Consider the following 57,671-nt stretch of genomic DNA (forward strand, 5'->3'; position numbering starts at 1 on the left):
TTGTTTGATATTAATAAATTTTGGCATCATTTTATTAGCGAAATGCACGAACATTTTAATGAGGTAGCTTATAACGCCTGGTTTAAAAACACCAGGCCTCTTTCCTATAATAAGGAAACTCACGAATTGAAAATTGCAGTCCAAAATCCTGTAACCAAGGGATATTGGGAAAAAAATTTGGCGTCGCAATTAATTCAATCTGCTTACGGGTATGCCAATATTGAAGTTATGCCGGTTTTTCAAATTGAAGGTGATAAAAGTACAGAAAGACTAGTAACTCCAAAAGTGCAAACTCAAGTAGTTTCTGAGAATACCCGCCCACAAACAGATAATGCATTTGTGCGCAGCCTGAAACTCAATGAAAAATATACTTTTGACAACTTTGTTCAAGGTGAAGGAAACAAATTAGCAGCAGGTGCTGCCTTGGCAGTAGCTGACAGTCCCGGTAGCTTTTATAATCCCCTTTTTATTTTTGGTGGTGTCGGTTTAGGAAAAACGCACCTGATGCAGGCTATTGGCCATCAAATGCTGGCTGAGCGCCCCAATGCAAAAGTCGTTTACATCCAAAGTGAAACTTTCGTTAATGACTTCATTAACTCAATTAAGAACAAAACTCAGGATCAGTTCCGCGCTAAATACCGCACATGCGATTTATTATTAGTTGACGATATTCAATTTTTTGCAAAAAAAGAAGGTATTCAGGAAGAATTTTTCCATACATTCGAAACGCTTTACAATGACCAAAAGCAGATAGTCATGACAAGCGACCGGCTTCCAACCGAGATACCAGATCTGTCCGAACGTTTGGTATCAAGGTTTACCTGGGGCCTACAGGTTGAAATCACCCCACCCGACTTAGAAACCCGAATTGCAATTTTACGCAAAAAAGCTGAAGCCGAAAACTTAACTATTGATGACAATACTTTAGACTATATCGCTTCCCAAGTTGATACCAACATCCGTGAACTTGAAGGTGCTTTAGTAAAAGTCCAAGCACACGCCACAATTGAACATGAAGACATTAATGTCAATCTAGCGCGTGAGGCGCTGGCGGATCTCAAATTAGTCCAGAAAAATCAAGGTTTGCAAATCTCTAAAATCCAAGAAGTAGTTGCAAATTATTTTCAAACTTCAACGCACGAATTAAAAGGAAAAAAGCGTGTACGCCAAATTGTGGTACCACGGCAAATAGCAATGTATTTGTCCCGTGAATTAACTGATTCCAGCCTTCCTAAAATTGGCCAGGAATTTGGTGGTAAGGATCACACAACTGTTATGCATGCTTATGAAAAAATCAGCCGGGAAATAAAAACTAATTCCGATATTAAGACCGCTGTCTTTGATTTAAAGCAGATGCTTGACCGTTAAAAGTTATTCACTGTGGAAAAATAGCGGAGTTGTACACATTTTCTTAACCGCAATAATTACGTTATTTTAAGGCTGTGATAACTTTTCAACAGAAGTCACAAGACCTACTAATACTACTAATTAAATATATAATTAATATAAAGGAAACAGACAAAATAACAGGAGGCTCCAAATGAAATTTACCGTAAACAGAAATCTTTTTCTAGACAATTTAAACAATGTAATGCATGCCATATCTTCCAGAGCAACTATCCCTATTCTCAGTGGAATTAAGCTTAACTTATCTGAAGATGAATTACTCTTAACTGGTAGTGATACCGATATTTCAATAGAAATTAAAATTCCGGTTAGTGAAGATCTAACTGTGGGCTCTACCGGCTCAATTGTGTTACCAGCACGCTTTTTTAGTGAAATTATTAGACGATTGCCTGGAAAAGAATTTTCTTTAGAAGTTAAAGAAAGTTTTCAAACCCAAATTATCTCTGAAAATAGTGAGTTTACAATTAATGGTTTAGATGCAAATAACTACCCAAGATTACCGGAAATTCCTGACGAGTCCTCTTTTGTTATTTCGGGAAAAACTTTCCGCGAAATTATCAATGAAACTCAATTTGCTGTTGCAACTCAAGAAAGCCGCTTAGTATTAACGGGAGTGCATTTTACTTTTAGCCCAGATAAGATTCATGCTGTAGCCACCGATTCCCATAGGTTGTCCAGCCGGGCCTTAGCTTTAGAAAATGGTCCGCAATCCAAGACTGATCTGATCATTCCTGGAAAAAGCTTGCTTGAGCTTGCTCGGATTATTGGTGAAACTAACCCTGAAATTAGAGTATGTCCGGGAGAAAATCAGGTTCTTTTTGAAATCGGCAATATTCTGTTTTATTCACGTTTACTTGAAGGCAGCTACCCTGATACTGAGCGCCTAATCCCAACAGATAGCACAACAACTGTGGAATTTGATTTAATGGAACTTTCCAGTGCACTAGATCGGGCAAGTTTACTGACACATGCTGGACGCAATAACGTAGTTGATTTAACTCTTGATGTCGACAAGCAAATTGCCAAATTGTCTGGTGAGTCCGCTGAAATTGGTAATGTTGAAGAAGATGTCGGCTTTAAAAAGCTGACAGGTAAAAATCTGAAAATTTCATTTAATCCAGATTATTTACGTGACGCCTTGAAAGCTTCAGTGACTGACTCAGTTGTGATGTCATTCACGCAACCGCTGCGACCATTTACGGTCAACCCAGATAAAAGCGATATTGATTTTGTCCAACTGATTACCCCAGTTAGAACATTTTAATCATTAAATTGAGCATAGATAAAAAGTCATCATTTGATGGCTTTTTTTAGAGTCAACTTTTTATAATCGACCGAAAATGCTTGTCAGTTTATTTTTAATGTCATTTACTATGAATTGTTTATTTTAAAAAAAGCCGTTTATATGGCTTTATACGGGCTTTTAGTTGTTTTTTACTTGTGAAACGAATATACTTATTATAGGTATTTAAAGTGGTGAAGGTGGTTATGATCAAAGAGTTTAAGTTAACGAGTGAGTACATCACTCTAGGGCAATTTTTAAAAGAAGAAAGTATCATTTCTTCTGGTGGTCAGGCTAAGTGGTACCTGCAAGATAATCCAGTTTTACTGAATGGGGTCAAAGAACAAAGACGCGGCAAGAAATTGCGCTCTGGTGACAAGCTTGAAGTAAACCAAGAAACTTATGAATTGCGGTAGCATTAAATGTATCTCAAGCATTTTATTGCACAAAATTACCGTAATCTGCAGCAGTTTGAGGTTGATTTTGATCCCAACGTCAATATTTTCATAGGTCAAAACGCGCAGGGCAAAACTAACTTACTCGAAGCAATTTACTTTTTAGCTTTAACACGTTCTCACAGAACTAGTAATGACAAAGAATTAATTGCTTTTGGTCAAGATTATGCCAATGTATCTGGTCATGTATATAAAAGTCAAGTTGACTTATCTCTGCGGGTTCTAATTACTAAAAAGGGTAAAAAAGTTTGGGTTAATCGGATTGAACAAGCGAAGTTGTCCAAATATGTGGGACAATTGAACGCTATTTTATTTTCTCCAGAAGATTTAGATTTGATTAAAGGCGCACCTAGTCTGAGAAGACGTTTTATGGATCAGGAATTTGGGCAAATTAGTGCAGAATACCTCTATTTTGCGGGCAAGTACAAACAAGTCTTGCAGCAAAAAAATAATTACTTAAAGCAATTAGCAAAGGGTGATGCGCACGATACCATGTTCTTGGAAGTTTTATCTGATCAATTGGCTGGAGTTGCAGCAGAAGTAGTTGTTCGCCGTTTTCAATTCCTAAAAAGCTTAGATAAGTACGCCCAAGATGCCTACAATCACATTAGTACCGGTGCAGAAAATTTGCAGGTAACTTACCAACCGTCAGTTAAGGAAATAACAGAAAAAGATAGTGTTGAAGAAGTTTATCATAAGTTACTGACTAACTTCCAAAAAAATCAGAAGGTTGAAATTCTCAAAGGTACTACTTTGAGTGGTCCTCACAGAGATGATATTGAATTTACACTTAATGGTAAAGATGCGCATTTGTATGGTTCTCAAGGGCAGCAAAGAACCATAGCGCTTAGTCTTAAACTGGCCGAAATACAGCTCGTGCACCAGATAACTGCTGAATATCCATTATTGCTACTTGACGATGTTATGAGCGAACTTGATCATAAACGACAAAGTGCCTTACTTAATTACATTCATGGTAAAACACAAACATTTATTACGACAACAGATCTTGCGGGTATTTCCTGGGAAATAATTAAAAAACCGAAAATATACCAAATTAAATCTGGACAAATTTATTTAGAAGAGGGGAAATTGCATGGCAGATAATGAAAAAGAAAATCTCAATCAAATTAAGCAATATGAAAAAGAAGCCGATAAATATAATGCCAGTCAGATTCAAGTCTTAGGCGGACTTGAAGCAGTTCGTAAGCGTCCAGGAATGTATATTGGTTCTACCAGTTCTCAGGGCTTGCATCATTTGGTTTGGGAAATAATTGATAATGGTATTGATGAAAGTCTAGCCGGTTTTGCCACTAAAATTGAAGTCACTATCAATGAAGACGGCAGTGTTACTGTTCAAGATGATGGTCGTGGTATTCCGGTAGATATTCAAAAGAAAACTGGCCGACCAGCTCTGGAAACTGTTTTTACTGTTTTACATGCCGGTGGTAAATTTGGCGGTGGCGGCTATAAGGTTTCTGGTGGTTTGCACGGAGTAGGTGCGTCAGTCGTTAACGCTCTTTCGACCAAACTGGACGTTACGACTATGCGTGACGGTAAAAAATATTTTATTGATTTTAGCCGTGGCCGTGTAGTTGACGAAATGAAAATGATTGGGACAGTTCCATTATCTGAGCATGGTACTATCGTCCATTTTTTCCCAGATCCAGACATTTTTACTGAAACCACTTCATTTGATGATAAGATCCTCAAAAACCGTATCCGTGAGTTAGCCTTTTTAAATAAGGGCCTGAAATTAACGTTTACAGATAAGCGTAAAGAAAGTGCGGAAACCGATGTTTATCACTATGAAGGCGGAATTCAAGAATACGTTTCATTCTTAAATCGTGATACAGAAGTATTATTCAATGAGCCGATTTATGTAGAAGGTAACGATAACGATATCAACGTTGAAGTTTCTTTGCAGTATACAAAAGGCTATAAAACAACGTTAATGACCTTTGCCAATAATATCCATACTTATGAAGGCGGAATGCACGAGGCAGGGTTCAAGACAGCCTTAACGCGGGTAGTTAATGATTATGCCCATAAGACCAAGTTATTAAAAGATAGTGATGATAATCTTTCAGGAGAAGATATTCGTGAAGGAATGACTGCTGTTGTTTCAGTTAAGCACCCTAATCCGCAATTTGAAGGTCAGACTAAGACCAAATTAGGGAACTCTGATGCACGGACTGCAGTAGATCACGCTTTTTCTGAAACCTTCAACCGTTTCTTAATGGAAAATCCGCAAGTTGGCCGGAAAATTGTTGAAAAAGCCCAACTGGCTGAACGTGCTAGAACAGCTGCTAAACGTGCGCGTGAAGTGACACGTAAGAAATCCGGATTGGAGATCGCTAATTTACCTGGTAAGTTAGCTGACAACACTAGTAATGACCCCAGCATTTCTGAATTATTCATAGTTGAGGGTAATTCGGCTGGAGGCTCTGCTAAACAAGGTCGGTCAAGATTAACACAGGCGATTTTGCCAATCCGTGGTAAGATTTTGAACGTTGAAAAAGCGTCAATGGATAGAATTTTAGCTAACCAAGAAATTAGGTCACTGTTTACAGCTTTAGGGACTGGTTTTGGCGCAGATTTTGATGTGTCTAAGGCTCGTTATCACAAATTAATCATTATGACAGATGCCGATGTCGATGGGGCCCACATTCGGACACTGCTCTTGACCCTCTTTTACAACTATATGCGGCCGATGATTGAAAAGGGCTACGTTTATATTGCACGTCCGCCTCTATACCAAGTGCGTCAAGGCAAAGTGGTCAGATATTTAGATACCGATGAAGAATTGCATGATTATCTGGGCAGTTTACAACCGAGTCCCAAACCGTTGGTACAACGTTATAAGGGATTAGGTGAAATGGATCCTGAACAATTATGGGATACGACTATGAACCCTGAGAATAGACGGCTTGACCGTGTCAGCCCGGAATATGCTAAAAATGCCGATGAGGTTTTCGAATTGCTGATGGGTAATGAAGTAGGACCACGGCGCAATTTTATTGAAACTAACGCTAAATACGTTGAAAACTTGGATGCATAGGAGGTTTAAATGGATAACGACAATCAAGGTCAAGATCACAGAATAAGAAACGTTGATTTGACCAGCGTAATGAATAGTTCATTCTTGGATTATGCCATGTCCGTTATCGTCGCACGGGCTTTACCCGATGTGCGTGATGGCTTAAAGCCGGTTCAACGCCGGATTTTATATGGTATGAGTGAACTAGGTGTTACACCAGATAAACCATACAAAAAGTCTGCCAGAATTGTAGGGGAAGTTATGGGTAAATTCCACCCTCACGGTGATTCCTCAATTTATTTGGCAATGGCTCATATGGCCCAAGATTTCAGCTACCGCTATATGCTCGTTGACGGACACGGCAATTTTGGTTCAGTTGATGGTGATGAGCCCGCCGCAATGCGTTACACTGAGGCGCGCATGAGCAAAATAGCCGTTGAAATGCTGCGGGATATCAATAAAAACACTGTTAATTGGCAACGCAATTATGATGATTCTGAAAATGAACCGGTAGTATTGCCGGCTAGAATACCAAATCTTTTAGTTAACGGCACTAGCGGTATTGCGGTTGGTATGACTACCAATATCCCGCCACACAACCTTTCAGAAGTGATTAAGGGACTGCACATGTTAATGAATAATCCCGCTATCACTACTAAAGAACTGATGAAGGCAATCCCAGGTCCCGATTTTCCTACAGGCGGAACGATCATGGGTCGCGGCGGCATTTATCGCGCCTATGAAACTGGTCGCGGCAACATTGTCGTCCGTGCTAATACCAATATTGAAACTGAAAAAAGTGGCCGTGAAAGAATAGTCGTCACTGAAATACCATACTTGGTTAATAAAGCAGAACTGGTTAAGAAAATTGCTGATTTAGCGCGTGCGAAAACAATTGATGGTATTACCGGTGTGCGGGATGAATCAGATCAAACGGGGATGAGAATTACCATTGATATCCGCCGTGATGCCAGCGCTAGTGTGGTTTTAAATAACTTGTTTAAACTGACGCAAATGCAGGCTAACTTTGGCATGAATATGGTAGCAATCGTCGATGGCGCACCGCACTTTTTAAGCCTCAAGCAGATGCTGCAATATTATTTGGAGCACCAAGAAGATGTTGTTACTCGTAGAACTAAATTTGAATTAGCTAAAGCCGAAGCTAGAGCACACATTCTTGAAGGTCTCCAAATTGCCCTTGATCATATTGACGAAATCGTCCACATCATTCGGCAGAGTCAATCAAGTGATATTGCTAAAGCTGCCTTAATCAGTCGTTTTGGTCTTGATGACAAGCAGTCACAAGCCATTTTAGATATGCGCTTGGTACGGTTAACTGGTCTTGAGCGTGACAAGGTTGAAGCTGAATATAAAGAACTACAAGCTAAAATTGCCGACTATAAAGATATTTTGGCAAAGCCGGAACGCATTAATGAAATAATCTACAATGAATTGCTGGATATTCAAAAGCGCTTTGGCGATGATCGGCGGACTAAGATCGGTGCTAGTGAAGTTGTTTCAATTGAAGATGAAGATTTAATTGAAAAACAAGATGTTTTACTGACTTTAACCCATAGTGGCTATATTAAGCGGATGCCAATTACTGAATTTAAGACTCAAAATCGTGGTGGTAAAGGTATTAAGGGCATGGGCGTTAAAGACGGTGATTTTATTGAAAACCTCATTTACTCCAGTACGCATGATATGTTACTGTTCTTTACCAACAAGGGCAAAGTTTATTCGAAGAAAGCCTATGAAATTCCGGAATTTGGCCGTACAGCCAAGGGTCTCCCAATAGTCAACTTATTGCAACTGGAAAAGGGCGAAAAAATTCAAACGATTGTTAATATTCCTGAAGATGCGGATGACCAATACTTATTCTTCATTACAAAGATGGGGACGGTCAAACGGACACATGTCAGTGAATTTGGCAATATCCGTAACAGCGGTTTAATTGCTTTAACCTTGCGTGATGGCGATGAGTTGAATAATGTCCTGGCTACTGATGGCAAACAAGATATTTTAATCGGTACTCACTTAGGTTACGCCGTGCGCTTTAATGAGCAGACAGTTCGTTCAATGGGCCGGACAGCAGCTGGCGTTCGCGGAATTAATTTACGCGAAAATGACTATGTGGTTGGCTCTGGTGTCATTAAGAATAGCGATGAAGTGTTAGTCATTTCTGAAAAGGGTTACGGCAAGAGAACAGCAGCTGCCGAATATCCAACTAAAGGTCGCGGCGGAAAAGGTATCAAGACTGCAAATATTACCGAGAAAAATGGTCCACTCTCTGGTGTGACAGTGATCGATGGCAGCCAGGATATCATGGTGATTACTGATGATGGTATCATGATCCGCTTTAAGACAAAGGATGTTTCTCAAACAGGGCGCAGCACTTTGGGCGTTCGCTTGATCAAAGTTAATGACAACAATAAAGTTGCCAGTCTTGCGGTAGTTCCTGCCGAAGCAGATCAAGAAGTCGCTGCTGAAGAAACTGAGAACGAACAGGATTAACTACTAAAATAAAATTTTAAAAAATTAGCAAATTATTTAACGTATTTATTAGTAAGAGATGAAAATTTCTTAGTGGATCACGTGAAGATAGTTTGGTAATTTTTTATTTATGTGCTAAAATTAGAGATTGCGAGTAATAAACTTCATTACTCCTTGTTCTTGATTTTTAGCAAGAACCATTTAGTCCAGAAGGAGGTGCACTAGTATGACAACTACTAAGTACGAAATAACTTATATTATCAAGCCTGACATTGATGAAGAATCAAAAAAGGCGTTGGTTGAAAACTATGATAAAGTTATTACCGATAATGGTGGTACGATGGTTGAGTCAAAAGACTGGGAAAAGCGTCATTTCGCATATGAAATTAATAAATATCGTGAGGGATTATATCACGTTATGACTTTCACTGCTGATAACGCTGACGCAGTTAACGAATTTGACCGTTTATCCAAGATTGATACTGCCGTTTTACGTTCAATGACTGTTAAAGTTGGATAATTAAGAACAAAAACGTTATCGTTTTCGTGATTTAGGAAAGGAAGGACCTAAAGTATGATTAATCGAGTTGTACTTGTTGGCCGTTTAACACGTGATCCTGAATTACGTACTACTGGGAGTGGAATCTCGGTTGCTACGTTTACTCTTGCCGTCGATCGTCAATATACTAACGCTCAAGGTGAGAGAGGTGCAGATTTTATCAGTTGTGTCATTTGGCGCAAAGCAGCAGAAAATTTCTGTAATTTTACGTCTAAAGGTTCACTTGTTGGTATTGATGGCCGAATTCAAACCAGAAACTACGATAATAAAGACGGGCAAAGAGTATATGTAACGGAAGTTATTGTTGATAATTTCTCATTGCTTGAATCACGCAAAGATCGTGAGGCCCGTGGTCAAAATGGTGGTTACACACCAAATAATAATGGTAATTATGGTAATCAAAATACCAATAACAACCCTAATATGGGTACCCCAAACCAGAACAATGGCCTAGATAATACTCAGGATCCATTTGCCGGTTCAGGCGATACCATTGATATTTCTGATGATGATTTACCATTCTAAATTGATAGAAAGGACCTAGGATATGGCTCAACAAAGAAGAGGCGGCGCCCATCGTCGTCGTAAGGTTGACTACATTGCTGCCAACCATATTGATTACGTTGACTACAAGGACGTTGATTTGTTGAAACGTTTTATCTCCGAAAGAGGTAAAATCTTACCACGTCGTGTCACTGGCACCAGCGCTAAGAACCAACGTAAAGTAGCTAAGGCAATTGAAAGAGCTCGCATTATGGGCTTGTTGCCATTTGTTACTGAAGACTAATAAAGTTAACTAACTAACAGAAATTAAGTAGTGCTACTGATTACTTAATATCAAAATATAGACTGTTAATGAGATAAATCTCGAGATTAAGCTTACTTAATTTCGAGATTTTATTTTACCTAAAACAGGCTCGCAGTATTTTAGCAATAGTGCAGGGCGTGAAATTAGAGTAACTGAAACTGACATAACGATATTTTTAACCTTAATATTGGGGAGTTTCTTATCCAGTCAATCCAATGTATAATAATAATGATGTATTATACATTAATTTAGGAAGGACCTTACATGAAAGATTTTTTACGTAAGCTTGAATTTCCTGCTTTTATTAAAGATTCCAGACTAACAGCTTCTGTTATTATCATCTTAGCCTTGTCGCTTTTAGGCAGCATCGTTGCCATGATTATGAGCCCATTATTTGGCTTGGCTATGGTCTTGATCTTTATTTTGACTGTGGCGTGTGTTGCTTATGGCGTATATATCTTAGCTGGCAATGCGAATAACTTTGCTGTCAGTTTATCTTATCGAATTAAGCGCAGCGAGCAAGAAGCAATGATTAAAATGCCTCTCGGCATTTTGCTATATGATAAGGATCGTCAAATTCAGTGGGCGAATCCTTATTTACAACTCTATTTAAAAAATGAAGAATTAATTGGTCATACAATAGCAGCGGTTGACCCTGAACTAGATAAATTAATTGATGAATCGTTAAAGGCAAAAACTGCCGAAAACCATGTAGTAAATTGGGATGGTCATCAATTTGAAATGGTTATTCAGGACAATCTCGGCGTTGTCTATTTGCTTGACATTACGCGTTATGCCAAAATTGAAGAACGCTATCAGAATGAATTGTTAGCCATCGGACAAATATTTATTGATAATTATGATGAGCTAAGTGAAACAATGCATGATCAAGAGCTGACTGCCACCAGTGTCTATGTGCAGAATACTCTGAGTGATTATGCGAAAAAATTCAACGCCTATCTTAAACGCATAGACGAAGATCATTTTTTGCTTTTGCTTCATATGCAAGATTTGACTCAGATGGAAAAAGATAAATTTTCTGTTTTGGATAAGATACGCTTAGAAACAAGTCGTAATAATACCCCTTTGACGCTATCTATTGGAATTGCCTTTGGTAGTAGTTTAATTACCGAATTAGCTGATCAGGCGCAATCTAACCTTGACTTGGCATTGGGTCGGGGCGGCGATCAGGTTGTTCTTAGTCAGCCAGGAAAGGCTGCCCGTTTCTTTGGTGGTAAATCTAATCCAATGGAAAAGAGAACCAGAGTTAGAGCCAGAATGGTTTCACAAGCAATTAGCGAGCTTTTTAAAGAAGCGGATCGCGTTTTTGTAGTTGGTCATGCCAGCCCAGATATGGATTCGGTTGGTAGTGGAATAGGCGTTGTCAAAATCGCCCGTTTGCATCATGTAAAAGCTAATTTCGTCCTAGATGTCAATAAAACCAACTATGATGTCAGTCGTTTAGTTGCGAAGATGGCAAAAGTAAAGGAAGATAATGATATTTTCATTTCCCCAGATGATGCACTAAATGAGTTGACCGCTAAGTCAATGTTGGTCATGGTTGACCATTCGAAATACTCTATCACATATTCAAAAGAATTATACGAACGGCTCAGGGATAGAATTATTGTGATTGATCATCATCGACGCGGCGAGGAATTTCCGGAAAATCCAATGCTGACATACGTTGAGCCTTATGCTTCGTCAGCTTGTGAGCTGGTAACTGAAATGGTGGAATACCAGCAGCCTAGTTCTGGTAAGCGCGTTTTAACAGATCTTGACGCTACGGCAATGCTGGCAGGAATTACGGTTGATTCCAAAGAATTTTCATTGCGTACAGGTACTAGAACGTTCGATGCAGCCAGCTATTTACGTTCAATTGGTGCAAGTACGATGGGTGTTAGTGAGTTGCTAAAAGAAGATATTGATAGTTTTCTGGAGCGCACTCGTCTTGTCAGCAGCTTGCAGATGATCAAGCCTAAGATGGCTGTTTTATGCGGACCTGATGACAAGGAAATAGATCCAATTGTTACTGCTCAGGCTGCGGATACTGCTCTGGATTTGGAAAACGTTGAAGCTAGTTTTGCTATTACTCGGCGTGACAAAGATACAATTGGTATATCAGCCCGTTCAATGGGTGATATTAATGTCCAGGTAATTATGGAAAAACTTGGCGGTGGCGGTCATCTGTCTAATGCCGCCACCCAAATTAAAGGGATTACTGTTAAGGATGCACTTGCTAAATTACTTGACGCAGTGGATACTTATGAACAAGAAAATGAATAAAAGGAGAGCACAATGAAAGTTATTTTTACTAAAGATGTTAAAGGTCGCGGTAAACGTGGAGAAGTTAAAAATGTTCCTGATGGTTATGCCCAAAACTTTTTATTTAAAAGAGGATTAGCTAAAGCAGCTACCAAAGCTAACATGCACACTTTGGAAAGAGTGGCTGCTAATGAAAAAGCAGCATACGAAAGTGAAAAGGCTGAAGCTGAAAAAATCAAGTCTGAACTTGATAAGGATGAAACAGTCGTTAATTTCAAATCTAAGGCCGGTTCTGACTCAAGGTTATTCGGCTCGATCTCAGGAAAAAAGATTGTGGAAGGCTTGGAGCAGCAATTTGGTATTAAAATTGACAAGCGCAAATTGAACCTGCCTGAACCGATTAAATCATTGGGCTACACTAATGTACCGGTTAAGTTATTCAAGGGCGTAGAAGGCAAAATTCGCGTTCATATTACTGAACAGGATTAGCCCTGAAATAGATTTTGATAAAAGTGGGCGTGATTAATGGATAATATTGTCTCACAGCAAATACCGCACGATGATGAGGCGGAAAAGGCAGTTTTAGGTGCAATTTTTATTGATCCTGATGCAATTGCTGATGCGAGTGCAGAGGTTCAACCCGACGATTTCTATAAAAAAGCCAACCAGCTGGTTTTTCAGGCTATGCTTGATCTATCTGATCGTGAGGATGCAATCGACCCGTTAACTCTGCAAGATGAATTAACTAAGAAAAATCAACTAGACGATATTGGCGGTATTGCTTACGTTTCTGAATTAGCTATGGCAACACCAACAGCTGCTCATGTCACTTATTATGCTAAAATTGTTCATCGGAAGGCGCTGCTGCGGCGGCTTATTTCTGCCAGCCAAAAAATCATAACGAATGCAATGCAGGATTCTGATGATGTTACTGACATTTTAGATAACGCCGAAAGCGAGATCATGAATGTTTCATCAGAAAATAACGCTAACGGTTTTCGCAATATCAAGGATATTGTTAATTCAGCTATTGATGAAATCAATGATATTCCAGAAGATGGCAACATGGTTACGGGACTGCCCACTGGATTTGTTGAGCTTGATAAAATGACTACTGGTTTTCACGATGATGAACTGGTAATTGTGGCTGCCCGTCCCGGAGTAGGTAAGACTTCTTTTGCGCTTAACGTGGCGCAATATGTAGGCTTGCACACAGATAAAACAGTGGCAATGTTTTCTTTGGAAATGAGTGGCGAACAGCTGGTCCAAAGAATGCTGGCATCAGAAGGCTTGATTAATTCACAACATTTGCGAACTGGTCAACTGGATGAAGATGAATGGCCTAAATTGGTTGCAGCTTCGGGTTCTTTAGCAACAGCCAGCATTTACATTGACGACACTCCCGGTATTAAAATGAGCGAAATTAGAGCGCAGGCACGCAGGCTCGCTAAAGAAAAAGGCAATTTAGGGTTAATAGTCATTGACTACTTGCAACTAATTGAAGGTCCTCACAGTGAATCACGCCAGCAGGAAGTTTCAGCTATTTCACGGCAACTAAAGAAATTAGCCAAGGAGCTGCACGTGCCTGTGATTGCCTTGTCACAGTTATCGCGGTCAGTTGAACAAAGACAAGATAAGAGACCCGTTTTATCTGATATTCGTGAGTCCGGTTCAATTGAACAGGATGCGGATATTGTTTCGTTTCTTTATCGTGATGATTATTATCGTGATGAGGAAGATGGTAATAAGGATAAAGAAGTGGCGGCAGAAGATGATAACGGTGAAGTGGAAGTTATTATCGAAAAGAACCGTTCAGGTAGTAGGGGAACAGTCAAGTTAATGTTTTCCAAACCGTATAATCGCTTTTCAAACCTCGATTATAGTCATGATCAGCCTAATGAATAATAAGTAATAAAAGTTGTGGTGATTTAGACTAAAATGCCACAGCTTTTTGTTTTAATTGCATTTTTTAACAAAAAATAAAGCGTTTTTGATGACAATATTTTTACAACATTGTACTATTAAGGTGTGAATAGAAAATTTTCGCTAATTTTTTGGGAAAGGACCGATTAAGATGGCCGATAAAGGATTTAAAGACAAGGTAGCTGGCAAAGCTAAAGAAGTCAAAGGCAAGGTTCAACAAGCTGCTGGAGATGTTAAAGACAAGGCACAAGAAGCTACTGAAAACGTCAAAGATAAAGTTGATGACGTTAAGGATAAAATGAAGAAATAACTAGTTAATTAGTTAAGTAAAAGAGGTTGGAAAACATTTTAGTTTTCCAGCCTCTTTTTGGGTTACACATGAAACAATTTACTTTAATTTACGCTGAACACTTTCTGGTAGTTTAAGGTTCGGACGATCTGGGTCGTAAAATTCGTAAAACACTGGTGCTTTATTTGAATCATTGCTTTTAGGATAAAGTTCATAATTGCTGGCCATCAGAGGCAAAGTCATATTCCTTTTATATGAATTCCAGATATTGCTTAAGACTTGGGTCAGCAATTTTCGCTCTTGGGGTTCAAGAGAGAGAAAGACGCGCCCAAAACGATATGTTCCTACTATTTTATTACTGGTTAATTGGTTTAACTCATCAATGTCATAATTTTCAAAGGCCTCAAATAGATCTGAAAAGGCAGTGCCTCTTTCTTGGTCTGGGATAGAATTATTAAAATTAATGAGCGCGTGTCTAATTACGCGACTGCCTGATGAGAGCCCGTCAGCTAAGGTAAAACTGTCTCTACCTACAGACCAGCGGCGCGGATCATGTTGGTTGCGCATTGGTACGGTACTTTTGACTACTAAAGTTTGTTCGGGATGATCGAGCATAGCACCGAAAATTGAACCCTGAGGGATATAGGTTTTCATTTTAGACATTGAAGCGGTAAACCCAGAACTCGTATATACTTTATGGAAAAAGCCCGGTCCATCAAAACTAATCGCTTTTATTACCCGGTTTTGAATTTCAGGTTCAACGGCGCTTAGAGCATATTGAGCAAAATTACCACCCTTTGAATGACCAAGTAAAAAAATCTTTTGGTTAGTAAATTTTTCTGCAATGGTGGTAAGATACTTGGCTGCGACATCTTGACCGTAAATTTCTGGCAAGTAATTCATGCCCATGTCTTCGTTTAAGCCAATCATGGTACCATCTGTTCCACGAAAGGCAATGGCAATGGTATCTGAATCAAGCGAAAAGGTGGCAGCAGTGAATTGCAAGGGATGTGGGTCTTTTGCCAGTTTGTCTGTCCAATCTAAAATTTTAATATTTCCAATTCGGGGACTTTCAGGTAATAAAAATATTTCGGTTGCCGTTTCTGTATGCATTTGATGCTGAAAAGAGGGCAAATTGCGGAGTTTTTCTGCCACTTCTTTTAGTGTATGACCGTTGGCAGAACTGTCAGCTGGTAAATAAGCAATAGATGATAGCAGTGATGCATCAACACTGTTAAATGGTTTTTCAGAAAAAGTTAAATCACCACGCCAACGTAAATAGTCAAGGGAACCAGCCATAACATTTCTCCTTTCGAATAAAAACTTATATTAACATTGTAATAAGTAAAAACAATTAGTAGCTAATTAATGCAAAAAAAACAATAGAATTAACTATTGCTTAAAGATTATTTGTGTTATTTGTCTATACTGGCATAACTGATGCGCTTAATATCAGGATATTTGCGTAGAGCCATAATAATATCATTTTCATCAATATTATTGTTAATAATACCATCTACAAAAAAGATAATTCGCTCGTCACTAACAAACAGTATCTTGACAGAAACATTTTCAACATGATTTGCTTCAAGCTCCTGCTCAATAGTGTGCAAAATATTCGGCTTATTAACCGCTTCTATTTGAATGTTAAAACGAATATGCATGATGATTTTATCAATTATAGCATCATCGTGAAACATCATTTGAATAACAAAGAGAAAAGCAGTTGCCAAAATTCCGATAAAATATAAACCTGATCCAATTGCCATACCGATTGCGGCTGTGGCCCAAATACCAGCTGCCGTGGTTAAACCGGAAATTTGCTGCTTTTTAACTAAAATAGCGCCAGCGCCAATAAATGAAATACCGGAAACTATTTGAGCCGCAATTCTGGAAGGGTCTAAAGCGAGATCTGACATTTTTAATAAATCGCCAAAGCCGTACTTTGAAACTATCATGAATAGTGCGGAAGAAAAGGCAACTACAATATGTGTTCGCACTCCGGCGCTTTTCCTTTGAATTGCGCGTTCATAACCGATTAGCGCCCCGCATAATGATGCAACTATGAGTCTTAATAGCCAGGGGAATTGCGCGTTAATCGCTGCAAAATTTGCCATTACATCCACTCCATTTCTAAATCTATTCTTATATTATACTCTTAAAAAAGCGCGTCAAATGACAGTTATAACAAAAACCGAGAAAAAGTCAAAAAGTGCTTGCGTAAACTGATAGAATATGTTTTAATTAATATCGTTGTCGAGATATGACAATGCTGACTTAGCTCAGTTGGCAGAGCACGTCACTAGTAATGATGAGGTCGGAGGTTCGAATCCTCTAGTCAGCATTCGGAAGAGTAAAATTAGTAAAACAACCTTGAATTATCAGTATTTTCGTTGATAATTTGAGGTTAATTTTTGTTTATTAAAGATATACGGTACGTGGTAAAAACGCTGTATACCAAGAAATTCTTTGAGTTCAGAATAGAGATTGCTAGAGCCTTATTCTATAGGCGCTCAGTTGTGTTAGCAAATGAAGTAACAACTTCGCTTGATCCGGTACTTTCAAGGAAAATTTATAATACTTTTTTGCATGAATATCTTTGAAAAGTTGTTGAAGTAGCGCATCATCTTATTCCTAAGGAAAAGACGATATTTAACAAAATAATTCACTTTAAAAATTAGGCTTATTTGGAGTAGCAATATCATAATCAAGTAGATAGTTACTTACTTATATTTTTCAATCCAGTAGCCAATAGATATAATTATATTAATAAAAACTGCTGTCACTAGCTGAATTAATAGTATTATTGTTAATTTTATTTTGTTGATTTAAGACTTGTTTAATGCTATTATTAAATAAATATAAATTTATAAATAATAGTTGGTACAAATTTTATAACTAGTAACGTGTTATATGGGTTAATAATGCCAATGGGCTTTCATTTTATTTATTTTAGGATTTTTGTACCGAAAGCTTATGGTAGTGTGATGAAACTATATTTTTTAGCTTATAGCTGATGTTGTAGTTCTTCTGACATCGTTTATAGTAAAAATCAGGTTACTATACATAAACTTTCTTTTTGTTAATTATTTTAATCTTCGTTTTAAAAAGGGGTGTGAAAAATCATGAATTATTATAAAGCCTTTAATGCGGGAAGTAGTATATATCTGGTTGTATTTATGATTGATTATATTATAGAGCTGTTTAGTATTAACAGTTCTGGTATCAAGACAACAGCATTAGGACTGAAAATAATTACAACTATGAATGAGCATTCCTTAAACACTACTTTTTCATTAACATGGGAAGTGTTAATTTCGTATTTGATTTTTATATTATTTTTTATGCTCGCCTTTTATTTTTTAAAAAAGATAAAAAAACAGATGACTATATGGTAATGTAAGCTAGAATAATAGTCTTATTCAGAAGAATCATTTGACTCGATTAGCTTTGACCTATCAGCATTTCGCGCAGATAAGTTAAGGCTAATTTTTTGTGTGGTAATAAATATTTTTCGGTGCAATAAACAAATTTACGGTGCAAAATAATTAAATTTTGCACTGATAAACTTTTAAATACACTGATACTTGGTATAAAATATGTAGGAAGAAACTAGCTTATAAAGGAGACATAATATTTTGAAAGTTTTTGATTATCAAACTTTAAATGGTTTGAAAGTAACCACGAAGATGATTGAAAAACTCAATCTGATCTATGAGCTCAAAGGTAAAACGAATCATATCTCCTTAAAATCAAAAGACATAATGGATAAGCTGTTGGTAGTCGCAAAGATTGAGAGTACAGACTCATCAAATCGAATTGAAGGAATTGCAACAAGTGATGCACGACTTAAGAAATTAATGGAGCAAAAAACGACTCCGAAAAATCGCAGTGAAGAAGAAATTTCTGGTTATCGTGATGTTTTAGCAGTAATTCATGATAATTATAAATATATCAAGATTACTCCTAATAATATATTGGCATTACATAAGCAATTATTTAATTTTACTGAAAGCAGCTGGGGCGGTCAATTTAAGGACATTGATAATGCAATTATTACTACCTTTGCAGATGGTCATAAAGAAACTCGCTTTACTCCACCACCAGCATATATCACACCTGAATTAGTCCAAAGTTTATGTGAAACTTATAATAATGCAATTTGTGATAATTCCCTCCCACCATTAATACTAGCGGCAGCATTTATGTTGGATTTTGTATCAATTCACCCATTTAGAGATGGTAATGGCAGAATGTCACGCTTGTTAATGTTACTTGAATTACAACAATTAGGTTTCGGAGTTGGTAAGTATATTAGTTTGGAACGTTTAATTGAAAAAACTAAGGCGCAATATTACCGGACTTTGTTAGAAAGTTCAGGAAAGGCATGGATTAATAATGAAAACGATTATGGACCATATGTTGACTACTTTTTGAGTATCGTATTGCAAGCTTACCGTGAATTAGATTCACGAATTGATTTCACTAGTAATACGGAAAAGGATCCGGAATCATTGCTATTGAGTAAAATTACTAATAGTTTAAAGTCGTTATCTAGACAGGAACTAATGAATTTGGTACCGCAATATGGTGAAAGTACCATTAAGCATGCTTTAGCTAGGTTGCGCAAAGAAGGAAAAATAGGTTTAGTAGGCAAAGGAAAGGCAAGTCGCTATATTGCCAATGGCTAAAGTAGTACAGTAAATAAATTATCGGTGCAAAATTTAATTATTTTGCACCAATAATATCAGAGACTTTCTGATGTTTCTATAAATCATTTTTTCTATATTAACTTTTTTCAGTCATGCACCTTTGGTTCATATTACCAATGTTTAGTAAAGTGCTGAAATTAAGCATGCCTAACTAAAACTAATTATGTTGTCTCTAATTTTTAAACTTAAAAAGTTAATATTTTTGAAAATTAGAAGGGTAGTTAATTATGAAAAAGTTACACTTTTTTCAGCACTACTTCGGTCTGCTTTTATCAACTTATAAATTATTTTTCAAGGCAGCTCGCATATTAACTGCTTTTGTTTTTTTATTGGCTCCTATTCAAGCAATTCCATCCGTTTTTGTAGTCAATGCGGGGCAAAATGTCATTAATGATGTTTCCAATCACCAAAATTTTGTTGCTAGTATAATAATTTGGCTTATAGCTACCGCTTTGACGCAGTTATTGCCACCTGTAGCTACTTCTGTTCAGAGCATTTTAACTGATAAATTAACGGGTTTTATTAATGTCAGCCTAATGACTAAATCCCAGTATCTACCGTCTCTTAGTATTTTTGATGACAGCTCCTACTATGGTGATTTAAAGATGTTAAAAGATGATGCTTCATGGTGACCAGCAAATTTGATCGTGTTTGGAGTGGCAGTAATCCAGTCTGCTTTAACTCTACTTTTTATGCTGTTTCTTTTGGCGCGCTATAATTGGTGAATTGTGGTTTTACTGCTGTTAGTCATGGTTCCTCAAAGTTTGAGCTATTACCGTATTCAACAAGAAGCCTTTGAAACAATGGTCACCCGTAGTAAAAATACGAGAAAGCTGGATTATTTAAGTTCGTTACTTTTAGATCGTAAAGACGCTAAAGAAATAAGATTATTTAACATGTTCCAGGCTGTTATTAAAAAATATATTGCGTTATTTCAGAATACTAGAAAAGATGTGGATCAAGTCCACAAAAAGCAGATGGGCATCAGCACTTTTTCCTCGTGCTTGTCAGCCGTGAAATATGCGGATAAGATTCTCTTTTTACAAAATGGTCGGGTTCTGGGCTTTGATGCACATGAAAAATTAATCAGAACTAATGCTGATTATCGTAAGATGTACAATTTACAAAAAGAGGCTTATGTCTAAATACAGGTTGGTCTGAAAAGTGCTTTTTGATAAAATCAAAGTAATTCAGTAAAAAAATACTTTTAGTAAGAAAAATCTTAAAGCAACAATAAACTTGTAATTAAATTGGTTTGGGCAAGTATTGGCTATATACGCAAGCGAAATGGAAGGTGCGACAATATGAATTCCATTAAAAAGTTTTTAGATTGGCTAACAAGTTTATTACTGATTATAGTGGTCGGACTGATTTTGATCACACTTTTTCTGCATATTATAGTTTTGGCACAATGATTTTTGGAGTCCATGAGGCAAGCGCGATAAAGGATTTTTGGTTCACAGAAATCATGTTGGGTACAGTTTATGTATCTGTAGTTATGGTCATTGCTATATATACAGCAATAACTCGTTTTTTGAAGAAAAGAAAAAATAAACTTTCTAGTTAAGTTGCTAAGATCACAATATAGTAAGGTAAGAGTCTGGGAAAAAGTGCTCTTTGAAGTTAAATTAAAAAATTTACAATTTAAAAAGACCGACAAATCAACGTTTTATTGACGTGAGTTGTCAGCCTTTTTAGTTAGGTTAGAGTTTTTTCCCAGACCCTTTTGTTATTCAAGGATGCTGTGTCTTTCGATATACCCAGCTTTAGTAACAAGCGTACCAAAAGCATTGTTGTCACTCACAAACGCTACACGACTAGTGATAAGACAGTTATTTGAGAAAAAGAAAAATCAGTTCATATGATAGAGAACTGATTGATGAGTTATTTAAAGAAACTTTGATTCTTTAATAAGTATTCAAGTTGATTTTATAAGCAATTAGATTTTAATTTAACCCTGATTTTGTAGATCCTTTGTATTGATCTAGTGCAGATTTTAAATCTTTGTCTGTAATTTTGACGTTTTGGTCTTTCAAAACTTGGCTGATTACATTTCTCATAACAGTAGAATTTGCAGCCCATTTGGCATAAAGGTTATTTGTTAGTTCTGCTTTATTGTTTTCAAAACTCCCTTTAGCTGGATGGTTAATCATTTTTATTATCTCATAGCCATTAGTAACTTTTACTGGGGTGTTGGTATATTCACGATTTTTAAGCTTATATGCAGCATTTTTGAAAGTAGAATCCAAATTTTTATTTTCTTGATTAAAAGGTGCTAATTTTCCGCCATTAGTGCTGGTAGAACTATCTACAGAATATTTTTTTACTAAACTTGAAAAACTTTTACCATTGTCTAATTGATTGATAATTTCTTTAGCTGTTGATTGACTAGTTACTAAAATATGCTGCACAGTAATCTTCGGCTGATATGTTTTCCACTCTGCCTTTAATTGTTTACTTGTGGGTTTGATTTGAGACCGCAATGCAATTTCACTAAGTAGGTTAATTTGAATCATTCTCTTAAAAGATGACTTAGTGTATGAATTTTGTGCTAAAAATTCATCAAATTGTGAGCCATAGCGCTCTTTATAGTTATTGTATTCCTGAGTAACTTCTCTAGAATTCAGCTTTTCGCCATATTGGGCTTTTAGAGCGTCATAAATTAACAAATTAGCTAAAACATTTTTACTTGAAGGAGCTGATTTGAGTTCCTTATAAAACTCTTGTTGCGTAATTTTCTTGTCTTTTCCGTATTGAGCAACTTCTGCATTATTTGATTTTGAACAGCCTGCTAAGATTAGTAAGGAAATACCAGTTACGGCAGCTATTATCCCTTTTAATAATTTATTCATTTTATCTCCTCCAATGAAAATGTTATCTAATTATTAAAAATATTAAAACAGATTGCAACTTTTAATTCAATAAAATCACCAAAAATAACAAGTAATAAACTAGAGCCCACTACAATAGCAGGCAAAGTAGCACATAAATTACAAAAAGAAGAAATTAAAAATAGCAATTTTAATAAAACGTTTGTTATTTTTAATTTTATACTATATAATATCTAATTAATTGATGATGTTATTAATTTAATCAGGCAAACACACTATTATTAATTAAGTTGGGGGACTAGCTATGAAAAAAAATAAGTATGTTGGAGTGCTAGTTTGTGCTGCTGCACTATCTGTCGTATCTGTATTCTCTAATGCTGAACAGCATGTTAAAGCCAGTGTTGACAGTCAAACAAAAACTGTTGCAAACAGCTCTAAAGCAACAGAATCAGTTACAGTGGGCATAACAAACAAAGCAATTGAAGCGCAATTAGCTGCAAAAGGAGTTAATCTTAAACATTTAACTTCTAACGAAAAGCAAACTGTGTATGTTGATGTAATTGTTCAATTGTCTGCTGCACCTGCAGCTACAAATGGTTCAGTAAGCACAAATTCAAGTAGTGCAGAAATTGAACAGGCTACAAAAGAAGTAATTGCACAACAGGGTTCAGTTAAAGCAAAAGTAAAGGCAATTACCAACCAAGCAATTGGCAAAAGCTATGGTTATGTAGTTAACGGTTTTGCTACTAAAGCAAAGGTTAAAGATATTCAAAAATTAAGAGCCATTCCAGGCGTTAAATCAGTAACTTTGGCAAAAGTATACTATGCTAATGACTCTTCAGCTGATGATATGGCCAATGTTTCAGCAGTTTGGAATAATTATAAATACAAAGGTGAAGGCACTGTAGTTTCTATCATCGATACAGGTATTGATCCTAATCATAAGGATTTACGGTTGAGTGATGAATCTAAAGCGAAATTAACTAGAGCAAAGGTTGCTGCCTTCATTAAACAAGCTGGTTATGGGCACTACTTTACTGAAAAGGTCCCATATGGTCATAATTATTCAGATAACAATGACAATATTACTGATAATAATTCTAGTCAACAACACGGTATGCACGTTGCGGGTATCGTAGCTGCCAATGGTACTTCAGATTCTGTTAATTCGGTTGTAGGTGTTGCTCCAGAAGCGCAATTGTTAGCAATGAAAGCCTTTTCTAATTCAGCTAGTTCTGCTACTACTGATTCTACTAACATCATTGGAGCAATTGATGATTCAGCTAAACTTGGTGCTGATGTTTTGAACATGTCTCTAGGTTCTACTTCTGGTCAGCAAACTGATGATGATCCAGAAATTGCTGCTGTTGACCGTGCCACTAAGACAGGTACTGCCGCTGTAATTTCTGCTGGTAACTCCGGGACCTCAAACTCAAAGGCTGATGGCAACAACAAGGCATATTATGGCAATCCAGACATGGAAACTATAGGCAGTCCGGGTACTGCCAGAACTGCCACAACGGTAGCATCAACGGAGAATAGTAAAGTTACTACTGATGGTATAACTTTTACTTCAGCTGATGGTAAAACTGTAGTAGCAGGTCCAGAAACTACACAACTTTCAGCAGGTACCGATCGTTCATTCTTTAATGACAAGCAATTCTACGTTGTTAAAGATAAAAATGGACAATTAGGTCTAGGTTCTGCAAATCAATATACATCTGATGTTAAGGGTAAAATTGCCATTGTTAAGCGTGGGACCCTTGCTTTTACAGATAAACAAAAGTTTGCACAAGAAGCTGGGGCTGCGGGTTTAGTTATTGTTAATAATCAAGCTGGTGCATTAACTAACATACAGCTTAATGCTGGATTCCCTACTGTTGGATTATCAGGGGATGCTGGAAGCAAGTTAGTAGAATATGTTGATAAACATCCTGATGAAGCATTAAAGGTAAGCATTGCTGTCCAGCCATTAGATAATTCAGCCCTTAAGACTGATTTAATGTCCAGCTTTACTTCATATGGTCCTGTTTCTAATTTGGCCTTTAAGCCAGATATCTCAGCACCAGGTGGAAATCTTTGGTCTACTCAAAACAATAATGGCTATACTAACATGTCAGGTACTTCTATGGCCTCTCCGTTTATTGCTGGTACACAAGCACTTGCTAGTCAAGCAATGAATGATAAAAAGGGTTCTTTCTATGAAATTTATCAAAAAATGAGTCCAGATGAAAGAACAGCATTTATCAAAACTTTGGAAATGAATACTGCAAGTATTCAACCTGATGTTAGTCATGATAATGTGATTGTTTCACCTCGTAGACAAGGTGCAGGATTCATCAATGCACAAGCTGCTATTCAGGCATTAGTTAAAAATCCTTCAACCGTTGTTGGTAGCAACGGCTATCCAGGTGTTGAGCTTAAGAGCTTCACAGATAGAAATCTTAAATTTCAAGTTAAGTTTATCAATAGAACCAATAAGGATTTAACTTATAAGTTAGCCAATAATGGTAAAGAATCAGGTGTTTATACTTCTGCTACTGATAGTGGTTCAGTTTTGTATGACAAGCAAATCGATGGTGCTTCAGTTCAAGCTGATGGTGATATAGTTATACCTGCAAATTCAACTAAGGAACTTACTATTACATTAACACTACCGACTGATTTTAAAGAAAATCAGTATGTTGAAGGATTCCTGACCTTTAATGGATCAGATAGTTCACAATTACGCTTACCATACATGGGATTCTTTGGCGACTGGGCAAGTTCAGACCTGCCAATTTTTGCTAGCCTAAATGATCCAGACGTATTCCAACCATACAATAATATCTTGGGAACTTTTGTAACCGTTGGTAATGATTATGATAGTGCTAACCCGGGCTTAGGCATCGATGATAACGGTAATGTTGCACTTGATTCTTCAAAATTTGCAATTTCTACAGCGGATCATGCTCAATTCCAATGGTTTAAACCAACTTATTACTTATACAGAAATGCTAATAACGTTAAGGCTCAAATTTTGGATAAAGATGGTAAAGTAATTAATACTTTAGCTTCATTGAGTAATGCCACTAAGTCATACTACTATGCACCAGCTCAAACATACAATTACTTTAATGAAGCTCCTGAATGGGATGGCACGTACTTTGACCAACAAGCTAATAAGACAGTTAAAGTACCTGATGGAACATACACTTACAGAATCTCTGCTACTGTTGATGGCACAAATACAGAGCAGCATTACGATATGCCCGTTAAGGTAGACAGTGTTAAACCGGTATTAAAGAACCTCAAGCTAGAATCAAGTACAGAAAAGGATGACAATGGCCAAGAAAAGACGCGCTACTACTTGTCTGCCGAAGCTAAGGATGATCTTAGCGGCTTGAGTGGTGACGCAAATGTTTCTGTAAACGGTGTCATCAGTCAATTAGCATATGATCCAACTGCTAAGACAGACAAGGATGGCTTCCAAAGGGTTGAAATCGTCTTATCTCCTGAACAGATAAAAACTTTACAAGCAGGTAGTAATGACTTTGTTGTAGCATTATTTGATAATGCTTCAAATGCAGGAACTGCTTCAGGTAAAAGCAATAAGCCAGGTGAAACCGGCTTTGGCCTGGTTCTTAGAGATGGCGGTTTACCAGATAAGATTTCCTCAACAACTAAAAACTACTACTCTGCCACTGGATCCTTTATCTTTTTAGGCACTTATCCAAGCAAGGTATATGGTACTTATACTGATAAGTATGGCAAGACCCACGACTTAGATATCGAAAGTGATGATGACAAGACATTTGTTGCTAAGCTTCCTCTTACTAACGATGATTACAACACAACGGTTACCCTCTATGCTGATGCTGACCATAAGACCGTCATTAAAGAAAAAGAAATTACAGTTAGTCTTGTCCCAGCTAAGGTTGAAAGCTTAACCGTTGATAAGATTGATACTTACGATGTAAGCAAGGATTCAACAGCTGAATTGGCACAAACCTCTGAAGATACTGTTAAGCTTTCAGGAAAGGTCAGTGCTGATACTAAGTCATTAGTAATTAAGCAAGATGGCAAAGATGACATAGCAGTTGATCTGAATGATGATCATACCTTTTCTACTGATTTAGCAGTAAGCTTTGGTGAAAATGACTTTAATATTGTGGCAACTGATGAAGATGGTAATTCATCCAGTGTTGAACAAAAAGTTAAGTCTAGTGATCGTGGTAAAACAACTGTAGAAAGTAGTGACGTTACATTCGATGACGGCATCAGATGGGGTACCAACTACGTTAGTGCTGATGCCAAAAACTATGACCCTAAAACTGGCGAGTTGACTATTACTGGTAAGGTAAAGAGACCAACTACTACTTTGCAAATCGATGGTAAGAACGTCAAGATCAATTCTGATCAGACATTTGAAGTAACTTTAAATGTTGGTACTCACGGTGCTAAAATTGTATCTGCTTTGATTGGTGATTCAACTGTTAGAGAAACTACTCAAGAGAGACTAAGCTTCTATGTAGATGCGGAATCACCTGTTTTAGCCCTAGATAATGATGGTCCTGTCTACACTAACAAGGATAAATATACAATTTCTGGTACTGTCACTGATGACTACAAGTTCTATGATCTATCTATCAATGATAATAACATTGAATCTGCCTGGGGTGATGTAGATTTTCACAGCGAGGAAGTCTTCAAGAAGGACTTTAAGCATGAAGTTGAATTGAAGCAGGGTAAAAATACTTTTAATATTAAAGTAACTGATTCTCAGGGCAATGAAACTACTCAAGCTTTAGTTGTTTACTATGAACCAGAAAAGGTCTTAGATGAGCCTGATATTAAGCAAACCGTAGCAAAAGATGGCAAGTCTGCTATCATTGAAGCTACTACCAAGGAACTTGATGCAACGGTAGTTTACAGTGTTGATGCTGGCAAGACATTCAAGGATGTGCCAGCTGACGGACTCAAAGTCACTGAAAATGGAACTGTTGAATTCAAGACAGTTGATAAATATGGCAATGAATCTGATGTGAAATCTGTAGAGGTTAAGGATCTTAATGAAAAAACTGAACCTAATGCAGATGACAAGAATTTATCCGATGCTAAAGAAAAGCTTCAAGCAAGTGTTGCTGCTGGCGAAAAGAAGGACTTGAGTGGCTATACTGATGAGTCTAAGAAGGCTTATGAAGAAGCTTTAAACAAGGCTAAGGAAGTCTTAGCAGATCAGAATGCTACATTGGAAAATGTTCAGGCTGCAACTGATGCATTAGCTAAAGCAGAAAAAGGATTAACTGTTAAGAGTACTGAATCAATTCCGTCAACTAATGTCACTCCAAGCTCTAATAATTCTAGTTCACAAGCAAGTGCAAATACAACTGTTTCAGATAAGAATAAGGCTAATGAGGAAAATAAGGGTGCCAAAGAAGAGGGTAAATCAACTAAGGTAATGTTCAAGTCCGTTCTTTACACTAAGGACATTAAGAAGACCTCTAAGACTGCCAAAGCATATAGCTTCCTTAACTTTGTAGTTGAAAATGATAAGCTAAAGGTTTATACATTTAATGGTCAACATTTCTATAAGGTAGTGGATAAGGATGAATATGTTCGTGTAAGAAATGTTACTGGTACCAGGGCTAAGTTGAAGAGAAACTCTTACGTTTACAAGTCTAATGGTAAAAAGGCATCACGTAAGATTCTCAAGAAGGGTACAACTGTGACTTTCTACGGTGATCAATATAAGGCTTTAAAGAAGTACAAGAAGACAGCTTATAGAGTTGGCCAAGGTAAATACATCAAGAGCGTAAACTTTTATAAAGTTGATCTTGTAAAATAGTTGATCCATAACGAGCCTTATCATATAAAACTTATCTAAAAATAGTTTCTAGATTTTAAAAGACGATCAAAATTCTAAAGTGCTCCATAATAGTTAGTCAATAGCCTGACTATTAGGAGCACTTTTTTATGACTAAATATTTGACTACTTTAAAATTGAAGTTGTTTGTAAGTATCTAACACGCCAAAATTCATGGACTGGCTTAAGCAAAGAAGACGGCATTGATCGCATGGCGATCAGGAGCTGGACAGAGCTAGTCGCAATCACTACTTAGCACATTGTGCAAAATTAATTCAGTCATGATATAATGTAATTGTAAAGAAAAGAGGCCTTGCGCTAACAAGACCTCTTTGAAAACAAGCAGCCGCTCTAAAGGCGGTTAGCTGTGTGAGAGATAGAAGACTATCCCCAACTTGCTAAAGTATTATTGGGACGGTCTTTTTTATTTCTTGTGATTATTGATATAATCCAACAACACAATAATAAACGTGGCGAATGCCAACATTATTTGTAATGCCTGGTAAACGCTCATTAACTGCTTCTCTTTCTAAAAGATTTCGTGCCATAGGCACCATCTCCTTTCCGGATCAACAGCCAACCGCCCTCAAAACAATTTGCTTGAATTCTAAATTAATTATAACAAATACTGTTTGCATATTGAATAACTATAAAGTACTATTGCCAAATCAATGACTCATTTTGATTATTTATACTATTTTAAGGATATTTGTAAGCTAAAATTGAGTCAAACTCAAGTAAACTAGGAGCGAATAATATAAAAATGACAGTCTAAAAAGGCTGTCATTTTTATATTGATTTTTTAGCTTAATTTTATTTTAGGATAAATTGTAAAATGAAGTTGAACACTTGCCCTGATTAGAAAATGAAAAAAGTCCATTGGACTTCTCTGATAGAATGTAATTAACCCAATCAATTATAGAAAGAAGTTACCAATGAACTCCCTTAATTTTACCATATCTACTCACCAAAAAGGCCAACATCTTGCTTTGCAAGACCGCATAATTATCCAAGTTTTACGCAGCCAATACCAGGAGCACTGGCACGAAGTTTTTAAGACCATTACCACCGATAATGGTTCTGAGTTTGCGGATCTAGCCCAGTTAGAACAAGCAGCGCAGACGCTGGTTTACTAAGCGCACGCTTATACTTCTTGTGAGAAGGGCGGGGTTGAGCGGCACAACCGGCTAATCCGGCGCTTCATTCCTAAAGGTCAGTCCATCAAGGATTATGACTTAAGGCAAATCTATGGCATTGAGGACTGGTGCAATAACCTGCCCCGCAAGATCTTAGCCTACCACACACCCGATGAATTATATGAAAGAAGATTAGATTGCAACTATCAGATCAAGTAGAGTGTTCAACTTAAAATTGCAATTTTCAAGAAAAGAAAAAATAAAGTTTCTAGTTAAGTTGCTAAGATCACAATATAGTAAGGTAAAGGCAGATAGTTAAGTGAACTATCTGCCTTTTATTGTTCTAATTCCTATTTTTAAAAAAGCTTTTACTAATATAAAAATCCTTTATAGTGGCGCTTGTTCAACTTTTTAGCAAGTTTAACTGAGCGATACCAGTGAGACGTATTATGTATACTTGTTCCATCAATCGTGTTTGCAATTGATAATACCTGGTGGCCCTTAAGTTTGGAGACGTTGAAAAATTCACCGCCATTTTCACCCCAGCCGCCGTCTTCACCATCATCACCAGTATCTGGTATACCGATGCCAGCAGGTTCGTTCCATTGCTTTACATTTAACCAAGTAATACCTCTTTGTTTCTGATAACCGGGGATGAATATCCAATCAGCTCTTTCAAAATCCGGTTTATCATGTGGTATATATTTATGTATTACTTTAGGTGTATATTCACCTAAAATATACGTTGTTTTAGTTATTTTTACTTTACTAAGATCTTTCTCAACTCCGTCAGTATAATACTGGTACCAAGTTCCGCGCATATTCTTAGGAAAAACAGTAGGAACTCCTTTTGCTTGAGCAGTATTTGGAGTGTTACATACACTTCCGACGCCAATAGCTACAGCGATTAATGCCAATATTGTGAAAATTCTTTTCTTTAGTTTCATTTTCTTTCTCCTATTTTTACTACTAAATTGTATTATATACTACTAATCACTAGTATGAACCAAATTAATAGTAATGACGAAAATATTTGGCAAGATGTCTAACTTTAGCAGCATAGCGCCCAATCTTTTTAAAAACTACCATAACGAAAAATTAGAAATGTCGAATACGACAATTTCCTCTTTGCTTTTCTATCTGAATGTAACATTAAGCTAATAAAAAATTAAAAATAAGGAGAAAAACAAATGACTAAATTTAATATTCGTGGTGGCTTTGGCGATTCTACTAAACCTGATGTAAATATTCGTGAGCAAGATAACCTTTATTTAGCGGTTAATTCAAAATGGCTGCAAGAAAACCCTGTTCCTGCCGGTAGACCAATCATTGATGGCTTTAGCGTGGCAGAGAAGCAGACTCGCAAAAACTTAGTAAAAGATTTTACTGGTTTTTTAAGCGGGCAAAAGCCAATTCCGCACATTAAAAATTTTAATAAAGCGGTAGAGTTTTACCGGGTAGCTAAAGACGAGCAAAAAAGAACAGCCGAAGGTGCAGCCCCAATTAAGAGAGATTTAGCCTTTTTAACCAGCCTCAATAATTTAGCTGATGTCAATGAGAATTTGACGAAACTGTTGCTAATGGATAACTTGCCGTTCAAATTTGAAGTGGAGCCAGATTTCAAAAATGCACAGTTGAATATTGTCACTTTTTACCGCCAAAATTTGATTTTGGCTGATACCAGTTATTATGGTAATGAAAAAACCACTAATCTGCTTGGCGTTTGGCAAAAGCAAACCGCTAATCTATTGGCAATGAGTGGCGTTAAGCAGGCTGAAGCAGAACAATACGCTAACGGTGCAGTTAAGCTGGACCAGCGTTTGGCGCAGGTTTATCAATCAGCAGAATATAACTCTGAAATTGAAAACATATATCACCCTCTGAGTGTGGCAGAATTTACAAACCAGAGTAAAAATATTCATTTAGCTGATTTACTGAAAGAAACTGGTCTTGAGACCACTAAGAAAGTTAATGTTACTGAACCAGGTTATTTAGATAAATTTGATGAATTGTTTAATGAAAAACATTTCTTCGAATTAAAGGGTTGGCTAATCGGTCATTTTATTAATCAAGCAGCGCGGTATTTGTCACGTGAATTTCGGAAAGCAAGATTACCACTAAGAAAAGCAATGTACGGCATAGATTCTTTAGCTGCAGATGAGCGTTTTGCGTATGACCAAACAATTGCAATGTTTGGTGATGTTATTGGTCAGTATTATGGCAAAGAATACTTGGGCGCTGAAGCCAAAGCCGATGCTACTAAAATAGTTAAAAATATGATTGCGGTTTATCAAGACCATTTAAAAAACAATTCTTGGCTGTCAGATACCACTAAGAAAAAGGCATTAAAGAAGCTAGATACTTTAGTCTTAAAAATCGCTTATCCAGAGCATGTTCAAAGATTTTATGATGAGTTCAAAGTAACAGCAGCTTTAGCAGGTGGCAGCTTATACAGCAATATTAAAGCCAATAATCAAGTTAAACTTAGGGCTAACTTTGCAGATGTTAACAGACCAGTTGATAATTCACTTTGGGAAATGTCAGCAGTAGAAGCCAATGCTTGTTATAATCCGCAAAGTAATGACATTACTTTCCCAGCACTGTTATTACAAAAGCCTTTTTATGACTTACACCAAGATCGTGCAGCTAATTATGGCGGTTTTGGCGCAGTGGTAGGACATGAAATTTCACATGCGTTTGATAACAACGGGGCACAGTTTGATGAATTAGGTAATATGAAAAACTGGTGGACTGATGAGGATTATGCCGCATTTAATAAACGAATCAAAGCCGAAATTAAGCTGTTTGATGGCGTTGAAGTTGGTACAAGCAAAGTCAACGGTAAATTGACAGTTTCGGAAAATATTGGGGATCAGGGTGGTCTAACAGTAGCCGTTGCAGCTAACAAGCAAGAAGGGGGAGACGCCAAAATTTTATTTGAAAACTATGCGCGGATTTGGGCAACAAACGCTAAGCCCGAATTTTGGCAATTAATTGCTGCGTCAGATGTTCATGCACTTTCTCAGGCTCGAGCAAATGTGCAGGTGCAATGTCAAGATGAGTTTTATCAAGCTTTCAATGTTAACCAGGATGATGGTATGTGGCTTGATCCAGATAAGCGTGTACAAGTCTGGTAAAATTTGACACTATAAATTAAGTATTTTTTTAAGAAAATTAATTCCTGCTTTGTGCTAAAACAGATATAAGTCCAGCACGTGATGCTAGAAAAATAGTAAAATAATTTTTTAGGCAGGAGAAAATAATAATGAAAAATATTCAAAGACTAACTACTATATTAGCGATTATTTTGTGGGTTGTCGTGATTGGTATTTTTGTTATGGCCGTCGCTAACAATCAGGTGTGGAGCATGGGACCGGTTATAACACATAATAGACCGCAAAATGCTTTTGGCTGGTTAATTGTAGCTGCTATTGCGGTAACGGCAGTCAGTGTAATTTTAAGATTGACCAGAAATAAATAAGACATAAATAAACTTGTGCGACTAAGATTGGGCAAACTGAGTAGGCAATCTGCAAAGACAATTGACATTTTCTCCTGCACCAATAACTTTTTGGGGGCAATAACTGTAAAAAGTAACATCCACTTTGATGAAGAAGCAAATGAAAATGACTATTTTTGGCAAAGCACCGCTAAATTGGCTATTGCTAATCCAGTAATTATTTTTACAAAAGTTGAGCACGCAAAAGAACCTAAAAAAGCAGAATACCCGGTACGCTTAAATCTTACTGGGTATTTTGCATGTAAGTTATTACTAAAGTATAATTAACTTTTATATTAATAATGAATTAAGGCGTTAAAATACAGAAAACTAAAATGCGTTCACCTGAAAACTAATAGAAGACTCGCGCTGTTAAGAAAAGGAGGGTTAGATGATGAGTAAGATAAAAATTTTGGTAACTGGAGTTGTCCCAGAAGCTGGTTTAGCTGAGTTAAGAAAGAATTTTACAGTAGACTGTAAGCCAGAAAAAGCTGGCAGAGATTGGGTTTTAGCTCATTTACCAGAATATGATGGGCTCATACTTATGGGGCTGCAGGGCGATCGGGAACTGATTGATGCGGGCACCAATTTAAAAATTATTACTGCTATTGGTGTTGGCTTTGACCACATAGATATTGAATATGCTAAACAGAAAAAGATCGTGGTGACTAACTGTCCCCAAAGCGTTCTGATTCCTACTGCCGAAATGACTTTTGCCCTAATTCTAGCAACTGTTCGGCGTTTGCATTTTTATGATAAAACCATTCGTGAAGGGAAATGGGTTAGTGTTTCCAAACCAGAAAATATGGGTACGGGACTTCAAGGAAAAACACTTGGCATCTATGGTATGGGACGCATTGGCTCTCAGGTAGCAAAATACGCGCAAGTCTTTAGCATGAAAGTCATTTACCATAATAGGCACCAGCTAAGTTCTGAAAAAGAAGCAAAAATGAAAGTTAATTATGTCGATTTTGCTACTCTAGTCAAAACAGCAGATGTAATAACCTTGCATGCTCCTGCAACACCTGCTACAACTGGCGTTTTCAACAAACAAGTTTTCCAGCAAATGAAAAAGACAGCTTATATCATCAATGCTGCTCGGGGTAAATTGATTAAACAAACTGATTTGATTGCCGCATTGCAAAACGGAGATATTGCCGGGGCAGGTTTAGACGTCTATGAAACTGAACCGGAAGTACCATCAGCTTTGCGTGCTTTAGACAATGTAGTTTTATCACCGCACGCGGGTGCAGGAACCCAAGAAGCGCGCACGTCTGTTACTGCTGAAGCTGCTCAGAACCTCATTTCCTATTTCCGAGATCACAGATTGATAAATCAGGTAAATAAATAATTACTATAATTATTAACAATTAAAAGCCAAGTTTTGCTTGGCTTTTTTCTTTTACTGTAATAAAATATGAAGTTAACTACATGAAGCTAACTTCATATTGTTAAGAAGGTGAGATTATCAAAAATTTAGTTAAGGAAAATAGGAAAAAGCTGCACTTAACGCAGCGTGAACTCGCTCTTAAAGTGGGTGTCACTGAACGAACGATTATCTCAGTAGAAAAGGGGAAATATAAGCCCTCACTTATCTTGGCGTATAAACTAGCGCAAGTTTTTAGAACTGATATTGCAACCCTGTTTTGTTTAGAGGAGTACTTAGAAAATGAAAAAGAATAAGAAAAGAAAGATCAAATATTATTGCGCAGCGTGTTTTTTTGTATTATTAGCACTTCTTGAGTTGGTACTGATCAGTTTAGCAGTTCTGCAGCACCAAAGGCAAAACAGTATACCGAAAAATATTATTTATGCAGTTTTTGCTATTAGTGTTGCTGTTTATCTTTTTTATAAGGCTAAAACTGAGGATGCAGAGATCGATGATGAAGATGAGCGTGATGAGTTTATTATAGTGAAAACTGATCACCAAATGTATAAAATAGCTAGCTGGTTAATTTATATTTTGAGCCTGGTTTTTCTAATTGGGGCGGCGTTCATGTATGAAAATCAAGGCTTTACGGATTTGGTACTTGTTTTGACTACTGTATGCTGTACCTTAATTATATTGTGGAACATACTATTTTTAATTGAGATAATTATAGGTATTACTAATGAGTTTAGAAATTAAAAACAGCAAAAAAGGCATTGTATTTTAGTACAATATTTTTTCCACTTGCTTTCCTGATAGTGACCTCTTAGTTAAATAGTATTGTAATCAAAGCCTTTCTCAAGTTTAATTAATTTATCATCTTTATGAATGAAAAAATTATTAACAAAACTGAGGGAGAAAAATAATGATTTACCATAACTATTCACATTTAAAATTCTTTTGGCTCAATGTTTTCGGTTTGATATACAGTACTTTAAATATCTTTGCTGCTTATATGCTTAGCAATTTGATCAATATGGCAACTAAGAGACAATTTTCAGTCTTACCTTCTTTAGTAACGCAGATCATAGTAGCGCTGACTATAATCTTAATTTCAGGCTTACTATTTAATTACTTAAAAACCGATGCAGTTAAGCAGATTAACACTAAGTTGAGAACTAAAGTATTGAAAGGGATGCTGCAAAATAAAGAAGAAGATAGTGCTAATTTAGGTTTTTTAACTAACGACTTTAAGTTATTAGAAACTAATCGTTATGAAGCTGAAATTGAAATGCTGATCTATGCTTATACCGTTATTTTGGCGCTAGGTTATGCTTTATATCTAAACTGGTTTGTTACCTTGATTTATTTCGTGGGCTCAGCAATCCCTACTATCGTCTCTAACTTTTTCCAAAAACCAATTCAAAAGGCTTCAAGTGATTGGACTAAGGCTAACGACAAGTATGTCAGCCAAACCAAAAACATTTTAGCTGGCACCAGTACTTTTAATTTATACGGCGAGCAAGACAATGCTGTTAAGCAAAATAAGAGTGCCGTTGAACGCCTGGAAGAAAAACTGGCCAAAATGAATGTGCTGAATAATAATACTAATACCTACCTTAATATTATCGCGATTGCCAGTGCCTTTTTACTACCATTTGCTTTTGGGACATTATTGGTAGTCAATGGTCAAATAACATTGGGAGCATTATTTGCCATCACCCAGCTTTCTAACTCTTTTGTTAACCCTATTCTGCAAATTTTAAATGAACGAAACAATTTATCTACCACTAAGGGTATTGTTAACAAGATCAAGCAGTTTATTGCTAAAGGTGAGCAAAAACTGCAAAACGGTGTTGCTACTGGTGACTTTAAGCAATTAGAAGTGAAAAATCTGACTTTAAAGCGTCAGGGTAAAGAATTAGCTAGTCAAATTAATTTTGCAGTTGCAAAAGGACAAAAAGTTGCGGTCATTGGACCGTCCGGCTCTGGTAAATCCACCATGCTTCAATATTTAATGTATGGTGATTACGGCCAAGCACAAGAAGAGTTGCTTAATCAAAAAGCAGTACAACCAGGCACTTTTACCAACCTGTTTGCATATTCAAGCCAAAGTGCGGTTATCTTTGCCGACTCATTATGGTTTAACCTTACGTTAGGTGCGGACATCCCGCGAGAAAAAGTTACAGACGTGTGTGAACATTTAGAACTGGGACAGCTGGTTAAAGAAAAAGGTTTTGACTATCAATTAGGTGATAATGCTGATCAATTATCGGGTGGGCAATTAGCCCGAATTGAACTGGCAAGGGCTATCTTAGCCAAACGACCAATTTTATTACTAGACGAAGTCAATGCCTCATTAGATAAGGCAACTTCTCAAGCAATTCATGATTACTTGTTTGCTTCAGACTTCACTTTCATTGAGGTTATTCACCACTATGAACCGGCAGAATTAAAGCGGTACGATACTGTAATCGACTTTAATGATTATATTTAAGATATGACATCATAAAAAAACTTATTTTCTTACGATAGAAAATAAGTTTTTGTTTTTTTATGTAAAACCAAAATTATTAAGTTCAAATATTTATTGGCTGTCACTGAAACCTTGGAACTTAAAAGTTAGTGTGATTGGGCTATCAGCCTTAATTTGGTATTGTGCGTGAACCGGTGCGCCCCAGGAGTCATCCCCGCCAACACCCATTTGTTTAGCCAGAATTCTGACCCTCGTGCAGTATGGTTGAGGCAACTCATAATGATGATATGCATTTTGAATTTCATATTCACTGTAAGGCAGAACGCTTTGTTCAAATGGTTTATTGAGTGCAGTAAATTTTAATCCGCGGCCACTGTCGTCGTACACTTTGAGCCAGCGTGTTGCACCATGATTTCCCGCTTCCTGCGGTACTAGATACGGGGTGAAATTATCTTGAGCATTACCTTTAAAAATTCCAAGTTTAACACCATTATTACGATCACTATAATTTTCATCTGGTCCCAAACCGTAAAATTCGTAATGGTTAAATTGTAACGGTAACTTGAAATCCACTCCGATAGCAGGAATATTAGGCAAATTTTTGTGTCCCGGATAAGAAAGAGTAACTGTTACCGCCCCGTCTTGAGTTACCGTATAAGTGATGGTATTAAACACTTTTTCGGGCAGAGCCAATTGATATTTAAAGCTCATCGTAACTGTTGTCTCAGTTTGTGCAATGTCACTATCAATTAATTTTTGATATTTGCCGGCAATAGACCACATACCAAGTTCAAAGCCACCATTGTAGCCATCGTCATTATTGGTTAATGCGCGCCAATAACTGGACTTGGGAATTTCGGAAATGTATTCTTGTCCGTCATATTTATAGGAACTCAAGCCGCCTTTGGCCTTTGATAGTTGTAAGCTAAAGTGTTCTCCGCTGACACCAATGTTGGTACTGCCGTTAACCAAATTAAGTTTGCTTTTTTGAGCTGCTGGTTTGTTAATAGACTTAATTAACTTTTGGGCAAAGCAGATTTCATAATTTTTTGGTGCCCACAAAGTATCATTTTTAAGTTTAGCCGCAACTTCTGCAACATATTCTCCGGGTTGGGTACCAGTTGACCACGGCAAAGACTGCTGCAAACTCTTTCCCGGTTCGACAACTAGGTTAAAGTCTTGTTCTTTTAAAAGCTTGCCGTCTTTTAGTACTTTGGCAGTAAAAATTAAATTGGCAGTATCAATAAACAAATTTTTGTTTTTAATAGTAAAACCGTCCTGATCAATTCTAATTTTGATATTGGAATAGTCTTGCTTAACCTCAGCCGCTTTAGGAGAAGGGGTCCGATCAGCCAGCAGAATGCCATCGCCACAAAATTCATAGTCGCTTGGTCGATCCGTCCAATCACCGCCGTACGAAATACATTTCTGCCCGCGCGGATCGGTTGTTAAAAGACCTTGGTCAATAAAGTCCCAGATAAACGCCCCTTGGTAGTTGGGGTACTTGTCTGCAAGTTCTGTATCTAATTTCATACCACCAGTCGAGTTACCCATTGAATGCATGTATTCGCATTGAATAAAGGGCCGGTCAGTGTGTTTCTCCAATTGATTAATAATATCTTGGGGTTTCCAGTACATGTGGGTATCCATGTCAGAATACTTCTGGTTTGCGCCGCCCCTAAAGAAGCCTTCATAGTGAACTAATCTTGATTGGTCATGCTGATGAAACCAGTTGGCACTTGCGACTAAATCTTTACCTGTGTATGATTCGTTTCCCAAAGACCAAATTAGGATTGCCGGATGATTTTTATCCCGCTGAAACATAGAATTGTCCCGATCAATAATTGCTGGGAGCCATTCAGGATGATCGCCGGGAATATTCCAAGATTTTCCTAAAGCATCAATTTGTAACCAGCAGCCATGGGTTTCTAAGTTAACTTCATCAATCATATAGATACCATATTGGTCGCAAAGCTTATACCAGAAAGGATGGTTAGGATAGTGGGAAGTCCTGACGGCATTAATGTTATGCTGCTTCATAAACTTAACGTCGAATATCATATCTTCTTTAGTGACGCTGTGACCAAAGCGGTAGTTAAACTCGTGGCGGTCAATGCCCTTAAAGACAATCCTTTTTCCGTTTAACAACATAATGCCGTTCTTTTTTTCAAATCTTCTAAAACCAATTTGAGTAGACGTGATTTCAACAAGATTTTCCTGATTAAAAATGCTAAGAACAGCGTTGTATAAGTTAGGTTCTTCTGCACTCCATAACTTAGGGTGAGCCACCTTAAATACTGCTTGGGCTAGTTCTTTATCAGATAAAGTCTGCTCAAGCACTTTATGCTTGTCTGGAGCGAATAATTCAAAGCGAAACTTGGTTTGTTCATTTTTATTTTCAACTTTAGCAGTAACACTAACCTTGCCTTCTGAAAAGTCGGCGTTAAGAACAGGCTGATAATGCAGGTCCTTGATATAGGTAGCGGGTACGGCGTAAAGGTAGACGTCACGGAATATCCCAGACAATCTAATCATATCTTGGTCTTCTAGCCAGCTGGCACTGGAATATTTGAATACTGCCACTGCCAAGCGATTGGTACCAGATAGTAAATAATCACTAATATCAAACTCACTGGGAGTAAATGAATCCTCACTATAGCCCACAAAATGACCGTTCAACCAGACATAGAAAGCTGTTTGGACACCTTGAAAAGAGAGAAAAACTTTTTTATTTTTCAGATTGTCCTTGAGTTCAAATCTCTTTACATAGCTTGCGACCGGATTGAATTTTTGCGGAATAGCGGGAGGCACCAGCTGCTCATGTCCATCCCACGGATATTGCGTATTAACATATTTAGGATGATTAAATCCTTGTAATTCTAATTGTCCAGGGACTTTAACGTATGAAAAGCCACTATCATTAAAATCATTCTTGTAAAAATTTAATGGTGCAGTAGATAGATTTTGAGCAACATGCACTTTCCAAGTGCCATTTAAACTTTGCTTTAAACTGGTTTTTTTACTCTGAAATTCTGCTTGATTTTGATAAAAGGCAAAATCCGCGTGTGCTGGCAGGCGATTAATTTGAAAAACTTGCGGATCGCTGAGCCAATCTAAAGTAGGGTTTTTAATTTTTGCCGTCATTTTGTTAACACTTTCTCTATTTTTATAAAAAATAAGAGACGGAAAAAGTTTTTCCGATCTCTTAAATCATTAAAATTTAGTTATTTGAATTTTTAGCTTCTGGCCAAACTTTATCGTAATCAACACCAATAATGTCTTTAGTGGTGCGCTTTACTTCATCAGTAGCATCAGCTTTAGAACCGCCGGCACGAAGTCTGGCAATTTCGTTGATTATTATGGTATGGCTCTTCTTGTTTAGCTTGTAACCAAATGAGATGAGTAATGCTAAGAAAATCAATATACCAGAGCCAAACAAAATGACATTTAAAATTGCATTTTGAGTAGCAATTGGCTGAGTTGCTGCATTTTTGGCAAAGCCGTTGTTATCAAGATACATACCAACAAATATACCGGATAGTCCTGAAGTTAAACCACGGACAAAACTAACGACTGCTTGGAAAGTACCGGCCTTGTTTTCGCCAGTGAGCAGTTCGCCTAGGTCTGGCATAAATGGGTACATGTTCCAAGGGAGGAACCAGTCAATGGCTCTGGAAATTATGAAGAGCATCATAATGATAAATAATAATACGAATGTGTTCTTGGGTTGCAGTTTGCCTAGAGCATAAAGAATGATAAATGTAGCCAAGTCAATTGTTAAAGTTACGCCATAAATTTTTCTAGGACCGAATTTAACAACAGCCCAGCCACCAATTAAAGTACCAATAAAACCGAAACCGGCAAATGACATGATGTAACCGGCAGTTGAGGCGCTGCCGTGCAGACAGAAAATAACATAATATGTCCAGACCATGCTCATAACATCAAAGCCGGTGAATGACAGCAGGTAAATCAAAATTTGCTGAGTATATGATTTAACCCGGAATACACGAAGATAATCCAATAGTTGTCTTCCCAATATCTTCCAGAAAGAACCGTGAACTTTTTGATGCTTTTTTTGTTTGTTTTCTTCAGCTTCCTTGTCAGCCACATTTTCGACTTGGTCAACAGGCATTTCCCAAGTATTAAATGCTGTCAGCCAGAGGCCGAGCAAGTAGACTACACCAAAGAAGACAGCGTTAAGAGTCAACGCCATAGCGCTGTGTTGCCCAAACACCTTAAAGAGTTGTGCGGGAATGAAGTTGGCAAAGAAGTTTGAAAATGCGGCAAAGACCAACCTGGTAGTAGAAAGTAACGTACGTTCATTAAAGTCGGTAGTCATTTCGTTTGGCAGAGTTGAATAAGGTACAGTAATCATTTGTTGGATCAGCAAAAATGCTAGATAAACAAAGAAGTAGTACCAGTAGTTCAAACCGCCGAACCACAGGCAAATGTAGGAAAGAATTAATGGTGAACCAAAGATTAAAAAGAAATGGCGTCTGCCAAATATTTTTCCTAGTTTAGTGTGATAAAAGTTGTCGGTAATACCACCAGCAACCAAACCAAAAACTGCAGTTACCCAACTACCAATAGCAATAATTGAAGCACCTTGTGTAGCAGATAAATTGCAGAATGATGTGAAGAAGTAGAGCATCCACGCTGACTGAACGGCTTGCGCCCCACCACTACTGAAATCAGTTAAACCATAACAGATAGCAGTCCAAAGAGTGACTTTCCGCTTAGTATAAATTCGTTTTGAAAGTTTATTCATTTTACATTCTTACCCCTAAATCTATTATAAATCGAATCTATTAAACTATTAGGAAGCGGTTCCACTGAAAATTGTAAACATATTTTGTTCAAAAAACCAGAAGTTTTTAAAAAGTTTTTTGTAAAATAAGCTGGCTGTGGATAGCAATTTAGTATACTTAAACTGGTTTTATATATTTTATTTAAAACATTTTTGCGAAAATGGTCTAGACCTAAATATAACAAAAAAGCTTAATAATTTAGCCATAAAATAACTATTTTTTAAAAGCGGTCTAGTTTTACTATCTGTGAATAAAGTTGTTTTGCTAAAATTACTATGCTAAATTAAAAACATGGAAGCGGTCACAAAAAATAAAAAGGTTAGGAGAAATATTTAAATGGATTCTAAGAAATTTACGGTTTCACAAAATGAATCTTTAACTAATTTTCTACTTTCACCAATTACCTATGAGCGCCAAACTACAGTTCCGCCACGAAAATTTCGCAGTGGGCTTCGGCCTAGCCCTTATGAGTATGAAATGAAAGGTATTGATAATGAGTATCCGGGTAGAGCTTATTTTTTAACTCATAAAGTAATTGATCAACAAGATTTAGCTAAGAATATCAAATATACTAAAGTGTATTCTGGCTTTGAGGATGACTTTATTACCTTATCGACTGAAGTTCCGGTACCGACAATCTTAAGATGTTGGGCTAAAACCTATATTGATATGGATGAAGATGCTAAAGTTCCATTCCAAATGTCAACACCTGGCGGCATGAAAATATGGGTTAATGATAAGTTGGAAGTAACTTATAAAAATTATACGCGGAATACAACTAAGGCTAAGAACTGTGAATTGTCTTTAGCAAAGGGTACTAATGAAATAATCGTTTATTTTGATGATTTAGCTGAAAGAGACGCCGACTTTATCTTTTCTCTGGTCAATTTAGGCACGAAGAAGCTCCATGGTCATATTCCAGTTAAAGATGCTGCTGCTCTTGAACATGCACAACATTTACTGGCATCTATTCATTTCTTGAAGGATTATTACGCTCAAGGTGACATAAAGTTTTTTGTAGATTCACCAGTAGATACTGCTCTAAGAATTAGGTTTAATCCACCTGCTGAAGATCCGTATAGTGATATGCAAAGCGGCAATATTACTGAATTCAAGCAGGATGAGCGCAAAGTAACAATTACGCCAGGTGCACATGAATATGTAATGGGCAACACGTATGATTTTCAATTTGCTTCTTTAACCAATGTTGAATTTGGAGTTAAGTTGCCCGATGGTTCGTGGGTTACCAGAATTATTACGTTAACAGTTTATAATACTAAAAACTATGAAAATGTGATTACTAGTAAAACGCTGGCAGAACGTAAAAGACAAGCTTTAGAATATTATGCTAGGCAAAACCTTGATGATATTAATGTTGCTATGGCAAAGATGTATCTGAATAAGCCACTTACTTATGAAAAAGGGCATAAGCTGCCTTTTGAATTAGAAAGTGCACTTAATTTAGTCAATAATCATGGGGATTGTTCCGACTTTATTTTGGCGCCTTTGTTAAGCTTTATGATTAAGTATCCGGACAAGATGCCCCCAGAAATTAAGCAGACGCTTAAGGAAACAGCACTAAAGTTCAGATACTGGATAGATGAGCCGGGCAATGACGTCATGTGGTATTTCAGTGAAAATCACGCATTCTTATTCCATATTGCACGTTATTTTGCTGGTTATCTGTATCCGAGTGAACAATTCACAGTCAGTGGTCATAAAGGTAAAGAACAATATGAACTGGGTAAAAAGCAAATTGAAGACTGGTTTGATGAGTTTTTCAAGTATGGTCTGGCTGAATGGAATTCGTTAACTTACATGCCAATTGATTTGATTGGACTGTTCAGTTTATACAATGCGGCACCGGATGAAAGTATCAGAAATATAGCGCAAAAAGGACTAGATTTTTGTTTCCAAATCATTGCGATCAACTCATTTGGTAAAAATTATGCCTCAACTTATGGTCGCGTTTATGAACACAATTTAAAAAACATCTCTCTCAGTGAAATTGCCAGTTTAGCTAAAGTCGCGTTTAATATCGGCTGTTTTAATGATGCCTTAAGAGATGCTGCCCCGTTTTCACTCTCGGATTACGTACCACAAAGTAACCTCAAAAAGTACTTTATTCCGACTAAACCATATAAATTTGAGTATCTTCAAGGGATTAATCAGGCTCATTCATATATCTATAAAACTCCCGCATACGCAATGGCTAGCGTGATTAACTACCAAGTTGGTCAGCACGGAGTGCAGCAGCACAATATGAATATTGCTTTGAAAGACATGATTACAAACGTCTGGATTACAAACCCTGGTGAGCGTAAGTACAGCGGTGATCATAAACCAAGTTACTGGGCAGGTAATAATAGAGAACCTCAAATCAATCAGTATAAAAATTACATGTTTATGACTTATAATTTAACTAGGGATGACTTACCTTTTATTCATATCTATTATCCATTTTGGGAGTTTGATGAAGAATTAGCTGGTGAAAATTGGTTAGCCTTTCGTAAAGGCAATGCTGCTTGCTTTATTCACTTTTCAAATCCGATCGTAAAAACTAAGTTTGGTCCCGAAACGGACCGTGAATTTATTAGTAACGGCACGAACCACTTTGTTTTTATTACTTGTTTTACAGTAAACGATAAACTACCCTCCAGCGCTGATTTACTTCAACGTTTTAAGGTAGACGATGTAAAAAGAGTAGTAGTAGCTGACGGGCGACACTTCAAAGTAAGACCAGAAAAATTAACTGTTGATAATGAAGAAGTGCCGACTAATACTGCCAGCTATTTAAAAATTGGTGGTTTAACAAATTAAAATTTTAGTAAGTAGCGGCGATAAATATGGAAGATGTTGTAATTGGCATTGATTTTGGAGGAACAACGATTAAGTTTGGCTTGGTTACTAGAACCGGTCACATAAAAAGGCAATGGTCTATTGCTACTCCTGCAAAAACTGCACCAGAAACCGTTATGGCAGAAATTGTTCAGGAAATAAAACGGCGAGTAAGTAGTGCAGAGCACCTTTTAGGTGTTGGTCTGGGTATTCCGGGATCGGTAAGACCCGATACTTTAGCTGTCTATGACTGCAACAATTTAGGTTGGAATAAAGATACGGATATCCTAGCACTGCTGCAAAAAGGCTTGGATATACCGCTTGTAATAGAAAATGATGCCAATGCTGCAACTATTGGCGAGAAGTGGCAAGATAGCACCAGTAAAGACAACCTCATGTACGTTACGTTAGGGACTGGCGTAGGAGCTGGAATTGTATTAAATGATCAGTTGGTTCACGGGTTTGCTGGTGCTGCTGGTGAACTAGGACATGTTATCGTTGACCCAAAGGGGTTTAAATGTACTTGTGGTAATCGCGGCTGCCTTGAAACGGTATCATCAGCCACTGGAATAGTACGTCTTTATCAAAAAGAGAGCGGACAAGATGAAGTCTCAATCACAGCAAAAGAAATTTTTGACCAGGCAAAGCAAAACTCTCCTTTGGCCTTGAACGTGGTGGATCAAGCTTGCGATTATTTAGGCTTGGCTTTAGCAAATGTCGCGAACGTTCTTAATCTGGAAGAAATTATTATTGGTGGCGGCGTAGCTGCTGCTGGTGAATTTTTAAGAGCAAGAGTTGAACGGGCTGTGGATAAGTATCTTTATTTTAGCGCTCAAAATCACATTACTATTAAATTAGCAAGTTTAGGCAATGATGCAGGGATTCTAGGCATGGCAAAATTGGTTTTACAAAAAGTAAATAAATAGTATTCACATTTTGGTTATAGCAGCTGCGCCTATAGGTCTGGGTTATGCTGATCATTTGCTTTTAAAGACGAGGTAGAGCCTGTGCTTTATCTGGTCTTTTTTAAAAAGGTGAATTAAAAATGAAAGCGAATCTACGGTTAAAAATTAGTGGCAAAAATTCACGCGCAGCTTTAATTGATAATGGTCAATTACAAGTATCTTTTGATGAGCAAGGCAAAGTAAAGCATCTACGTTATCAGGGGTTGGAGTTGCTTACCAATCTTGCGGGCGAGCCGGGTGATCCCGATAAAAGGCATAGCTTTTATTGTGACTATCATCAGGCTGGAAAAACTGTTAACTTGCAGCCGTCGGCCCTAAAAATTATTGAGAAATCTGCCGCACGAATACATATTGCATATATTGATGATACAAACGAATTAGGTATTGAATATCATATTATTATTAATAATAACGATCCCGCAATCTATTCTTATGTCAAAGCATGGAATAACGTGCACCGCAATTTTAATATTAATGAATTACGCACGGTTTACCGCTTAAATCGCTCTTTAGTTCCTGTGAGTTATAACGGCGAACGAACTGGCTTGCAACCAACTTCTGCGCACATGATGCAGGGGCAAAAATTGCAAGATGAAACTTACCTCATGCCGGATGGCTCGCTTTATGACAGCAGCATGATTTATTCAAAATATGATTATGCCGGCTATTTGGGTAAGACAGATTTGTGGGGCCAATTTGGTCAAAAATTAGGTTTTTGGCTAATTTTACCAGATAAAAGTGCTTATGGTTGCGGTCCCCTTAATCAAGATTTGTTGGTCCATTATGATGCGATAGTTCTCAATTATATGGTCAGTGAGCACTTCGGCAAGGGCGTGTTTGAAGTCCAGCCAGATTTTAATAAAATTTTTGGCCCCTGGTGCATTTATTTAAATAATGGTGACTTAGCCGATGCTAAAAAAAGAGCGGATCATGAAAAAACGGCTTGGCCTTATGATTGGGTTAAAGACCCTGATTATGCCCAAACTCTTTATCAGGTACAGGGCAAAATCTATTCAGAATATCGTCATCAAAACTGTACGGTCATTCTGACAGATACCAGGGCGGATCAGGTGCCGCTTAATCAGCAAAAGGCTGGTTTTATGTACTATACGGATACGAATGCTGCGGGTGAGTTTAATATCGCTCACATCAGACCCGGCAAATATTTCCTATATGTCTATGAAAATTATGCAGATGATTTGGCAACACATCTTTTAAAAGAGGTAATAGTTACTGATCACAATTTAAATCTGGGCTTGTTAAAGATTAAGCGGACAACAACAACTATTTGGCAAATTGGTCTGTGTACTCATACTACAGCCGGGATGAAATTCAGTGAGCAGCTGCGAAATTATAGCTGGCTTGATTTGGTTCCTGCAAACTGGGATTACGACATTGAAAAAGATGCAGAATGGTACTATTTGCAAAATGATCGTGGTCGATGGCAAATTCACTTTAGTAAAAAATCCCTGCAATTCGATGGTCGGGACTATGAATTGCAGTTATCTTTTGCCGGGACATCTCAAAAAGATATGACAAATGATAATGGCTGCACGGTAAAAATCGCTTTAAATGGTACTACAATTGCAACTAAAGTTTTCCCGAATGATCGTGCCGCTTACCGTTCAGCCATGAAAAGCGGCGGTTATCATCTATGGCAGATAAAATTACCTGCCGCCGCCGTTTTAAATAATAATGTTATTAGTATTACGACTGATGGGTACTTAATGTATGACACTATAAGTTTAGTTAAATCAATAATTGATTAGTGCTTTTTCGGTATGAGGAGGCAAATTATGAGTAAAGAAAAGAAAAACACCCAGTACCTTTCTACAGGTGGTGAAGGAGTCAAAATTCCTTTATGGCGCAAAATTGGTTTTTCGGCTTTTCAATTGTCTAATGTAATGATCACACTGGTGACTACATGGTTGATGTATTACTACACGACTTTTCTTAAAATTCCGATTGTGGTTGTTACTTTAATGTTTACGTCTGCTAAGATCATTGGCGCTGTCTTAACCCCAATTTATGGCTATATCTCTGACCGTTTGTATCAGACAAAGTTTGGGCGCAAACATGGGCGTAGAAAATCAATGTTTTTAATAGGAATTCCGTTAAAGTCTTTGACCTATATTTTTATGTGGATTCCAGGGATGTCGCAACCATTATATTTTATTTTCTTTTTGCTATATTTTCTTATTACCCCGATGCTGTCAACTTCGCAGTTAACTTTGACATCAGAAATGTCGGAAGACTCTGATCAACGGGCACAGCTAGTAGGTTTTAATCAGGCTGGAGCTGCCACTTCCGGAATATTTGCTTCTTTATTTATTGCTTGGATATTCAAGATTTGTGGTCAAAATAACGTTAATAGTTTTGTAATTGCCGCTGTAGTCTACGATATTGTAGGTACATTGATGCTCATTCTTTTTTACAATTCGGTTTATGAAAGACCGGTTGATGAGTCGACAGTGCTTGAACAAAATAAGATTAGTTTGTGGAAACGTCTGGTTAATATTTTTTGGAATTTTATTAGTGCTATCAGAATAAAATCTTATTGGACGTATTTGTTAATGTGGCAGTGTGAGGAACTGTTTCGGACTATTCGGGGAGACATTAATACGTACTTCATTATCTTTGTCTTACTGTTAAGCCCCACAGAAGTTGCTGTTTCTACGAGTGTAGGCTACTTTTTTGGCATTATCTTTCTCGTGTTCTTCATGTGGCTGCAGGCCAAAACAAATGGTATGTTTTCATACCGTGTGGGTGCCTGGGGCGCAATCGTTGTCTTTATTGGTATTTTCATGTTGGCCGTTTTAAAACCGGCACATTTAAATATGTGGTGGATTATTGCCATGGTAGCGTTAAATTTTGGGATTACTGGTGTGGTCAATTCTTCGCAATATATCTTTACTTTTTTGCCCGATGTAGATGAAATTGTCACTGCCAAAAGGCGAGAAGGAGAATATGCCGGTGTGAACACTACCATTGATACTATTCTTGATTCACTTTTTACCTTAATTATCGGCATTATTTTACAAATGACCGGCTTTAAGGCCGGTACCAAAGTACAAGCGCCAACCACGGTCAATGCACTGCTTATTTTATATTGCATTGTCCCGATTGTTCTGCTGCTTTTGGGCATAGCCTTTTCTTATATATGTAAATTGAATGTGGAAAATCATAAGATTATTCTGCAGGAGATTAAACGGCTTAGAAATGGCGGCGCCAAAAAGGACGTCACTCCTAATACTAAGGCGGTTGTCGAGAATCTAACCGGAATGCCGTATGAAAGATGTTGGGGAAATAACAAAGTTATGGACATTACGCGAAGTATTAAAAAGTAGTGGTGAAAATGAAAGACATTGTACTTGATTTTGAGAAGAAAAGTTTTACTGCTATTCCGGAATATTATTGTTGTGAATACCCTAAACCCGCTGCAGGATGGCACGAGCAGGTTTATTATCCCAGATCTATTCAAATTACTAATAATTATCCCGTAAAGACTGATTTAGAGGGCTTGAAAATGACCAATAAATCGTGGGATGAAATTGGCGCAGCGCTAAACGATGATGTCAAAACCTGCCCGCATTACACTTACGCTGAAACAGTACATTTGGTGCTTAAAGTTGCTAATGCCAACTATCAGCTTTTCTTAACTGTGGCAAATTACGAAGAAGTTGATCAGAAAGTAGATATTGTTATCAATAAAATTAACGAAAAAACCATATTAGTTCCAGCTGCAGGGCTGGTAAGGGTGAAGTTGGAAATTGCATTGTCACAGACCACTTTTGATTTATCCTTGATTACTCATAATCGCCCTGATAATGCGCAAAAAGCGCATCCAGCAACAGTTTATTTGAATTACTTAAAGCTAGAGCAACAGGCGTTAAAGCCAACAAGCACCAAAATAGGTATTTATATTGCCTCTGACTCTACTGCGCAAACGTATTCTTTAACAGAATATCCGCAATCAGGCTGGGGAGCAGAACTGTATCACCAATTAAAGGGAAAGACGGTAAAAATAAAGCCGTCATCTTTTTATCCGCAAGCGACAATTTATGAATGGGAAAATGCTTTTGTCGATAATCGCTCAATGGGAGCAAGGTCCTCCAAGTCATTTATCTTAGAGGCAAGACTTGAGGCAATTTTAAAAGATATTGCCCCGGGGAATTATTTACTAATTCAATTCGGTGATAACGATGCCACGTCGTATCGTCCTAACCGCTATGTTGCGCCGAAAAAATTCGCTGAATATTTGGAGCAATACATAGATAGTGCATTGGCAAGAAAAGCAATTCCAATTTTAGTCTCCCCGCCAGCGCAATTTAAATATAATAACCAAACAAAGCGTTTTAGTATCTGCTTTGATAATTACCGCAAAGTTATGTTGCAAGTTAGTCACCAAAAAAATATTCCGCTGATTGATTTGGGCAAAGAGTCAACCGCGTTATTGAATTATTTAGGCTGGGATGCAGCACACATGCTTTATTTACAAACAAGTAAAGCAGATTATCCCAACCTTAGTGAAGATAAGCATGATATAACTCATTTTTGTTCTTTTGGTGCTTTCGCCTTGGCTAAAATTATTGCTCAGCATTTAAGCAGTATTATCGGTGCAGAATACTTTGAGTTAAAAGAGTTTAAGCAAGATTTAAGACCAATTATTGACCAGCGCATTGGTATGATTCATTTATCCTGGCCAGAAGTTAAGGGTGCAGAATTTTATGTCATAAAAGAATGCGGCCAAGAAAGGCATTATCTTGCTACTACGTTTAAAACTAGTATTTACGTCAAAGATAACAGACAAAAGCAACTGGCAATAATTCCCTACCATGGCAACCAACCATTGGCAAAAGAGTTAATAATTGAAGTCTAGAAAGGTTAAAAAAGTTATTGATTAATTATGCATACTGAGCAGGAATTGGGGTCAGATTACAAAGTTTTTTCCCAAAAAACAATTATCGTTACCCTGATTGTCATTTTAATATTATTTGTTATTGGTACTGTTTGGGATCAACCACTTTCTCAGTTACTGGGAAACCAGAATGAATGGTGGGCAGCTATTATCCAAGATATGGGTGCTTTTCCCAATGTAGTGCTGTGTTTTTTAGGAGCAGAAGTCATTTTCCAAAAAGGGACCAGGCTGCAAAATCGTCTGTTGAAATATATGACGCTGCTTTTTAGTTTTATGTTTGGTTTAACCAAAACCTGGGATTTTTTTATCGAAGCCAGAAGTCAAATGGGACAAGCATTTGCTAATGCTGCTAAAAACTTGCCGGTAGGTGCTGGCAATGACTATTCATTTATAGTTACTAATAAAGAGCTCTATTTTGTTGTGCTATATATCATTGCTTTTTATCTCATTCATAAAGCCGTGCAGCTGGCTTGGCTCCAAAAAGTCAGTGACCGTGATCTTGCAAGACTAGTAATCGTTGGATTAGCTGGAATTGTAATCGATACGGCAACAGGAGAAATACTTAATCAAATTAAAAATATTGTCAGCAGACCGCGTCCATTTATGAATTTGACTAAAAACGAACCGTTTAAATCATGGTTTATGGTCAACGGCATGTTAGGTTCTGATGATTTTGCATCTTTTCCATCGGGTCATACCAGGTGCTTTAGTATGGCACTTTATTTTTCGCTGTTTGTTAATACCAATAACGCAAAATGGGAAAAAATTTGGAAATATATTGGTTTTACCTATTTAATTATCGGTGGTTTTTCCAGAATGGTCATGGAAAAACATTATCTTTCTGATGTAGCAATGGCTGCCTTTATTGGTTTTTTAGGCATTACTGTTTTGGTAAAACTACTCCATTTAGAAGAAAATAAATTTGATTTTTAAACTGATGAGGGAGAAAAGATGTTGGAAGCTAGTTCGAAGATTGATGATAACGCGATTGTAGGCAAAGTTGAGCCAAGAGTGTTTGGTACTTTGATAGAACAGCTTGGTAGAGGTGTCTACGGCGGACTTTATGATCCAGATTCAGAATATGCTGATGAAGAAGGCTTTAGGACAGATGTTATAGAGCTGGTAAAAGAACTGGGGATAACGACTGTTAGGTGGCCGGGAGGAAATTTTGTTTCTGGCTATAAGTGGGAAGATGGCGTAGGACCAAAGGATAAGCGCCCACGACGACTAGATTTAGCTTGGCATTCTACAGAAACTAATCAATTTGGCTTGCATGAAATGGAAAGATGGCTACAAAAGGCAGGCAATTTAGAACTTATGGCCGCGTTAAATATGGGTACGCGCGGTTTACAAAGTGCACTCGACTTTTTAGAGTATGCCAATATTCCCAGCGGTACTGCTTTAGCAGACCAGAGAATAAAAAATGGTGCCCAAAAGCCCTTTAATATTCGTTTATTTTGTTTAGGAAATGAGATGGACGGTAAGTGGCAGCTCGGTCATTTGGATCAAGTTGAATATGCCAAAAAAGTGGCAAGAGTGGCTGCAGGTATGAGACAAATGGACCCTCATTTGGAACTTATCGGTTGTGGTTCTTCTAATCACGGGATGGCAACCTTTGGTGAATGGGAAGAAACTTTATTGCAATATGCTTATGATGAGATTGATTTTGTTTCCTGTCATGCCTATTACCACGCTGATCCCGGTAAATTAGCTACTTTTTTGGGTTCAGCTGTTGATATGGATCGTTTTATTGATGAGGTCGTTTCTTGTATTGACGCCAGCAAAGCTAAGTTAAGGTCGAATCATCAAGTTAATATTTCTTTTGATGAATGGAATGTATGGTATCAAGGATCAGAGCCAAGCAAAGTTCCAGAAGGTCTAAATAATTGGCCGGTTGCACCACATTTACTGGAAGATATTTATACAGTAACTGATGCAGTTGTAGTAGGAGATTTTTTAATCACTTTGTTGAAACATGCTGATTGGGTAAAAGCCGCATCCATTGCCCAACTGGTTAATGTGATTGGACCCATTATGGCGCCAGCTCATGCTCCTGCTTACCACCAAACCACCTTCTATCCGTTTTCTGAAACAGCTTCTTTGACCAAAAACGGACGGGTGCTAACAGAAGTGTCTACTTTTCCTAAACTCGAGAATGAAAAATATGGCACGATAGACGTCATTGACTCAGTGAGTGTCTATTGCGCGAATAATTCCTTAGCTATCTTTATCGTCAATCGCTCAACAGATGAAGATATTAATTATAAAATAGCTTTACCGGCTGATCATAAATATTCGGAGATTGTTAAGGCGCAAACACTGCATGATGACAATTTTTACGCGCAAAATACTGCTGAAAATAATAGTCGCGTCATTTTGAATGATAATGATAGTATTAAGCTAGATTTGCAACAAAAAAAGTTGGAAATTAATTTACCTAGAAATTCATGGACAGTTATCAATATTAAATGATTTAATTTTAACTATCTAGATAGTAAAGGAGGTAGTTTAAATGAAAACCTTAGTACAGAAATATGACAGAATGAATGGCAAGGACCTTTGTGAAATAACTTTGATTAATGAGCACGATGTTAGAGCTACAGTTCTTAATTATGGTGCCACTTTAGAAAAGTTGGAAATTCCTACAGGCAATAATAAATGGGAAAACATTATTATGTCTCTTGCAACTCCCAAAGATTACGCTACAGAGAGAAATTTCTTAGGTGGGACAGTTGGCAGAGTTGCAGGTCGCATTAAGGATGGTAAATGGCAACACGGAAACCAAATTACCCAATTTAAATTAAATGACGGACAGAATTCACTTCATGGTGGTGGAGAAGTAGGTTTTGATAACAAACCATGGGATTTTAAAGTAACTAGTGATAAAGATACGGCTAGTGTACAGTTAATTCTATTTGATCCTGATGGAGAAAATAATTATCCGGGAAACATGAAGATTATTGCTACTTACCAGTTAGATAATGATAATAATCTGAATTATAATATCACTGCTTTTACGGATAAAACGACTTTGTTTAACCCTACCAACCACACATTTTTCAGGTTGGATGGTCCACAGAGTAATGTTGAAGATTTAAATTTACAGCTTAACGCTGATTATTATGTACCAGTTGATGATGCAACTATGCCTATTACGGGAATGGCAAAGGTAGCTGACACTGTGTTTGATTTCCGCAAGCCTAAGAGATTAGGTGCTATCATAAATTCTACAGCAGAACCACAAATTAAAAATCGTAATGGGTTAGATCATCCCTTCATTCTTAATGGTTATAAGCCAGCAGCTGTCTTGTCTTCTACCAAAACGAACAGGAAGTTAATCATGTCTACGGATGCACAAGCGGTGGTCGTTTTTAGCGCGAATACTTTTAACCATCAGGGTGCCGCTAAAAATATCGGCAGGCATGATGGTATAACGTTGGAGGCACAAACCGCTCCTGAAAGTGGCTATAGCTTATCTTCCTTTACATTAGTTCCCGGCGAGAGATTTTCCAGAACTATTAATTGGCAAGTAGTTTACTAAGTAAAAAAAACAAGTTCAATTCTGAACTTGTTTTTTATTCTGCTGGCTGTTTTCTTTTAAACCATTTGATTGCAGCAACTGTTATGGTGATTAACACACCAATAATTACCAGCAAGAAATTAGACTTTTTGTTTTCCCCTGTTTGTGCTAATTGCTTAGCATGATTTTTGGTGCCGTGTATATTTTGCTTTTTAGTAATAATGTGCCTATTTACATTAAATTGATGACTTTTTTGATTGGTGTTGGTTTGTTTAGCGGCCGCTAAATGCAGTTTGGCGGCTGCTTTTTGGTGTTGGGTTTTTATAAAAGAGTGCTTTTAAACGCGCTCTGGTGATAGTGTAATAAAAATTATTATGCTATACATGTAATTAAGCTGATAAAAATATGATAAGATTATTATTAATAACTTTTTACAGTCACTGGTTAATTTCATAAAGTCAGGCGGTGCTTTTTATGAAAAGAACATATTTTAAAGCTAATTTTAATATTGCACGGAAATCCAGGAAAAACATATTGCTAATGGTGGCACTAGTTTTATTTATGGTTCTCTTTGTCCTAGTGGTTGAAACTCAAAATCTGGGAGATAATTACCGACAGTGGCAGTCATACCATGATTCACTTGAGATTAATATTAGCTATTTTGATAGTAATTCATTACATAAAAAAGAATATAAAGAGACATATTACAATCTAAATAATCAAGAAGCCTGTATTGCCGGTTTACAAAATGGAGAGGTTTTTAGTGCGCCGCAAACCTATTTAGAGAATTCAATCGACTTATTTCAAACCATGCTAAAGGGTTACCGTAATAATTATTTGGGAGCCAGCACTTTAAATGTGCCACCAAAGTATCAATTACATCAAAGGCTGGTGACTTACAAATACCTTTACCGCCACCACATACCAGCAGCGATGAATTCTAAGTCATCTGTAACATATTTGATTTATATTTTAAATTTTGTAGCTGTTTTTATTTTCTTTTATGTTTTGCTGATATCTAGTGATGTATGGATGATCAAACTAGACCATGATACGATTTTACGCAATATTCCGTATCGTGTAGAAGACGAAGTGAAAGGCAAAATCCTGATTAATCTGGTTTTAGTCTTGATTCCCGTACTTATCGGCTTAATTGGGGCATATCTTTTCGCGGGTTTTCGCAACGGTTTTAGGAGTTTAAATTACCCGAATGTTTTTTATTTCAATAAAATTAGAGCAATCCCTGTATGGCTGGATTGTGTCTACTTTTTACTTTATACGGCAGTATTAGTCATTTTTGTTACCAGTTTAACGTTATTTTTAAATCAATTAACCAAGAACGTATACTTAAGCATATTTATTGGGATTGCGCTATATGTTTTATCCTATGCGTCTAATCAGCTCTCTAAGTTTATTGTCTGGCTGCCATCCGAGTACCTTAATGTTAACAATGTTCTTAATGGTACTGTAGCAAGCAAAACGGGCTTTGCCGGTTTAAATTTGGTAACGGGAGCTGTTATTTTATTAATCTGGTCTTTGATATCAGTTGCAGGGTTTAGATATTTAATCAATAAGGGAGGAACACTGAGATGAAATGGCGTTATTTTCTTTTTCAATTAAAGTCGTTCCTAGTTAATCCTAAAAATGTCGGTTTATTTATTATCACTATAGTTTTGTCGCTTTATTTCGGCTTGGTTTCCGTGCCTAACCATACGGTAATTGAGCAAGTCAATCCTCGGCCAATTCGAAAAGAATATATTGACAATAAAGCTTTTCTTAAAGTAGCACGCGGAGAGGTCGCACTTGCGCACAAGCCGGGATATCATTATTTTCCTAGTAAACGAGCAAATGATGCTGTATACACTTATCCAAAAGTTTTAGCATACGACCGCAAATTGCTAGGTGCTTTAAAGAAAAATGATATGAACGCCTATGCCCGCTACGCTAGTATGCACTACAAGTATGTAGACGATTTAATTTTTGAAAAAAGTAATCGGGCTTTTTTATACCCAGCTGCATATAATAAAAATGAAAGTTATATATTGGAGGGACATTATGGCTATCAACGGACCCTTCACTTGTATAACGCACTTTTAGAGAGTAATAAATATAAAAAAACACCATTAAATAAAAATATTCTGGAAGAACGAACCGCTTTACAAGTAATTCAAAATTCTCTTTCGGGATGGACGGTATTATTACTAGTGGTGATGGTATGTTTCTTTACTGCTGATATTGTGACTAATGACCGCAAATATTACACTGTTTTAGAAAATATTCCTTTAACTAAGCGCACGATTTTATGGCTGAAGACCGGAGCCGTTGAGGTAGGAGTTTTGCTAAATTTCGTTGTAGCAGGCATAATTGCTCTTTTCTGCATTGCCCCCAAGTATGGCTTAGGCTCACTAAAGTTGAATACGGTTGATTATTTAGGACAAATAAACTTTAAATCTACTTTCAGAACAGAAACATTGGGTATGTATTATTTGCAGTTTATGATATTTGCCGTCATTATCACTTTTATTTTTATAAGGCTTACAATTTTGTTATCGATAGTTTTACGTAATGAATATGTTGCTGGAATACTTAGTAGTTTGTTTGCCATTAGTGCGAAAATGCTTTACTTTTCGCTAGGAATGGGTTTTGTTTATCCAGTTTTAGAAAAGCTGCCTATGACGTATTTCTCTATTGGCGATAGTACAACGGGGAATCTGGCATATTTAATGGATGTACCTGGCTGGGGTTTTACTGCGGGCATCAAACCGCTGCTTTACCTGGCACTTACAATTGAAATATTATTATTTTTGTTCACTCAAATTAGAAGTATACCTTTAGTTAGGCGTGGTGATTAAAATGCTAAATTTAAAAGATGTTACATTAGCTTTTGGCAAAAATGTTGTTTTAGATGATATAAACTTGCAATTCAAACAGGGAGAAATAGTGGGTTTGGTTGCACCTAACGGAACGGGTAAATCAACTTTAATTAATGTCATTTTGCACAATTTGACCCCGCAAAAAGGCTTCATTGAGTATGAAGGTACGCGTTATCAGACTCAAAAAGATACGATTAAATTGCACCAAGAAATTTGTTCCTTTCCTGAGCAAAACGACCTTTTTCCTTTCATGACGGGAAGGGACCATCTTAACTTGTACGCCGATCTTTGGCATAATTCTGAAAAGCCCGTTGAGCAAATAATTACTGACTTGCAAATGGCAGACTATGTTGGCCACAAGGTTGAGACTTATTCATTAGGAATGAAGCAGCGGCTTTGTTTTGCGATGGTAGTAGCGGCTAACTCTCCTGTAATGCTTTTAGATGAAGTAATGAATGGGCTTGATCCTCAGAATGTAGCTTTAATTTCGCACATGCTTCTTGATCTAAAGGGTGAGAATAAGTTGATCATTATGGCTTCACACCTTTTGTCCAACTTACAGGAGTATGCAGACAGGGTTTTGTTTATGGGTCACGGTCAAATAATTGAAGATTTAGATAATAAAGAACAACATAATCGTTATTTGAAAATGCAGTCCAGTCCTAAAGCAGTAAAAATACTTTCCGGATATGATTTCGAAACTTTGCCCAATAACTTGATCTTGTTGCCTTTAGCAAAAATTGGGCAGGAAAAGCTAACGCAAATTTTAACGGAGTTAGTTGACGCTGATATTCAATATTCAGTTGAAAGAATTGATATCGAGGACTTATTTAACAAGTTCTATAATTAAAATTATTTAACCTGGTTTAATATCTTTAAAAAATAAGTAGCCGTAGTCTGCATATTCATACTAGTTAAAAAGTGAATAATCGAAATAGCAGCCGTATCATTGGCGGTATTGTGAAATGTCAAAATGGCGTTTAGGAAATTGCGGCCAACGACTAGCAGCATTTCATTATCTGGCAAGTCAATCTGATTTATTCGTGTAAGTAGTTGGTCTGCAAGTTTAAATTGATTTCTGGTAATTAAGCCAATGACTGCTTCAAAAAGTGCTGCTATACCGAAATGAAAGGTGTTTTCTCCCGCTTTTTTAATAAAGGAAATATTGCTGCTGATTTGAGCAGCGGTCTGATAGATAATTCTGGGACTAATAATAGGAATGATGTTGGCAAAGAGTGAGAGAAATTCATGCCCCCAAACCGTTACTTTGTTTAATTGGCAGTTTAACTCATTTTGTTGGGCAATAGGAAAAATATTGTGCTGAGAACTTTTATAATACAAACTGCAGGCAATTGCT

General features: G+C 37.1%; 42 protein-coding genes, 1 tRNA gene and 3 pseudogenes (1 of these 46 running past the window's edge). 37 read left to right on the forward strand and 9 right to left on the reverse strand.

Going from position 1 to position 57,671, the window contains the following annotated elements; genetic code table 11:
- The 13 genes from dnaA to JF73_RS09585 all read left to right on the forward strand — a co-directional run.
- Positions 1-1,368, forward strand: a 1,368-nt coding sequence (gene dnaA, locus JF73_RS00005) for a chromosomal replication initiator protein DnaA (protein WP_052727741.1), incomplete at its 5' end; no start/stop codon positions are given.
- Positions 1,369-1,540: 172 nt separating this feature from the next.
- On the forward strand, positions 1,541-2,671 hold the full coding sequence (gene dnaN / locus JF73_RS00010; protein ID WP_046326469.1) for a DNA polymerase III subunit beta: 1,131 nt from the start codon (positions 1,541-1,543) through the stop codon (positions 2,669-2,671).
- Positions 2,672-2,895: 224 nt separating this feature from the next.
- The gene (gene yaaA, locus JF73_RS00015) at positions 2,896-3,105 is read left to right on the forward strand and encodes a S4 domain-containing protein YaaA (RefSeq protein WP_046326472.1); all 210 of its coding nucleotides are present in this window, start codon (positions 2,896-2,898) and stop codon (positions 3,103-3,105) included.
- A gap of 6 nt (positions 3,106-3,111) precedes the next feature.
- Positions 3,112-4,251, forward strand: coding sequence for a DNA replication/repair protein RecF (gene recF, locus JF73_RS00020; protein ID WP_046326474.1), 1,140 nt, complete (start codon positions 3,112-3,114; stop codon positions 4,249-4,251).
- Complete coding sequence (gene gyrB / locus JF73_RS00025) at positions 4,241-6,205, forward strand: DNA topoisomerase (ATP-hydrolyzing) subunit B (protein WP_046326475.1); 1,965 nt, start codon at positions 4,241-4,243, stop codon at positions 6,203-6,205. The genes recF and gyrB overlap by 11 nt, the downstream gene beginning before the upstream one ends.
- Before the next feature lie 9 nt (positions 6,206-6,214).
- Positions 6,215-8,698 (forward strand): DNA gyrase subunit A, encoded by a 2,484-nt coding sequence (gene gyrA, locus JF73_RS00030; protein ID WP_046326477.1) that lies wholly within the window; start codon positions 6,215-6,217, stop codon positions 8,696-8,698.
- 205 nt (positions 8,699-8,903) lie between these two features.
- Complete coding sequence (gene rpsF / locus JF73_RS00035; RefSeq protein ID WP_034978626.1) at positions 8,904-9,197, forward strand: 30S ribosomal protein S6; 294 nt, start codon at positions 8,904-8,906, stop codon at positions 9,195-9,197.
- 54 nt (positions 9,198-9,251) lie between these two features.
- Positions 9,252-9,761 carry a single-stranded DNA-binding protein gene (gene ssb / locus JF73_RS00040; protein ID WP_038520442.1) on the forward strand — a complete coding sequence of 170 codons (510 nt, stop codon included), beginning with the start codon at positions 9,252-9,254 and terminating at the stop codon, positions 9,759-9,761.
- Between the two features lie 22 nt (positions 9,762-9,783).
- Positions 9,784-10,023 (forward strand): 30S ribosomal protein S18, encoded by a 240-nt coding sequence (rpsR, locus tag JF73_RS00045; protein WP_038520445.1) that lies wholly within the window; start codon positions 9,784-9,786, stop codon positions 10,021-10,023.
- A 285-nt stretch (positions 10,024-10,308) separates the two neighbouring features.
- Positions 10,309-12,330: a DHH family phosphoesterase gene (locus tag JF73_RS00050; RefSeq protein ID WP_046326478.1), complete on the forward strand. Its 2,022-nt coding sequence runs from the start codon at positions 10,309-10,311 to the stop codon at positions 12,328-12,330.
- 12 nt (positions 12,331-12,342) lie between these two features.
- On the forward strand, positions 12,343-12,798 hold the full coding sequence (rplI, locus tag JF73_RS00055; RefSeq protein WP_038520452.1) for a 50S ribosomal protein L9: 456 nt from the start codon (positions 12,343-12,345) through the stop codon (positions 12,796-12,798).
- 36 nt (positions 12,799-12,834) lie between these two features.
- Positions 12,835-14,214 carry a replicative DNA helicase gene (gene dnaB / locus JF73_RS00060; protein ID WP_038520455.1) on the forward strand — a complete coding sequence of 460 codons (1,380 nt, stop codon included), beginning with the start codon at positions 12,835-12,837 and terminating at the stop codon, positions 14,212-14,214.
- Positions 14,215-14,383: 169 nt separating this feature from the next.
- The gene (locus JF73_RS09585; RefSeq protein WP_109585634.1) at positions 14,384-14,542 is read left to right on the forward strand and encodes a CsbD family protein; all 159 of its coding nucleotides are present in this window, start codon (positions 14,384-14,386) and stop codon (positions 14,540-14,542) included.
- A 78-nt stretch (positions 14,543-14,620) separates the two neighbouring features.
- Here the strand turns inward: JF73_RS09585 and JF73_RS00065 are convergent, their stop codons facing one another.
- Together JF73_RS00065 and JF73_RS00070 are read right to left on the reverse strand one after the other, a co-directional pair.
- Complete coding sequence (locus tag JF73_RS00065; protein ID WP_046326479.1) at positions 14,621-15,820, reverse strand: DUF2974 domain-containing protein; 1,200 nt, start codon at positions 15,818-15,820, stop codon at positions 14,621-14,623.
- A 116-nt stretch (positions 15,821-15,936) separates the two neighbouring features.
- A complete protein-coding gene (locus JF73_RS00070) occupies positions 15,937-16,638 on the reverse strand; it encodes an MgtC/SapB family protein (protein ID WP_038520460.1) in 702 nt (233 codons plus the stop codon).
- Between the two features lie 154 nt (positions 16,639-16,792).
- On the opposite strand from JF73_RS00070, the gene JF73_RS00075 reads away from it, so the two are divergent.
- The 4 genes and pseudogenes from JF73_RS00075 (at position 16,793) to JF73_RS00095 (ending at position 20,800) form a co-directional block, all read left to right on the forward strand.
- Positions 16,793-16,865 (forward strand) — tRNA-Thr (locus JF73_RS00075).
- Positions 16,866-18,159: 1,294 nt separating this feature from the next.
- Complete coding sequence (locus JF73_RS00085) at positions 18,160-19,212, forward strand: Fic family protein (protein WP_257011425.1); 1,053 nt, start codon at positions 18,160-18,162, stop codon at positions 19,210-19,212.
- Between the two features lie 248 nt (positions 19,213-19,460).
- Positions 19,461-20,225: pseudogene (locus JF73_RS09900) on the forward strand (ABC transporter ATP-binding protein); the annotation flags it as partial.
- A gap of 312 nt (positions 20,226-20,537) precedes the next feature.
- Positions 20,538-20,800 (forward strand): annotated as a pseudogene (locus tag JF73_RS00095) (hypothetical protein).
- A gap of 379 nt (positions 20,801-21,179) precedes the next feature.
- On the opposite strand, the gene JF73_RS00100 reads toward JF73_RS00095, so the two are convergent.
- Entirely contained in the window at positions 21,180-22,085 is a 906-nt protein-coding gene (locus JF73_RS00100) for a peptidylprolyl isomerase PrsA (RefSeq protein ID WP_046326481.1), read from the reverse strand.
- A gap of 283 nt (positions 22,086-22,368) precedes the next feature.
- Here JF73_RS00100 and JF73_RS00105 point away from each other — a divergent pair, with 283 nt between their 5' ends.
- Positions 22,369-27,891: a S8 family serine peptidase gene (locus JF73_RS00105; protein ID WP_046326482.1), complete on the forward strand. Its 5,523-nt coding sequence runs from the start codon at positions 22,369-22,371 to the stop codon at positions 27,889-27,891.
- Between the two features lie 442 nt (positions 27,892-28,333).
- On the opposite strand, the gene JF73_RS09925 is transcribed toward JF73_RS00105, so the two are convergent.
- On the reverse strand, positions 28,334-28,423 hold the full coding sequence (locus tag JF73_RS09925; protein WP_081945396.1) for a putative holin-like toxin: 90 nt from the start codon (positions 28,421-28,423) through the stop codon (positions 28,334-28,336).
- A gap of 502 nt (positions 28,424-28,925) precedes the next feature.
- On the opposite strand from JF73_RS09925, the pseudogene JF73_RS09455 reads away from it, so the two are divergent.
- Positions 28,926-29,264: pseudogene (locus JF73_RS09455) on the forward strand (IS30 family transposase); the annotation flags it as partial.
- Positions 29,265-29,416: 152 nt separating this feature from the next.
- Here JF73_RS09455 and JF73_RS00115 read toward each other — a convergent pair.
- A complete protein-coding gene (locus JF73_RS00115; protein ID WP_046326484.1) occupies positions 29,417-29,992 on the reverse strand; it encodes a hypothetical protein in 576 nt (191 codons plus the stop codon).
- Between the two features lie 243 nt (positions 29,993-30,235).
- Here JF73_RS00115 and JF73_RS00120 point away from each other — a divergent pair, with 243 nt between their 5' ends.
- The 7 genes from JF73_RS00120 (at position 30,236) to JF73_RS00150 (ending at position 36,410) form a co-directional block, all read left to right on the forward strand.
- Complete coding sequence (locus tag JF73_RS00120) at positions 30,236-32,182, forward strand: M13-type metalloendopeptidase (protein WP_046326485.1); 1,947 nt, start codon at positions 30,236-30,238, stop codon at positions 32,180-32,182.
- A gap of 128 nt (positions 32,183-32,310) precedes the next feature.
- Entirely contained in the window at positions 32,311-32,526 is a 216-nt protein-coding gene (locus JF73_RS00125) for a hypothetical protein (protein ID WP_046326486.1), read from the forward strand.
- Positions 32,527-32,553: 27 nt separating this feature from the next.
- Positions 32,554-32,832: a hypothetical protein gene (locus JF73_RS00130; protein WP_046326487.1), complete on the forward strand. Its 279-nt coding sequence runs from the start codon at positions 32,554-32,556 to the stop codon at positions 32,830-32,832.
- Between the two features lie 106 nt (positions 32,833-32,938).
- The gene (locus JF73_RS00135) at positions 32,939-33,895 is read left to right on the forward strand and encodes an NAD(P)-dependent oxidoreductase (protein WP_046326488.1); all 957 of its coding nucleotides are present in this window, start codon (positions 32,939-32,941) and stop codon (positions 33,893-33,895) included.
- A gap of 116 nt (positions 33,896-34,011) precedes the next feature.
- Positions 34,012-34,227 carry a helix-turn-helix transcriptional regulator gene (locus tag JF73_RS09460; RefSeq protein WP_046326489.1) on the forward strand — a complete coding sequence of 72 codons (216 nt, stop codon included), beginning with the start codon at positions 34,012-34,014 and terminating at the stop codon, positions 34,225-34,227.
- Positions 34,214-34,672 carry a hypothetical protein gene (locus tag JF73_RS00145; protein ID WP_046326490.1) on the forward strand — a complete coding sequence of 153 codons (459 nt, stop codon included), beginning with the start codon at positions 34,214-34,216 and terminating at the stop codon, positions 34,670-34,672. Before JF73_RS09460 ends, JF73_RS00145 begins: the two co-directional genes overlap by 14 nt.
- Positions 34,673-34,838: 166 nt before the next feature.
- Positions 34,839-36,410 carry an ATP-binding cassette domain-containing protein gene (locus JF73_RS00150; RefSeq protein ID WP_038520485.1) on the forward strand — a complete coding sequence of 524 codons (1,572 nt, stop codon included), beginning with the start codon at positions 34,839-34,841 and terminating at the stop codon, positions 36,408-36,410.
- Positions 36,411-36,500: 90 nt separating this feature from the next.
- On the opposite strand, the gene lacZ is transcribed toward JF73_RS00150, so the two are convergent.
- Positions 36,501-39,533: a beta-galactosidase, LacZ type gene (gene lacZ / locus JF73_RS00155; protein WP_046326491.1), complete on the reverse strand. Its 3,033-nt coding sequence runs from the start codon at positions 39,531-39,533 to the stop codon at positions 36,501-36,503.
- A gap of 76 nt (positions 39,534-39,609) precedes the next feature.
- Positions 39,610-41,160: an MFS transporter gene (locus JF73_RS00160; RefSeq protein WP_038520491.1), complete on the reverse strand. Its 1,551-nt coding sequence runs from the start codon at positions 41,158-41,160 to the stop codon at positions 39,610-39,612.
- A gap of 376 nt (positions 41,161-41,536) precedes the next feature.
- On the opposite strand from JF73_RS00160, the gene JF73_RS00165 reads away from it, so the two are divergent.
- The 8 genes from JF73_RS00165 to JF73_RS00200 all read left to right on the forward strand — a co-directional run bounded on the left by JF73_RS00165 (position 41,537) and on the right by JF73_RS00200 (position 53,462).
- On the forward strand, positions 41,537-44,020 hold the full coding sequence (locus JF73_RS00165) for a hypothetical protein (RefSeq protein WP_046326492.1): 2,484 nt from the start codon (positions 41,537-41,539) through the stop codon (positions 44,018-44,020).
- 26 nt (positions 44,021-44,046) lie between these two features.
- On the forward strand, positions 44,047-44,964 hold the full coding sequence (locus JF73_RS00170; RefSeq protein WP_046326493.1) for an ROK family protein: 918 nt from the start codon (positions 44,047-44,049) through the stop codon (positions 44,962-44,964).
- Between the two features lie 119 nt (positions 44,965-45,083).
- The gene (locus JF73_RS00175; protein WP_046326494.1) at positions 45,084-46,772 is read left to right on the forward strand and encodes a polysaccharide lyase family protein; all 1,689 of its coding nucleotides are present in this window, start codon (positions 45,084-45,086) and stop codon (positions 46,770-46,772) included.
- 27 nt (positions 46,773-46,799) lie between these two features.
- A complete protein-coding gene (locus tag JF73_RS00180) occupies positions 46,800-48,350 on the forward strand; it encodes an MFS transporter (protein ID WP_046326495.1) in 1,551 nt (516 codons plus the stop codon).
- 8 nt (positions 48,351-48,358) lie between these two features.
- On the forward strand, positions 48,359-49,882 hold the full coding sequence (locus JF73_RS09275; RefSeq protein WP_052727742.1) for an SGNH/GDSL hydrolase family protein: 1,524 nt from the start codon (positions 48,359-48,361) through the stop codon (positions 49,880-49,882).
- A 27-nt stretch (positions 49,883-49,909) separates the two neighbouring features.
- Entirely contained in the window at positions 49,910-50,854 is a 945-nt protein-coding gene (locus JF73_RS00190; RefSeq protein ID WP_046326496.1) for a phosphatase PAP2 family protein, read from the forward strand.
- A gap of 18 nt (positions 50,855-50,872) precedes the next feature.
- Positions 50,873-52,393, forward strand: a complete 1,521-nt coding sequence (locus JF73_RS00195; RefSeq protein ID WP_046326497.1) for an alpha-N-arabinofuranosidase — start codon at positions 50,873-50,875, stop codon at positions 52,391-52,393.
- Positions 52,394-52,433: 40 nt separating this feature from the next.
- Positions 52,434-53,462: an aldose epimerase family protein gene (locus JF73_RS00200; protein WP_046326498.1), complete on the forward strand. Its 1,029-nt coding sequence runs from the start codon at positions 52,434-52,436 to the stop codon at positions 53,460-53,462.
- Between the two features lie 34 nt (positions 53,463-53,496).
- Here JF73_RS00200 and JF73_RS09930 read toward each other — a convergent pair whose 3' ends face one another.
- Positions 53,497-53,766: an LPXTG cell wall anchor domain-containing protein gene (locus JF73_RS09930; protein ID WP_084608666.1), complete on the reverse strand. Its 270-nt coding sequence runs from the start codon at positions 53,764-53,766 to the stop codon at positions 53,497-53,499.
- Between the two features lie 149 nt (positions 53,767-53,915).
- On the opposite strand from JF73_RS09930, the gene JF73_RS00205 reads away from it, so the two are divergent.
- The 3 genes from JF73_RS00205 to JF73_RS00215 are packed head-to-tail and all read left to right on the forward strand — an operon-like array spanning position 53,916 to position 57,164.
- A complete protein-coding gene (locus tag JF73_RS00205; RefSeq protein WP_046326499.1) occupies positions 53,916-55,034 on the forward strand; it encodes an ABC transporter permease in 1,119 nt (372 codons plus the stop codon).
- Positions 55,031-56,293 (forward strand): TerC family integral membrane protein, encoded by a 1,263-nt coding sequence (locus JF73_RS00210; RefSeq protein WP_046326500.1) that lies wholly within the window; start codon positions 55,031-55,033, stop codon positions 56,291-56,293. Before JF73_RS00205 ends, JF73_RS00210 begins: the two co-directional genes overlap by 4 nt.
- A gap of 1 nt (position 56,294) precedes the next feature.
- Positions 56,295-57,164, forward strand: a complete 870-nt coding sequence (locus JF73_RS00215; protein WP_046326501.1) for an ABC transporter ATP-binding protein — start codon at positions 56,295-56,297, stop codon at positions 57,162-57,164.
- A gap of 2 nt (positions 57,165-57,166) precedes the next feature.
- Here JF73_RS00215 and JF73_RS00220 read toward each other — a convergent pair whose 3' ends face one another.
- A protein-coding gene (locus JF73_RS00220; protein ID WP_046326502.1) for a helix-turn-helix domain-containing protein crosses the window boundary here: on the reverse strand, positions 57,167-57,671 show its 3' portion. It continues 332 nt past the right edge of the window; the window shows 505 of its 837 coding nt (coding positions 333-837); its start codon lies beyond the right edge, outside the window; its stop codon occupies positions 57,167-57,169.

It is taken from the genome of Lactobacillus helsingborgensis, from assembly GCF_000970855.1.
GTDB lineage: Bacteria > Bacillota > Bacilli > Lactobacillales > Lactobacillaceae > Lactobacillus > Lactobacillus helsingborgensis.

Excerpts from the sequence above, each read along its gene's own strand:
- dnaN (WP_046326469.1), top strand. The coding sequence starts at position 1,541 with ATGAAATTTACCGTAAACAGAAATCTTTTTCTAGACAATTTAAACAAT.
- yaaA (WP_046326472.1), top strand. The coding sequence starts at position 2,896 with ATGATCAAAGAGTTTAAGTTAACGAGTGAGTACATCACTCTAGGGCAA.
- recF (WP_046326474.1), top strand. The coding sequence starts at position 3,112 with ATGTATCTCAAGCATTTTATTGCACAAAATTACCGTAATCTGCAGCAG.
- gyrB (WP_046326475.1), top strand. The coding sequence starts at position 4,241 with ATGGCAGATAATGAAAAAGAAAATCTCAATCAAATTAAGCAATATGAA.
- gyrA (WP_046326477.1), top strand. The coding sequence starts at position 6,215 with ATGGATAACGACAATCAAGGTCAAGATCACAGAATAAGAAACGTTGAT.
- rpsF (WP_034978626.1), top strand. The coding sequence starts at position 8,904 with ATGACAACTACTAAGTACGAAATAACTTATATTATCAAGCCTGACATT.
- ssb (WP_038520442.1), top strand. The coding sequence starts at position 9,252 with ATGATTAATCGAGTTGTACTTGTTGGCCGTTTAACACGTGATCCTGAA.
- rpsR (WP_038520445.1), top strand. The coding sequence starts at position 9,784 with ATGGCTCAACAAAGAAGAGGCGGCGCCCATCGTCGTCGTAAGGTTGAC.
- JF73_RS00050 (WP_046326478.1), top strand. The coding sequence starts at position 10,309 with ATGAAAGATTTTTTACGTAAGCTTGAATTTCCTGCTTTTATTAAAGAT.
- rplI (WP_038520452.1), top strand. The coding sequence starts at position 12,343 with ATGAAAGTTATTTTTACTAAAGATGTTAAAGGTCGCGGTAAACGTGGA.
- dnaB (WP_038520455.1), top strand. The coding sequence starts at position 12,835 with ATGGATAATATTGTCTCACAGCAAATACCGCACGATGATGAGGCGGAA.
- JF73_RS09585 (WP_109585634.1), top strand. The coding sequence starts at position 14,384 with ATGGCCGATAAAGGATTTAAAGACAAGGTAGCTGGCAAAGCTAAAGAA.
- JF73_RS00065 (WP_046326479.1), bottom strand. The coding sequence starts at position 15,820 with ATGGCTGGTTCCCTTGACTATTTACGTTGGCGTGGTGATTTAACTTTT.
- JF73_RS00070 (WP_038520460.1), bottom strand. The coding sequence starts at position 16,638 with ATGGCAAATTTTGCAGCGATTAACGCGCAATTCCCCTGGCTATTAAGA.
- JF73_RS00100 (WP_046326481.1), bottom strand. The coding sequence starts at position 22,085 with ATGAATAAATTATTAAAAGGGATAATAGCTGCCGTAACTGGTATTTCC.
- JF73_RS00105 (WP_046326482.1), top strand. The coding sequence starts at position 22,369 with ATGAAAAAAAATAAGTATGTTGGAGTGCTAGTTTGTGCTGCTGCACTA.
- JF73_RS09925 (WP_081945396.1), bottom strand. The coding sequence starts at position 28,423 with ATGAGCGTTTACCAGGCATTACAAATAATGTTGGCATTCGCCACGTTT.
- JF73_RS00115 (WP_046326484.1), bottom strand. The coding sequence starts at position 29,992 with ATGAAACTAAAGAAAAGAATTTTCACAATATTGGCATTAATCGCTGTA.
- JF73_RS00120 (WP_046326485.1), top strand. The coding sequence starts at position 30,236 with ATGACTAAATTTAATATTCGTGGTGGCTTTGGCGATTCTACTAAACCT.
- JF73_RS00125 (WP_046326486.1), top strand. The coding sequence starts at position 32,311 with ATGAAAAATATTCAAAGACTAACTACTATATTAGCGATTATTTTGTGG.
- JF73_RS00135 (WP_046326488.1), top strand. The coding sequence starts at position 32,939 with ATGAGTAAGATAAAAATTTTGGTAACTGGAGTTGTCCCAGAAGCTGGT.
- JF73_RS00145 (WP_046326490.1), top strand. The coding sequence starts at position 34,214 with ATGAAAAAGAATAAGAAAAGAAAGATCAAATATTATTGCGCAGCGTGT.
- JF73_RS00150 (WP_038520485.1), top strand. The coding sequence starts at position 34,839 with ATGATTTACCATAACTATTCACATTTAAAATTCTTTTGGCTCAATGTT.
- lacZ (WP_046326491.1), bottom strand. The coding sequence starts at position 39,533 with ATGACGGCAAAAATTAAAAACCCTACTTTAGATTGGCTCAGCGATCCG.
- JF73_RS00160 (WP_038520491.1), bottom strand. The coding sequence starts at position 41,160 with ATGAATAAACTTTCAAAACGAATTTATACTAAGCGGAAAGTCACTCTT.
- JF73_RS00165 (WP_046326492.1), top strand. The coding sequence starts at position 41,537 with ATGGATTCTAAGAAATTTACGGTTTCACAAAATGAATCTTTAACTAAT.
- JF73_RS00170 (WP_046326493.1), top strand. The coding sequence starts at position 44,047 with ATGGAAGATGTTGTAATTGGCATTGATTTTGGAGGAACAACGATTAAG.
- JF73_RS00175 (WP_046326494.1), top strand. The coding sequence starts at position 45,084 with ATGAAAGCGAATCTACGGTTAAAAATTAGTGGCAAAAATTCACGCGCA.
- JF73_RS00180 (WP_046326495.1), top strand. The coding sequence starts at position 46,800 with ATGAGTAAAGAAAAGAAAAACACCCAGTACCTTTCTACAGGTGGTGAA.
- JF73_RS09275 (WP_052727742.1), top strand. The coding sequence starts at position 48,359 with ATGAAAGACATTGTACTTGATTTTGAGAAGAAAAGTTTTACTGCTATT.
- JF73_RS00190 (WP_046326496.1), top strand. The coding sequence starts at position 49,910 with ATGCATACTGAGCAGGAATTGGGGTCAGATTACAAAGTTTTTTCCCAA.
- JF73_RS00195 (WP_046326497.1), top strand. The coding sequence starts at position 50,873 with ATGTTGGAAGCTAGTTCGAAGATTGATGATAACGCGATTGTAGGCAAA.
- JF73_RS00200 (WP_046326498.1), top strand. The coding sequence starts at position 52,434 with ATGAAAACCTTAGTACAGAAATATGACAGAATGAATGGCAAGGACCTT.
- JF73_RS00205 (WP_046326499.1), top strand. The coding sequence starts at position 53,916 with ATGAAAAGAACATATTTTAAAGCTAATTTTAATATTGCACGGAAATCC.
- JF73_RS00210 (WP_046326500.1), top strand. The coding sequence starts at position 55,031 with ATGAAATGGCGTTATTTTCTTTTTCAATTAAAGTCGTTCCTAGTTAAT.
- JF73_RS00215 (WP_046326501.1), top strand. The coding sequence starts at position 56,295 with ATGCTAAATTTAAAAGATGTTACATTAGCTTTTGGCAAAAATGTTGTT.